This is a genomic window from Staphylococcus sp. EG-SA-10, from assembly GCF_017151945.1.
GTDB lineage: Bacteria > Bacillota > Bacilli > Staphylococcales > Staphylococcaceae > Staphylococcus > Staphylococcus aureus.
On the sequence record NZ_JACVZJ010000016.1, the window covers coordinates 1 to 45,002 of the forward strand.

Annotated in this window: 37 protein-coding genes, 2 tRNA genes, 1 riboswitch and 1 other annotated feature; of the genes, 11 read left to right on the top strand and 28 right to left on the bottom strand. The window is 34.3% G+C overall.

Annotation, left to right across the window (positions count from 1 at the left end):
- Window positions 1–246 (top strand): DDE-type integrase/transposase/recombinase (locus tag IDG45_RS10295; RefSeq protein WP_200734775.1); only part of this gene is annotated, 246 nt, incomplete at its 5' end.
- Between the two features lie 162 nt (window positions 247–408).
- Here the strand turns inward: IDG45_RS10295 and IDG45_RS10300 are convergent.
- The 22 genes from IDG45_RS10300 to hutH form a co-directional block, all read right to left on the bottom strand.
- Complete coding sequence (locus IDG45_RS10300) at window positions 409–1,041, bottom strand: hypothetical protein (RefSeq protein WP_031864345.1); 633 nt, start codon at window positions 1,039–1,041, stop codon at window positions 409–411.
- Between the two features lie 11 nt (window positions 1,042–1,052).
- Window positions 1,053–1,436, bottom strand: a complete 384-nt coding sequence (locus IDG45_RS10305) for a hypothetical protein (RefSeq protein ID WP_031864346.1) — start codon at window positions 1,434–1,436, stop codon at window positions 1,053–1,055.
- Between the two features lie 371 nt (window positions 1,437–1,807).
- Entirely contained in the window at window positions 1,808–2,584 is a 777-nt protein-coding gene (locus IDG45_RS10310; RefSeq protein WP_031864347.1) for a hypothetical protein, read from the bottom strand.
- 65 nt (window positions 2,585–2,649) lie between these two features.
- The gene (gene rlmH / locus IDG45_RS10315) at window positions 2,650–3,129 is read right to left on the bottom strand and encodes a 23S rRNA (pseudouridine(1915)-N(3))-methyltransferase RlmH (protein WP_000704775.1); all 480 of its coding nucleotides are present in this window, start codon (window positions 3,127–3,129) and stop codon (window positions 2,650–2,652) included.
- Window positions 3,130–3,497: 368 nt separating this feature from the next.
- Window positions 3,498–5,816, bottom strand: a complete 2,319-nt coding sequence (adsA, locus tag IDG45_RS10320) for an LPXTG-anchored adenosine synthase AdsA (protein ID WP_206171617.1) — start codon at window positions 5,814–5,816, stop codon at window positions 3,498–3,500.
- A gap of 226 nt (window positions 5,817–6,042) precedes the next feature.
- Complete coding sequence (locus tag IDG45_RS10325) at window positions 6,043–6,843, bottom strand: MBL fold metallo-hydrolase (protein ID WP_000088649.1); 801 nt, start codon at window positions 6,841–6,843, stop codon at window positions 6,043–6,045.
- Between the two features lie 388 nt (window positions 6,844–7,231).
- Complete coding sequence (locus IDG45_RS10330) at window positions 7,232–8,020, bottom strand: two-component system regulatory protein YycI (RefSeq protein WP_001104167.1); 789 nt, start codon at window positions 8,018–8,020, stop codon at window positions 7,232–7,234.
- Window positions 8,021–9,355: a two-component system activity regulator YycH gene (locus IDG45_RS10335; protein ID WP_001060140.1), complete on the bottom strand. Its 1,335-nt coding sequence runs from the start codon at window positions 9,353–9,355 to the stop codon at window positions 8,021–8,023.
- Window positions 9,348–11,174, bottom strand: coding sequence for a cell wall metabolism sensor histidine kinase WalK (gene walK / locus IDG45_RS10340; protein ID WP_000871607.1), 1,827 nt, complete (start codon window positions 11,172–11,174; stop codon window positions 9,348–9,350). The genes IDG45_RS10335 and walK overlap by 8 nt, the downstream gene beginning before the upstream one ends.
- Before the next feature lie 12 nt (window positions 11,175–11,186).
- On the bottom strand, window positions 11,187–11,888 hold the full coding sequence (gene vicR / locus IDG45_RS10345; RefSeq protein ID WP_000101976.1) for a cell wall metabolism response regulator VicR: 702 nt from the start codon (window positions 11,886–11,888) through the stop codon (window positions 11,187–11,189).
- A gap of 610 nt (window positions 11,889–12,498) precedes the next feature.
- A tRNA-Asp gene (locus IDG45_RS10350) sits at window positions 12,499–12,571 on the bottom strand.
- Between the two features lie 7 nt (window positions 12,572–12,578).
- Window positions 12,579–12,653: transfer RNA gene (locus IDG45_RS10355), tRNA-Glu, on the bottom strand.
- Between the two features lie 429 nt (window positions 12,654–13,082).
- Window positions 13,083–14,366, bottom strand: a complete 1,284-nt coding sequence (locus IDG45_RS10360; protein WP_000095327.1) for an adenylosuccinate synthase — start codon at window positions 14,364–14,366, stop codon at window positions 13,083–13,085.
- Window positions 14,367–14,643: 277 nt separating this feature from the next.
- Complete coding sequence (dnaB, locus tag IDG45_RS10365) at window positions 14,644–16,044, bottom strand: replicative DNA helicase (RefSeq protein ID WP_000375647.1); 1,401 nt, start codon at window positions 16,042–16,044, stop codon at window positions 14,644–14,646.
- Window positions 16,045–16,075: 31 nt separating this feature from the next.
- Window positions 16,076–16,522 carry a 50S ribosomal protein L9 gene (rplI, locus tag IDG45_RS10370; protein ID WP_000864305.1) on the bottom strand — a complete coding sequence of 149 codons (447 nt, stop codon included), beginning with the start codon at window positions 16,520–16,522 and terminating at the stop codon, window positions 16,076–16,078.
- Complete coding sequence (gdpP, locus tag IDG45_RS10375) at window positions 16,519–18,486, bottom strand: cyclic-di-AMP phosphodiesterase GdpP (protein ID WP_001081644.1); 1,968 nt, start codon at window positions 18,484–18,486, stop codon at window positions 16,519–16,521. Before gdpP ends, rplI begins: the two co-directional genes overlap by 4 nt.
- 14 nt (window positions 18,487–18,500) lie before the next feature.
- Window positions 18,501–19,439 (bottom strand): YybS family protein, encoded by a 939-nt coding sequence (locus IDG45_RS10380; RefSeq protein WP_014532529.1) that lies wholly within the window; start codon window positions 19,437–19,439, stop codon window positions 18,501–18,503.
- Window positions 19,440–19,729: 290 nt separating this feature from the next.
- Complete coding sequence (gene metX, locus IDG45_RS10385) at window positions 19,730–20,698, bottom strand: homoserine O-acetyltransferase MetX (RefSeq protein WP_000186503.1); 969 nt, start codon at window positions 20,696–20,698, stop codon at window positions 19,730–19,732.
- Between the two features lie 59 nt (window positions 20,699–20,757).
- Window positions 20,758–20,856: riboswitch (SAM riboswitch) on the bottom strand.
- A gap of 204 nt (window positions 20,857–21,060) precedes the next feature.
- Window positions 21,061–21,390, bottom strand: a complete 330-nt coding sequence (locus tag IDG45_RS10390; protein WP_000628055.1) for a branched-chain amino acid transport AzlD family protein — start codon at window positions 21,388–21,390, stop codon at window positions 21,061–21,063.
- On the bottom strand, window positions 21,387–22,082 hold the full coding sequence (locus IDG45_RS10395) for an AzlC family ABC transporter permease (RefSeq protein ID WP_000207098.1): 696 nt from the start codon (window positions 22,080–22,082) through the stop codon (window positions 21,387–21,389). Before IDG45_RS10395 ends, IDG45_RS10390 begins: the two co-directional genes overlap by 4 nt.
- A gap of 652 nt (window positions 22,083–22,734) precedes the next feature.
- On the bottom strand, window positions 22,735–24,021 hold the full coding sequence (gene serS, locus IDG45_RS10400; RefSeq protein WP_000884334.1) for a serine--tRNA ligase: 1,287 nt from the start codon (window positions 24,019–24,021) through the stop codon (window positions 22,735–22,737).
- A gap of 89 nt (window positions 24,022–24,110) precedes the next feature.
- Window positions 24,111–24,326 (bottom strand) — a binding site (T-box leader).
- Window positions 24,327–24,398: 72 nt separating this feature from the next.
- Entirely contained in the window at window positions 24,399–25,913 is a 1,515-nt protein-coding gene (gene hutH / locus IDG45_RS10405) for a histidine ammonia-lyase (RefSeq protein WP_000177469.1), read from the bottom strand.
- A gap of 324 nt (window positions 25,914–26,237) precedes the next feature.
- On the opposite strand from hutH, the gene IDG45_RS10410 reads away from it, so the two are divergent.
- Complete coding sequence (locus IDG45_RS10410) at window positions 26,238–27,050, top strand: NAD(P)H-hydrate dehydratase (RefSeq protein WP_000449218.1); 813 nt, start codon at window positions 26,238–26,240, stop codon at window positions 27,048–27,050.
- Between the two features lie 87 nt (window positions 27,051–27,137).
- Here the strand turns inward: IDG45_RS10410 and gyrA are convergent, their stop codons facing one another.
- From gyrA to dnaA, 6 genes are all read right to left on the bottom strand, one after another.
- On the bottom strand, window positions 27,138–29,798 hold the full coding sequence (gyrA, locus tag IDG45_RS10415; protein ID WP_000819095.1) for a DNA gyrase subunit A: 2,661 nt from the start codon (window positions 29,796–29,798) through the stop codon (window positions 27,138–27,140).
- 36 nt (window positions 29,799–29,834) lie between these two features.
- The gene (gyrB, locus tag IDG45_RS10420) at window positions 29,835–31,769 is read right to left on the bottom strand and encodes a DNA topoisomerase (ATP-hydrolyzing) subunit B (protein WP_000255586.1); all 1,935 of its coding nucleotides are present in this window, start codon (window positions 31,767–31,769) and stop codon (window positions 29,835–29,837) included.
- A gap of 9 nt (window positions 31,770–31,778) precedes the next feature.
- Window positions 31,779–32,891, bottom strand: coding sequence for a DNA replication/repair protein RecF (recF, locus tag IDG45_RS10425; RefSeq protein WP_000775113.1), 1,113 nt, complete (start codon window positions 32,889–32,891; stop codon window positions 31,779–31,781).
- Window positions 32,888–33,133, bottom strand: a complete 246-nt coding sequence (gene yaaA / locus IDG45_RS10430; RefSeq protein WP_001789359.1) for a S4 domain-containing protein YaaA — start codon at window positions 33,131–33,133, stop codon at window positions 32,888–32,890. The genes recF and yaaA overlap by 4 nt, the downstream gene beginning before the upstream one ends.
- A gap of 380 nt (window positions 33,134–33,513) precedes the next feature.
- Window positions 33,514–34,647 (bottom strand): DNA polymerase III subunit beta, encoded by a 1,134-nt coding sequence (gene dnaN, locus IDG45_RS10435; protein WP_000969811.1) that lies wholly within the window; start codon window positions 34,645–34,647, stop codon window positions 33,514–33,516.
- Window positions 34,648–34,924: 277 nt separating this feature from the next.
- Window positions 34,925–36,286 carry a chromosomal replication initiator protein DnaA gene (gene dnaA, locus IDG45_RS10440; RefSeq protein ID WP_001290436.1) on the bottom strand — a complete coding sequence of 454 codons (1,362 nt, stop codon included), beginning with the start codon at window positions 36,284–36,286 and terminating at the stop codon, window positions 34,925–34,927.
- A 730-nt stretch (window positions 36,287–37,016) separates the two neighbouring features.
- Here dnaA and rpmH point away from each other — a divergent pair.
- The 9 genes from rpmH (at window position 37,017) to IDG45_RS10485 (ending at window position 44,836) form a co-directional block, all read left to right on the top strand.
- Window positions 37,017–37,154, top strand: a complete 138-nt coding sequence (gene rpmH / locus IDG45_RS10445) for a 50S ribosomal protein L34 (RefSeq protein WP_000240855.1) — start codon at window positions 37,017–37,019, stop codon at window positions 37,152–37,154.
- 120 nt (window positions 37,155–37,274) lie between these two features.
- Complete coding sequence (gene rnpA / locus IDG45_RS10450) at window positions 37,275–37,628, top strand: ribonuclease P protein component (RefSeq protein WP_001789343.1); 354 nt, start codon at window positions 37,275–37,277, stop codon at window positions 37,626–37,628.
- A gap of 143 nt (window positions 37,629–37,771) precedes the next feature.
- Window positions 37,772–39,151: a tRNA uridine-5-carboxymethylaminomethyl(34) synthesis GTPase MnmE gene (gene mnmE, locus IDG45_RS10455; RefSeq protein ID WP_111063707.1), complete on the top strand. Its 1,380-nt coding sequence runs from the start codon at window positions 37,772–37,774 to the stop codon at window positions 39,149–39,151.
- A gap of 66 nt (window positions 39,152–39,217) precedes the next feature.
- The gene (gene mnmG, locus IDG45_RS10460) at window positions 39,218–41,095 is read left to right on the top strand and encodes a tRNA uridine-5-carboxymethylaminomethyl(34) synthesis enzyme MnmG (protein ID WP_000046622.1); all 1,878 of its coding nucleotides are present in this window, start codon (window positions 39,218–39,220) and stop codon (window positions 41,093–41,095) included.
- Window positions 41,095–41,814 carry a 16S rRNA (guanine(527)-N(7))-methyltransferase RsmG gene (rsmG, locus tag IDG45_RS10465; protein WP_000215579.1) on the top strand — a complete coding sequence of 240 codons (720 nt, stop codon included), beginning with the start codon at window positions 41,095–41,097 and terminating at the stop codon, window positions 41,812–41,814. The genes mnmG and rsmG overlap by 1 nt, the downstream gene beginning before the upstream one ends.
- Before the next feature lie 42 nt (window positions 41,815–41,856).
- A complete protein-coding gene (gene noc / locus IDG45_RS10470) occupies window positions 41,857–42,696 on the top strand; it encodes a nucleoid occlusion protein (protein ID WP_000742837.1) in 840 nt (279 codons plus the stop codon).
- Between the two features lie 494 nt (window positions 42,697–43,190).
- Complete coding sequence (locus tag IDG45_RS10475) at window positions 43,191–43,544, top strand: DUF3147 family protein (RefSeq protein ID WP_000491379.1); 354 nt, start codon at window positions 43,191–43,193, stop codon at window positions 43,542–43,544.
- Between the two features lie 67 nt (window positions 43,545–43,611).
- Entirely contained in the window at window positions 43,612–44,007 is a 396-nt protein-coding gene (locus IDG45_RS10480) for a DUF3147 family protein (RefSeq protein WP_000779134.1), read from the top strand.
- A gap of 259 nt (window positions 44,008–44,266) precedes the next feature.
- On the top strand, window positions 44,267–44,836 hold the full coding sequence (locus tag IDG45_RS10485; RefSeq protein WP_001054121.1) for a helix-turn-helix transcriptional regulator: 570 nt from the start codon (window positions 44,267–44,269) through the stop codon (window positions 44,834–44,836).
- Window positions 44,837–45,002 lie beyond the last annotated feature (166 nt).

Sequence of the window (45,002 nt, forward strand, 5' to 3'; positions counted from 1 at the left end):
AAAGTAATTAAAGCTTTTAAACTTAAACCTGACTGTCATTGTACATCGAAATATCTGAATAACCTCATTGAGCAAGATCACCGTCATATTAAAGTAAGAAAGACAAGGTATCAAAGTATCAATACAGAAAAGAATACTTTAAAAGGTATTGAATGTATTTACGCTCTATATAAAAAGAACCGCAGATCTCTTCAGATCTACGGATTTTCGCCATGCCACGAAATTAGCATCATGCTAGCAAGTTAAGCAAACATTGACATGATAAATTAGTGGTTAGCTATATTTTTTTACTTTGCAACAGAACCCTTTTTTTAATATGTCATTTTAGACTATTACAGAGTTTTAAAATGATGAACAAACTTTACTAAAACTCCCTTCTATTAAGAACGTTGGACTACTCAATGTGAGTTATTGTAATGCACTATTTTTAATTTTCACTTTCTCACCATTTTTAATTTCATCGTATTGCTTTTTCGGGACAACAACTAAACGTTTGCCTTTATTAGTTTGAACGGTAATGGTATATAATTTCTCATGCGCTTTCATTTGTTGTTTCAACATGTTTTTTTGGTATTCAACATGATTGGTTTTATTTTTATACATACCGGATGTAATAAAATAAAAATATAACCAATTATTATAATATGAAGTAGCCATAAATTGTGACGCATATGAGGCCCCTGGTCTATATCGATGTCTTGTAGAAACCATTGATCGTGCTTGTTGAGATTGAATTTTACCAGTGTCTTGTTTAAATTTTGATGCCTTATTATTATATGTAATACTGTTTGTTCGACTAGCTTGTTGAGCTGCACGCTGACTTGATTGTTTTGCAACTCGTGAAGCATTCATCGTACTTGAACGACTCATTGACGAACTTGAAGACGTTGAACTTCTAACCGCAGAAGATGACGAACTACTACTCGAACTTGAGCTACTAGTGCTTGAGGTTACAGCTTCTAAGTTTGTAGACAATATACAAAGCGAGGTCACATTAAAGATTATCATTATACTTATCATTTTTAATACTTTATGCTTCACCAACTCACCTCTTACTCTTTAGACACTTCATCTTTAGCAGTAACTTGTCCTTCAATATCGTCATCGCCATAAATCATATATGGTGGACGATAGACATGAATCTTTTTGCCATCTTTAATTATATAAGGCTTTTTATTTCCATCATTTAAAATATGTTCATAAACGTGTTCTAAATCCGTCTTTTGTAAATGTGATTTACCATTTTTATCTTTATATTTTATTTCCACATTGGGTGTATCTTCTGAACCATTATTTAGCACTTCATAATACTCATATGTATATTTCTCTGACTTTTGACTATCTTTAGAAGGTTCTTTCTGTTCTCCCGATGTTCCACAAGCTACTAACATAAAAGACAAACCCAATAGACTAGCTAATAATATTATCTTTTTCATAAACACTCTCCTCTACTCATTTGCATTATAACATTCTTAGTCAATTCATTTCCAAGTGAGTGATATATAACTTACTTTATCTTTAAACCTTTTATACAAATTTTAATATATCAATTGTGAGTTATTTCATTTTAAATTATTTTTGTTAAACTGTATTTAAAATCATCTAGCACTTTTAATCATATGTTTAGATTTTAAATAAAAAACATGGTGAGTAAGGAGAGAGATGTATGTCAATATGGTTTGTTTTGTTGCCTTCACTATCTTTTTTAGCAGTTATGATAATAGGGTATATTTGTACTAAAATCTTTATTCGTTAATGGTTAAATCAATTATTATTTTGATTCATTTATACTACACCTATACTTCATTTATTGTGTTTGCTTGTTTATCATGCATTGTAAGTAAATGGCTATTAATATTTCTTTCTCTACTCTAGTACTGTGAATGTGTATATTGTGTTTTTCCCCACGTTTTTTAGTCAGTTTACTTTTTGAAATATCTAAAAAACTACGCTTTGCGGTTAATAATACTTCATTCTCAAATGTAATTTTGGTTTCATTACTAAAAAACGGATTGCTTACATCAAATAACTCAGATTTGTAATTAAACGTATAAGGAATTTGTTGCTTTCCCCCACTTTTGAAGAACTGTTTCATCTCAAGTATGCCTACTTCTTCATCATTCAAATACATCGTATATTGATGTTTATTCGCTACCACATGTTTACGAATTACTTTTACATTGTTCTCACTAGAATTCATATATACACTATATTTTGTTTGAACACCAAAGAGACTCAATAATTTATGAAATATATTAACAAAAACAGGTTTATACGTTATTGTCTCGTTACCGTATATAACATTGCTTTGATTCTCAATGATGTATAAAGGGATTTGTACAAAGAACTCACCGTCTTTAAACTTTTTATCGGAATTTATATTAGTTAGAGAATACGTTTTTTGTAGATATTTTCTAAAGAATAAAATACCTAGTATAATGATCGTAATAATTCCCCATAATAGCCAAGTACTCCATAGTGGAACTTTAAATAATTGTGTTTTCCCTATAATCACTAAGAACGTGTTTATTAAATTAAATACTAGGAGTACTAGCCATATTAATGCCTCACGAAACATGGTCATTAACAATTTCTCCTTTATCTAATGAATTATTTCATAATATGTACTACGCAACCTATTTTTTAGTTTTATTTATGGTACGCTTCTCCTCGCATAATCTTAAATGCTCTGTACACTTGCTCAATTAATACAACCCGCATCATCTGATGTGGAAATGTCATTTTGCTGAATGATAGTGCGTAGTTACTGCGTTGTAAGACGTCCTTGTGTAGGCCGTTTGATCCGCCAATGACGAATACAAAGTCGCTTTGCCCTTGGGTCATGCGTTGGTTCAATTCTTGGGCCAATCCTTCGGAAGATAGCATCTTTCCTTGTATTTCTAATGTAATGACTGTTGATTGTGGTTTTATTTTGGCTAGTATTCGTTGCCCTTCTTTTTCTTTTACTTGCTCAATTTCTTTGTCGCTCATATTTTCTGGTGCTTTTTCGTCTGGAACTTCTATGATGTCTATCTTGGTGTATGGGCCTAAACGTTTTTCATATTCTGCTATGGCTTGCTTCCAATATTTCTCTTTTAGTTTCCCTACAGCTAAAATGGTGATTTTCATGTCGTTTGGTCCTCCAAATTGTTATCAACTTTCCAGTTATCCACAAGTTATTAACTTGTTCACACTGTTCCCTCTTATTATACCAATATTTTTTGCAGTTTTTGATATTTTCCTGACATTTATGTCCAATTTTTAGTGTATAACTTGTGTATTTGTGGATAACTCTGTGGGCATTGTGGGTATTTCTCTTTAAATTGTACACACTTCTGGATAACTATCCCCATTTCTGTGGATAAATACCTTGATGTCTTATTACTTATCCTCATTTTTATATCCCATATTTATCAACGGTTATCGCTTTTTTTCATAAAAAAAACACTACCGTACCTCTTGTTTAAGAAATACAGTAGTATTGTTTTCAATATATTTTAGCTAGCTTTTCTACGTCGTACAGTAGCGATTAAACCTATACCTGCTACTAATACAAACATCGCTGCTGGGCTTGAACTTTGATCATTTCCAGTTTTTGGTAACTGTTTCTCATGTGTGCTACCTTTAGGCGCTGACATGCTAGCCAATTGTTTCCCACTCTTACTTGATACAGCAGTTCCTTCCAATGCGCGATCAGAACCTTCTCTACCACTACTAACAGTTCCTCTATGCGTTGGCAACAACACAACTTTACTTGGCGCCGGTTGTTTCTCTGGATTCATCACTTTGTCTTTACCAATTGGTTGTGCATCTTTACCAGACTTACTACCTTTGCTACTTTGTTGTCCTTTAGCTGGTTGTTCACTTACTGCTGGTTTACCTAATAACATACGTTGTGGTTCTGTCGGATCATACTTAGCTAAGTTAGCTGTTTTTAAATAACTTGCTAGTACTTGATCTAATGAAATACCTTCTTCTCTAGGGCCACCGAACATACTATATCCGTCGCCACCTGATGCTGTGAAGTCATTCATCGTTACGTGATATACACGTTTTAAATCAATATTTTCAAACTTACCTGTCTCTTTATTTAAAATTTGAATAGCATTAATTCGTTTGCCAGACGGTTTATTCATATCATAGTAAACACGGATTGAATCAGAGATATGTAGTAAACCGCCATTCGCTGTTAATACTGTCTTACCATCTTTTTGTGTTGTTGGTGCGCCTAAACTATGTTCAAAAGCCGTCCAGACGTCTGAACCTTTTACATCAATTTGCGCAATCGTATTTCCAAATGGTAATACTGAAATTAAATCATAGCGTGTCACCTTACCTTTTGCGATAGAGGCGCGAATACCTCCACCATTTGTCACGGCAAAGTCAGTCTTTTTAGAGAAATTCTTAACGCCATATGCTTCCATAGCATCTGCAATCGCGTTTCCTAAATTTGTTTCACGCGTTCTAACGTCATCTCTTTCTCCTTTGAAATCAATCGTATTATTTGGAATAATAACCTCTGCTGTTTGTGCTCTAAATGTTTGATCAGCTTGATTAATTTGTTCAGCTAATGCTTTGTTCGGTATCACATTTTCAACGTCTTTAACATTAATCAATGACGGCTTAATATTCGATACCTCTCCATTGCGGTAATTAAATGTAATCTTACCGATATTCGCAAGTGCTGTACCTGTTTGTGCTAATGCATCATTGTTATAAATTTGACCATTTTGAAGTACGGTATGTGAATGACCATCAATGACTGTAATACGTTTCTTCAATTGTGGATTTTGACTTAATTGTTTCACTAAGTAATCGCCACGCCATGTTTCTTGTGTTGAAGGATCAATACCTAAATGAGATATAACAACAAATGTATCTACGTCTTTATAAATACGCATCATTTCTGCTGTCACACTTTGTAATGGATCTCTAAATTCAACACCTTTTATGCCTTCAGGTCTTGTTTTCGTCTTTGTTTCTGGTGTCGTTACGCCAATAATTCCATAACGAATACCATTTTTCGTTACAATCGTTGATGGTTTAAATGCGCGTTTCCCGTCTTTATAAACGTTAGTACTTAGCATCGGGAAGTCTAACATACCCTCTAACTTTTTCAACTGATCGTATCCAAAGTCAAATTCGTGGTTACCGACTGCCATAGCATCATAACCTACTGCATTCATTGCTTTAGCCATTTCTTCACCTTTAGACTGGTTTGAAAGTGGTAAACCTTGGAATGCGTCTCCTGCGTCTAACATTAAATCAGGCTTTTCTTGTTCTTTTACTGTTTTTAATTTAGCCATACCGATGACACGCCCTTTTTCTTCGGCTAGTCGGCCATGGATATCATTTGTATGTAATATTTTATGTGTTGTTGTTTGTGGTGCATTGGCAGCAAACATTCGTGGTGAAAGTGATGCTGTTTCAGCATTTGATAATTTGAATGTTGCTGTGCGAGTTGGTTTTTGTGTTGAGGCTTGTTGTGTATCTACATCGCGCGTTTCGTTTACTGTTGCTGAAACTGCTGTAGATGGTTTGTTAGATGGTGCGTTGGAAGTTACTTTGTTGTTTATATCATCAACTGTTCCCTGCGCTGATGCTGATACGTTGGTTGCCGCTTCTTCACCATAATGATGAGCCGCTTCCTTTGTTGGCGGTACTTGTTGCTTATCTGTTGTTGCTTTGTCTATCGTTGTTACTGCATGTGCTTTCATTGGTGTATGCTGCTCTGCCGCGTTCGAGACTTGCCATAATCCCATTGCACTAAAAAGCAAAACGAGCCATACACTTGTTTTAAGTAATAAAGCTTTCATTTCGTTCCCTCCATTAACTGTCATACACCAATATATTATCATAATCCTTATATTAAAATGATTGATTTTATGTAAATTATTTATAAATTACATTTAATATCGAATTATTTTTTACATTTCAACTAGAACCTTAATCTCAACAACAGCCATTTCCCACCAACAACATAAAAAAGCACCCGATAAAGTCGTTTCACAGCAGTGCGGAACTTTATCGGATGACTCTCATTTATATTGTATATATTGGCGTTGGAATAGCTTTATCCGTATCACATAGCAATACTTCTTTTTCCGTATCAATATCGTGTTCGTTCAATACTTGACCAACACTCATACGCGCCAAATCTTTCATGTTATTATCTTGTGATAAATGCGATAAGTAAATACGTTTCGTGTTACCTGTAATCACGTCTGTCATCGCATGACCCGCATCCTCATTAGATACATGACCCATATCGCCTAAAATACGTTGTTTCGTCTTCCATGGATAACGACACATTCTCAACATATCGACGTCATGATTACTCTCAAAAATAAACGCATCGCTGCCACGTATCATACCTTTCATACGATCAGACACGTAACCCGTATCTGTCAAAATCGTAAACTTCTTATAGTTATTATGGAAAATATAAAATTGCGGATCTATTGCATCATGTGACACATTAAACGATTCAACATCGAAACCTGCAATAGATTTTGTTTCATAAGGATTAAAAATGAATTTCTGATCCATAGGGATGCGACTATCTTTCTTTTCAATTGCCTGCCAAGTCTTTTCATTCGCATAAATTGGCAATTGATATTTACGCGCCAAAACACCTAATCCTTTAATATGATCAATATGTTCATGGGTTACTAAAATACCATTTAAATCTTGAATATTACGGTCAATTTGACTAAACAATTCTTCCATTTTCTTGCCAGTCAAACCAACATCAACTAATAGACTACCTTTTTCATTTTCTACAAAAGTGGCGTTACCTGTACTACCACTTGCTAATACACTCATGCGTATCAAGCGGCTCATCCTTTCTATTTAAGCAGTCAATCTCTCTATATGACTGCAATATACATCAATGCAAATATACGATTTTCCCTACAGAAACTATCAGTATATTAGCTGTTTTGTATACCTTTCCTATTATGTAACTTTAGTTCATCGACCGGTCTCTTATAATTAAATTTTGATAATCACGTGCAATGAATGTCCTAATTATTATAACAATGATTAGGCAAATACTAAAGTTTTTAAAATAACAGTTACGTTAATTTTACAATGCGGTTCTACTTAATATATGAATAAATGCGCACGTTGGAGACACAAAAACGTCAGCCATAATAAACCGTACCAGCAAAAAGCTAGCACCGCTTCTCACATATGATGAGCTTGCAATGCTAGCTTATTACGATTCATATTAATGATTAATAATTTTAGGGTTATTATTTGTCGCTTCGACATAGTAAGTATTCGTTTTGTCCTTACCGTCATGCTTCACTTTAATTTCCCAGTTTGGTTGTAACAATTGAACATTCGTTTCATTCACGACTGAGTAGTAACCGAGTCTAGCATTAATGACTTCATCACCTTTTTTCAAGTAACGATTATAATATAATGCCTCGATTGCTTTTCTCACACCAATCACTTGATGCTTCTTATCTGCACCATCTGTGGGCTTAATGTCATCCATCATTGATTGTTTATAACTAGTCGCTTTGTTATCTTCTATATTAAAGTTCAACATCGCTTTACTATTGTTCAAAATCGGGAAATTATCATACGTTTGTTCGTATTTTACAGAACCAGAACTAATTTCACTTAATTGATATTCTGAACCTTTGAACACACGTTTGTTAACATAATCTTTCAAATCTTTTAAGTTATTGTCACTGACCTTTACCGATTGACTAATGTTCGCATTCAATAATTTTCCACCGTCTGATGTGGTCAAATCCGAATCGCCCTTAGCTTTAGAACTAAAGTCTTTTGAACGCCCCGTAATTTGCTCTAATTTTATACCTTTAACTGATTTATTCAATATACTAGCCGGTACTTTAATTTCTTCTTGCTGAAAATTAACTTCATTGTTACTCTCAACCTCATTAATGTGTGAGCGATTGACTTTATTAACATAAATCGATACTAACACGATGTTGACAAGAATAAACACGAAAATGAAAAGTGTCTTTGTCAGTTTCCAGTTCATTTATTCAAGCCTCCCATCGTTATAAACATACCATTCGCCATCATATTCTACATACCAACGCGGTACGAGTTCACTGTTAATCTGCACTTCAATGTGATTATGATCTGAATTATCCTGCATTTCGTAACCGATAGCGATGTTTGTTACTTTTTCAAAATTAATATCACTATTGTTCGCTAAGCTTGAACGTACAGACTCTAATTTCGGCAACGTTTTATTATCCTCACTATTTAACACAACGTCGGTGCGCAATAACGAACGACGATAATCAAAGACGCCTTTTTCACCCCAAGTGACTTGAATTTGATTAGAGCCTTCTTTATTAAACGTTGGATAACCATTAAGGAAACGTTGATATGTTAGCTCGCCTGACTGATTATTCGTACTAAACAATCTGAAATCTTCGTTTAAGAAACCACCATGACCATTAATAAAATCAAAGGTTCCTGGAATCGTTTCTTCCATTTTGCTGGAACTTGCTTCATCTTCGGACAGGTTTTTATAATGATATTTTTCATTTTTATCGTTATAGTTTGCGACACCTGTATTATTGTTGTAGGTTGTAACACCACTCTTTGAACTACGAACGATGGTTGAATCGTCAAATAGTATAGCATTCATTTTCTCAACACTAATCGTGTTAAATACCATGCGATATGTTTTTAACTTTTCAGGTTTACTTGGTGCAAAAACATGCGTCGTACGATCAATTGTATCTTTGTTTGTGATGATATCTGTGTATGGTTGCATATCTTTTTTCACTGCTGCTAATGCATCTAAAAAATGATCATTTTTCGTTGTAGTTGTTAATTTTACGTAATCGTGGCGATCTTTGCTTATAGCATAAAGCACGATATTATCATCAGCATCATGATCTATGACCAAACGATTGAAATTGAAATGATTTGGTACTTTCGCATTCATGTTCAGTACTTGGCCAAGATATGTTGATAACGGTAAATCATACGTAAAATCGAATAATGTAAAATCACTGCTCAAATCAGGAATCATCAAGTTATGATCACGACGAACATGTTCCACGGACTTCACTTCTTTATTTTTCAAAGGTTTCGTCAGTTTATTCACATTAGATACCGTCGCGATCGTACCTTCTGGATGATCATTTTTCGAATGAATAATCTGAAATGGCGTAATAGTTGTATCCATTTTGGCTGTCATAGGTGTCGTTAAAGGTTTCGTTTCACTCTTCTTACTATCTGTATTGTCGACATTTGCAATATCAGGAGAAAAGTTCCATACCATATATGTCAATACGACACTCATCAAGACGAGTAGTGCTAAAATGACAGATTTAATATGTTCCTTATTATTCATCCCAATCACCGTCTTCAATGACTTCACATGGAAGTGTGATAAAGATAGATGTACCTTGACCTTCTACACTGTTTGCCCAAATACGACCATTGTGAGCTTCCACAATCTCTTTCGAAATGGCTAGTCCTAATCCAGTACCACCCATTTTACGCGTACGTGCCTTATCTACACGATAGAATCGGTCGAATATCTTATCGACTTTATTGATAGGAATACCGATGCCATTATCTTTAATACGAATCGTCATTCGATTATAAAGTGGATTTTGTTTCACGTGGAACTCGACACGTTTATCGCCTCTAGAATATTTCATCGCATTTGTAATGACATTATCAAATACTTGCGTCATTTTATCAGGATCAAATTCTGTGAAAATCGTCTTTTTCGGAATATCTCGAATAAATGTTGTATCTTTCGCAGACATTTCATGTCGATTAATAATTTTATTAATGAACATGTTAAAGTCGATAATTTCTTTATTGATTTGATCAGACTCATTATCCATTTTAGATAACTGTAGCAAGTCATTAACCAGTCGAATCATTCGTTCTGTTTCTTCACGGGTAACAGATAAAAATTGTGGCGCAAGTTCCTCATCTTTCCATGCACCTTCTTCAAGTGCTTCAATGTAACTATTCATAGAAGTTAAAGGTGTACGTAACTCATGTGATACATTGGCAACAAATTCACGACGCTCACGTTCAACTTGTTGTTGTTCAGTAACGTCATGTAACACAGCGATATAACCAGTTACAAATCCTGTTTCCTGCACAATCGTACTAAAGTTAACACGTGCGATTAGACCTTCTTCTTCATTTAAATCTAATAAGAAACTATCATTATTCTCTTGAATTTCTTCAAGTTTAAATTCATCTTCAAGACTTAATACACTTAACATGTAATAACCGATGATGTCTTCTTTCGCCATACCAAGCATCTTAAGTGCCATATCATTGACGATACGAATACGTCCACGACGGTCTGTTGCGATAATACCATCACTCATATGGGTGATAACTGAGTCCAGTCTACGTTTCTCACTTTCAGTATTAGCCTGCGCTTCTTGTACACGTTTAGACAAGTTATTAAATGCTAAAGCTAATTCGCCAATTTCATCATTACCATAAATCTTCACACGTTGCGTATAGTTACCTCTGGACATTTCGACCGTCTGGTTACGCATATCGGTGATTGGTTTGGTAATCGTTCGCGCTATAAAGAATCCTAGGATGACTGTGATTAATAATGAAATAGCTGTACCAACAATGAATATTTGATTTATATTATTTAATTGGTTATAAACGTCATTAATTTTTGATTCGATATAAATATTACCAATTACCTTTTTATCGACTTTAACTGGGATATTATATACCCAGACACGGTCCTTACCACCGCCATAATCTTTTAAAATTAAATGATCGTTTGATTGTCCTAGTGATAGTGCTTTTTGGACAGAACTATCATTCGCTTTTTGATTGATTAGACTACGGTTGGACTGCTTCGTCGTCGCAATAATAATTTGGTCTTTATCTATAAAACGAATTTCTCCAATTTCTTGACGGTTGGCATACTCACTTAATAAATTTTGAATATCTTTTTGTGCATTTACGGAGCCCTTTTCGTCATATACTTTTTCAATACTAATTTCTAATTGTTTAGCGTACTGCGTAATATTCTTCTTAAAATTATCAAGCAGCTCTTTTTCAAGGTTATTTGTAAAATACAGCCCGATAATTTGCATACCAATGATAATCAGTAATACATAAACAATTACAAGTTTAGTATGAAGGGATTGTAGTTGTTTTAGCCACTTCATTCGTTTCGACCTCTACTCATGTTGTTGGAGGAAATATCCAACGCCTCTACGCGTCACAATATATTCAGGATGTGACGGATCATCTTCAATCTTTTCACGTAAACGACGAATCGTTACATCGACCGTACGTACATCGCCAAAGTAATCATAGCCCCATACTGTTTGTAATAAATGTTCACGTGTCATTACTTGTCCCATATGTTTTGATAAATAATGGAACAATTCAAATTCACGATGTGTTAATTCAATATCTTCGCCACGTTTTTTAATAGAATATGCGTCTGGATAAATCACAATATCTTTAATTGTGATTTCATTCGTTACATTTCCAGTGTCTTGTGCTGGTTGTGAGTAATGACGGCGTAAGTTCGCTTTCACACGTGCGATTAATTCACGCGTACTAAACGGTTTCGTTACATAGTCATCTGCACCTAGTTCTAAACCAAGCACTTTATCAATTTCTGAATCTTTAGCAGTAAGCATTATAATTGGCATTTCGTATTTTTTGCGCACTTCACGACATACTTCCATACCATCACGACCAGGTAACATGATATCTAATAATACGATGTCTGGTTCTTCTTCATAAATTAAGTCGACTGCATCATTACCATCGTATGCACAGTACACATCGTATCCTTCTTTTTTTAAGTTAAATTCTAAAATATCAGCAATCGGTTTTTCATCATCAACTACAACAACTTTTCTAGCCATTTGCATAAACCTCTTTTCTTAAATCATTAATATTATTTTATCATTTTTTGTTCTTTATCGTTTATGTTTGTGTAAAAAATCACAGGATGTCGCTTACTATTTTTGTTATTGTGCGCATTTTCCGTCTTATAACGTACAGTAACCTATTATATAATTTACCATTTATAAGCTATTAATTCTATTTTCCAATATAAACTTATATATTAATATTTTTTATTAGTTTCTCACGGCGGATTGTGATAATGATATTTAACACAATGATGAGGTCCCTATTCCAATAATAAAATTAGGGTAATGGCAACTTCTAGTTGCACGTCATTGCTCAGAAAATAAATATCATTATTCGTTACTTTAACAATTGATGTTATGGAGGATTGGTGGCATATCACAACGAAGAAATATGTTGACAGTAGCATATGTTTGTATGTCTAATAAAGTTTTTTGTCTACGTTTATCTTTCATATCCAACCACTAAGTTACTTGAGGTTCATACATTATAAAGAAAATGGACGAACAGATAAATCAATATGATTATCATTCGTCCATATGTCTTTTATTAATATAATATTAAACGCAAAAAAATGCCTATCCTCTTGGATAGGCATTTGTACGGTCTCGACGGGAATCGAACCCGCGATCTCCTGCGTGACAGGCAGGCGTGTTAACCGCTACACTACGAGACCTAAAAAATGGTGACTCCTACGGGACTCGAACCCGTGTTACCGCCGTGAAAGGGCGGTGTCTTAACCGCTTGACCAAGGAGCCGTTCTTAAGCACAAGATAGATTATAGCACAGCCAATCTTGCCATGACAAGATATTTTTTACATAATTTTGCTATTATTTTTTGAAGAATGTTATAAGTGAAAAATTGCATTTTATTGGCAGTCTATTTATTATAATAATTACGCTATTTTTGAAATTTTTCCATTTTAGATACTTTCATTTACACTTACGTCTACTCTATTTTAATAGCTATTTTCGACATCAGACTTCTTACATTCAAGTATTTCATCTTAATTTTCGTTAAATATCATCTAATCTTCTAAATTATGACTAACAAATATCACCTTTACATTAGTATTTTTTATCTAATTAATCGAATCGATACAGAAGCAAACATAGCAAAAGCCTCCTACCAATAAAGATAGAAGGCTCATGTATTTATAATCATTGTGCATGACTTATATAAAGTTCTACCACAATTCTTTTAATAGGTTTGTTTGTTCTCTATCTGGACCAACTGAGAAGATAGAAATTTGTACATTACATAATTCTGAAATACGCTCTAAATATTTACGTGCATTTTCAGGTAATTCTTCTAAAGTACGCACATTTGTTACGTCTTCTGTCCAACCTGGTAACTCTTCAAAGATTGGTTTACAACGTTTTAATTGATCTAAGTTTGCTGGGTACTCAGTAATTTCTTTACCGTCTAATTCATAAGCTGTACAGATTTTCACTGTGTCTAGGCCTGTTAAAACATCGATTGAGTTAATAGATAAATCTGTAATACCACTTACACGACGAGAGTGACGTAATACAACTGAATCAAACCAACCTACACGACGTGGACGTCCTGTTGTTGTACCGTATTCACGACCAACCTCTCTAATATGATGTCCATCTTCATCGAATAATTCAGTAGGGAATGGACCATCACCAACACGTGATGTATAAGCTTTACATACACCAATTACCTTTGAAACGAATGTAGGACCTACACCTGTACCAACAGTAACGTTACCTGCAATTGGATTACTTGATGTAACGAATGGATATGTACCATGGTCGATATCTAACATTACACCTTGCGCACCTTCGAAAAGTACCTTTTCATCTGCTACAAATGCATCGTCTAAGATTTTTGATGTGTCTGTTACAAATTCTTTTAGACGTTGACCTGCTGCATAATATTCTTCAAAGATATCATCAAATGATGGACATGTTTCGTTAAACATACCTTTGAAATATGCTTGTTTATATTCAATGTTTGATTTTAATAATCTTTCGAATGTTTCTTTTTCAAGTAAATCTGCCATACGAATACCGATACGTTGAACTTTGTCTACATATGCTGGACCGATACCTTTTTTAGTTGTACCAATCTTATTATCACCGCGTAAACGTTCTTCATATTCATCTTGTGCTAAGTGATATGGTAAAATCACTTGCGCACGATTAGATATACGTAAATTACTTGTAGGAATGCCACGTTCATTTAATCCGTCTAATTCTTTCAATAGTGCAACTGGATCAACAACGACTCCGTTACCGATTACCGCTAATTTGTCTTTGTAAAAGATACCAGATGGTACTAAATGTAATTTATATGTTTCTCCGCCAAATTGAATGGTATGGCCTGCATTATTACCACCTGAAAAACGCGCGATAACATCTGACTGTTCTGCCAAGAAATCCGTTATTTTTCCTTTTCCTTCGTCTCCCCATTGTGTCCCAACTACTACGATTGATGACATGTGAGCACCTCCAAGTTTTTCTCATTTAACCATTTGATATTCTACCAATATCGAGACCATAATGCAAATAAAAATCGAACATTGATTTTCGGCCTTTTTAAAAGAAAAATCATTTTTACAAATAGTCTTCAACGTCCTAAAAACCCTTTAACACAGGTGTTTCCAGCACTAATTCATCACTTCCAATACACAAACTTAACATATATCAACCCGTTCAGAACGAAATAAAAACCGTACAATTTTATCATCATGATGATTATTGTACGGAAAAACTTTTTTACATCATATCAGCATGTGCATAATCGATATCTGTAAATTTATTATATTGTTTCATAAAGTGTAACTTAACTGTGCCTGTTGGACCATTACGTTGCTTAGCAATGATGATTTCAATTTCACCGTTTTCATCATTCGTTTGTGGCTCAAAACCACCATCATCGTCATCATCTTCATCGCCGCCACGGTTATAGTAATCATCACGGTATAAGAATGCAACGATATCGGCATCTTGCTCAATCGAACCAGATTCACGAATATCACTCATCATTGGACGTTTATCTTGTCGTTGTTCAACACCACGAGATAACTGACTCAACGCGATAACTGGACATTCTAATTCACGGGCTAATGCTTTTAATGTACGAGAGATTTCAGAAACTTCCTGTTGTCTGTTATCAGACGCACGTGAACCACTACCTTGAATCAACTGTAAGTAGTCAATTACAATCATATCTAAGCCATGTTCTTGCTTTAATCGACGACATTTAGAACGTAGATCATTAATTCGAATGCCCGGTGTATCATCAATAAAAATCTTCGTACGTGATAATTTACCTACCGCTATAGTAAAACGACTCCAATCTTCCTCAGTCATAGTACCCGTTCTTAAGCGGTTTGAGTCAACATTACCAGAACTACAAATCATACGTGTGGCTAACTGATCAGCACCCATCTCTAGTGAGAAAATACCAACTGTATACATATCTTCATGCGTTGCAACTTTTTGTGCAATATTAAGTGCGAACGCAGTCTTACCTACAGATGGACGCGCTGCAAGGATAATTAAATCATTTCGGTTGAACCCTGCTGTCATTTGGTCTAAATCTCGATATCCTGTAGGAATACCTGGTGTTTGACCACTATTTTGATCAAGCTCTTCAGCTGTTTCATATACTTGTCCTAAGACGTCTCGAATGTCTTTAAAGCCATCGCTTTCACGAGAAGATGATAGCTCTAAAATTCGACGTTCTGCATCACTTAAAATCGCATCTAGTTCAAGTTCATCATTATATCCATCATTGGCAATACTATCTGCAGTTTGAATCAATCTACGTTTTAATGCATGCTTAGAAACGATATCAGTATAATACTGAACATTTCGCGTCGTTGGTACATTTGTAGATAACTCTGCAAGATATTGCGGGCCACCCGCTTCATTCAACGTACCTTCCGTCGATAATTGATCCATCAATGTTACAACATCAATTTCTTTATTATCTTCATTTAAGTGCATCATTGCACGGAAAATATGTTGATGGGCACCCCTATAAAACGACTCAGGAAGCAACACTTCCTGAGTAGTATTAATCAATTCTGGATCTATAATAATTGAACCTAAGACAGACTGTTCAGCTTCATTGTTATGCGGCATTTGATTTTGCTCATACATTCTATCCATGAATGGTTACACCTCTTATTTCAATCCAACTTTATTGTTCAACTGTGTGTACGCGAATTGTACCTTCAACTTCTTTATCTAATTTAACAGGTACATTCGTATATCCTAGGGAATGAATTCCATTTGGTAAATCCATTTTACGTTTATCAATTTTAATATCATGTTGTGCTTTTAGTGCTTCGGCAATTTGTTTTGTACTTACTGATCCAAACAATTTACCACCTTCACCAGTTTTTGCTGATACTTCAACTTCAATGTTTGATAAAGTTTCTTTTAATGCTTTAGCATCTTCAATTTCTTGTTGGCGTTCTTGTTTTGCACGTTTTTTCTGTAACTCTAATTGTTTAAGGTTACCTGGTGTTGCTTCTACAGCATAATTCTTTTTCAATAAGAAGTTATTTGCATAACCTACTGGTACTTCTTTAACTTCACCTTTTTTACCTTTACCTTTAACATCTTGTGTAAAAATTACTTTCATGCATCTTCACTCCTACTTAATTGTTCTGTAATTGCTTGTTGTAATTGTGCTATCGCCTCTTCGACTGTCACACCTTTAAGTTGTGTTGCAGCATTGGTTAAATGTCCACCGCCACCAAGTGCTTCCATTGTTAACTGGACATTTACTGAACCGAGTGAACGCGCAGATATACCAATCAGATTATCTTCACGTCTCGCAACAACATATGATGCTTCAATACCTTCTAAACTTAACAGTTCATCTGCTGCTTGTGCAACTGTTACTGGATGATAAATTTTATCTTCTGAACCATGCGCAATGGCTATGCCATTATCTTCGACTTTTACAGTTCGAATTAATTCAGATCGATTAATGTAAGTATCCACATCATCTTTTAAGAAATGTTGCGTTAAAATCGTATCTGCACCATGTGCACGTAAATAACTCGCTGCATCGAATGTTCTTGATCCTGTTCGTAATGTAAAGTTTCTTGTATCTACAATAATACCTGCATACATCACTGTTGATTCAAGACGTGTTAAACGTTGTTCTGTTGGTTGATATTCCAGTAACTCTGTTACCAATTCAGCTGTCGAACTTGCATATGGTTCCATATATATCAACAATGGATTAGAGATGAAGCTTTCACCACGTCTATGATGATCGATAACAACTTTACGGTTTGCTTTATTTAAGACATTTTCATCTAAAACCAGTTCCGGTTTATGCGTATCAACAATCACTACGGTTGTCTTAGATGTCATCATATCCCAAGCATCATCTGATGTAATAAATCGCTCTCTTAACTCTGGCTTTTTATCAATTTCATTCATCACGCGTCGTAATGTTGGATCAATGTCTGTCTCATTTAATACGATGTATGCTTCTAAATTATTCATCATTGCAAATCTAGACACACCGATTGCTGCACCAATTGCATCTAAGTCAGGACGTTTATGTCCCATGATAATGACTTTGTCACCCTCTGCAAGAATATCTTTTAACGCATGTGAGATCACACGTGCTCTTACACGAGTACGTTTCTCCATCGGGTCAGTCTTACCGCCATAGAAACGCACATTACCATTAATACTTTTAATTGCAACTTGGTCGCCACCGCGTCCTAATGCTAAGTCTAGGCCTGATTGTGATAATTCACCTAAGTCGATTAAATTTTCAGTACCTTCACCAACACCAATACTCAATGTTAATTGGGCACGATAACCAACACTTTTTTCACGTAATTGACTCAAGATATCAAATTTAGATTCTTCTAAGTCAGCTAATATTTTTTGATTTAAATAGGCTACGAATTGATCGGAACTATACCTTTTAAAGAATATATTATACTCAGTCGCCCATCGACTAATGACACGCGTTACCATTGAATTGATTTCCGAACGCTGCGTATCATTCATATTTTGAGTAATCTCATCGTAGTTATCTAAAAATAATGTCGCAATGATTGGTTTAGAATTTTCATATAGTTCATTTGTTTGTACTTGTTCAGTTATATCAAAGAAATAGAGGCAGTGATCATTCTCAGAATAACGTACTTGGAAATGATACTGATTATATTCTATTTCAACGGATTTCACTCTATCTAATTGCTTTAAAATGTTTGGAAATACTTCATTTACAGATTCAGAAATGACGTTTGCTTCCATATGATCTGTCATAAATTGGTTAACCCATTCGATGTGATCATTTTCATCTAAAACAATGATACCAATTGGTAAATGTTTGATTGCTTTATTATTTGTTGTCGAAATTTGAGCACTCAAACCATCTACATAACTATCCATTTTCATTAAAGCTTGTCTGAATAAAACGATGCTAACAATAATCATCACGACAAGAACGATAGATGCAATTAATGCTATAAGACTATTAAAGATAAACCATACACCCATTAAAACAATTGCTGTGATGATCATGATGACAAATGGTATTAGTAAAGCTTTCTTAGTGGACTGCCGATTCATTATTCCACCTCTATTCACTTTTTAGAATTATTTTTCATGATTCGCTTCAAATTCAAACTTAAATCGATAACACCAAGTAGTCCTACAATATGTGTCGTAGGTGTCAGTATTGTACCGATAATCAATAGTAAAATCGTTACTGCATTCGGCAAACCTTTCGCTTTACCAAAGAAATGAATAACACTTAAACCTTGAATATACATCACTAATGATAACACAAGTTGGAAGTTTAAAAGAATGCTCTGGAACACACTCGGTTGACCTGTAAATAATAAACATATGATAACAATAATGTATATCCATAATAAAATACCGCTCATTTGCCACGCGAAAAGTGGCTTAAATACAGGTGTAGCGATTTTAAATTTTCGTAAAATCGGAAATGTAACGATTAAGTTAATTAAGACGATTAAAAATGTAATGATAATGATGAAACCTGGTAATTGAACGGTCGCTTGTCTAAACCCTTCTTCTAATATTTGGGTCATATTCGCATCGGCACCGCTCATCGTAATCGCTTCATGTAATGTTTGCTTGAAAGGTTTTACTATGCTCGCTGATGGTGGAATTCTTCCGAATGTTTGTAGTAACATAAAAGCGATTAATGAAATTAAGCTCATCGCTACTGTTGTTACGTACAATATTCTTTCTTTAGACGTTTTTTCTTTAAGCAATTGACCAATAATTAAACTTGCAATTAAGACTAATATGATAGCACTTAAAACGAAAGTATTACCTAAAACAGTTGTTATAATTACTGTAATAAGTGCACTAATCCCGAAAGATTGTATTGATTTATTCCATAAAACGATACCTGGTATGGTTGCAAATAATGCAAATATTAGTCCTAAACCAGGCACTAGATATAAAGCTAAAGCGACAAATACCAACGTAATCGTTGCAATCATTGTTGCTTTAGGTTGTATTTTTGAAAACACATAAGCCACTCCCATATTTTTAACTATAGCTATTATTTTAACCTCTTTAATGGAAATTAACAATTTATAGATTGTATGCTTCTATTTCATTTAATTGAATAATAACTTTCATGTTTTATAAGTAATTAACATACTCATTTAAATCGCTTTTGTGTGCTTTCATTTTCAACATGATTATTTAATCCCACTACATAGCAATCAAACTTTATTTAGATTTACAATTCATTTCCACTCTCATGTACTCTAGATGTTTTTGAATATGATAACTATGATTTAGTGGCTTCATTCTTTGAAAATATATATTATTACTTGCGCTTAAAATGCTTTAAATTCAAAAAATGATATAAGTTAGGTGCCCAGGTACTAAAGTTTAATAAAAATCCGTCATGACCAACGTTATCAGGTACAAAGAAATGACGATGATATTTAAAACGTTCACCTAAAGCACGAACTTGATCGTCCGGATATAGCAAATCATCTATAAAGCCCATTGTTAAAACTTTCGTTTCTAAATTTTTAAAGACATGCGTTACGTCTGTGCGACCTCGGTCAATGTTGTGACTATCTAATACATCTAGAAGTGTCAGATAACAATTCAAATCAAATCGTTCTTTAAATTTATTACCTTGATGTTGTTGGTATGCGACTACTTCATCCGGCGTGAAACGTTCATCATAACTTTTTGATGATCGATATGTCAAAAAACCTAATTGGCGTGCAATACTTAGACCTTCCTTACCACCAAGATGAATGGCTTTCCTTGCAATTTCATTGAAAGCTCTGCTATAAGATGATGTTCGGCTTGTTGCAGCAAGGATAATGGCTTTATCTACTTCAAACTGTTGATTGTAAAGTAGTTCCATTGCTTGCATTCCCCCAAGACTTCCCCCTATTAAAATATTAATCTTGTCATAACCAAGGGCTTGTATACCTCGTTCATTCGCTCTGACAATATCTCTTAATGTTAATTTTTCAGGAAAATGAGTGTCGTTTAAAGGTGAGCTTGAACCGAAAGGACTACCAATAACATCAAATGTTAAAAATTGATAATCGTGAATGGGAATATATCCCCCATCAATAATTTCTCGCCACCACCCCGGATAATCATCTGTTCCATATGTTAAATGATTGCCAGTTAATGCATGACAAACTACAACTAATGGTTGTCCATGATAACCGACATGCTCATATCTCAAACGCAAGTTACCTATGACTTCCCCAGATTCTGTAATAAATTTCCCTAGATTTAAAGTATCTACTGTGTAATTTGTCATTGTTCTTTCCTCCTTAAACAAAAAAACTTCTCACCCTATTGAAAAGTAAGAAGTCTTTATACTTATCATTCGAGTAACTCGTTGGTTTTAGCACCGTGCTATAAAGTCGGTTGCTGAAGTATCACAGGGCCAAGTCCCTCAACTTCTCATAATAAGAAATATGAAATTGTTATGTGTTAGTTGAGATTCAGTGATGAATTACTTTTATCATTTAAAATGTTGTTATCATTGTCATGCGTTAGCCAAATCGCTTACGTATACACGATTCCCAATCTTAACATAGACGATTTGTATATCAGAATTTTCTGATTACTAACAGTTTACCTAAGTTTAAATATCTGTTCAATGATTTTCAGTTATTTTTAAAAGAAAAATCGTAATGCTGCCATGATAACAATCCCACTAATAATTGTAATAGTTAAACTACGCGTGATTATAGATAAAATAACCGTCGGAATGAGCGCGATAATGTAAGGGACGTTTAATGTATACCCCTCACCATGAGGCGTCTGCTGAATAATGCTGTCAATGACAAGTGCCGTAAATAGTGTGATTGGGATAAATGATAGCCATCGAACCACGACATCAGGCAATTGCACTTTTGAAATCATGATAAAAGGTATAATTCGAATTAATAGCGTTACGATACCACACAATAAAATAAGTATTAACATGTTCATATGAGTTATCATCGTTCCATCATCACTCCTAACGCTGCTGAAATTGTGGCTGCAATTAATATTGCTAGATATGAAGGCATAAACATACTTAGCGATAACATCATTACTATGACGGCAATAATGAGTACTATGTAAATTCTTAATCGCGATTTAGTAATTGATTCAAATTGCGCAATGGCCAAAAAGATAAACATAGCTGTGATAGCAAAGTCTAACCCTAACGTTTGCGGATTTGAGATATATTCGCCAAATAAAGCCCCAGCTACACACGAAATTGCCCAAAATAAATATGCTGTGATATTAAGCCCATGCATCCAGCGATCATTGATAGCTTCTCCTTTTAAATAAGGTGTAATGGCGACGCCAAACGTTTCGTCAGTTACTAATGAACCTAATCCAACACGGTTCCAAAACCCATATGTCTTGAAGTTTGGTGCAAGCGACATACTTAAAAGGAACATTCTTGAATTTACGATAAATACAGTTAGTACAATCGCTGATATCGGTGTACCTGCTATAAACAACGCACACATAATAAATTGCGCAGCACCGGCATATATAACAAGACATAACAAGATAATTTCTAAAATACTAAAGTTTTGAGACGAAGCCACAATACCAAATGAAATACCAACACCGGCATAACCCAATAATGTAGGGATACACTCTTGCACGCCTTGTCTAAAACTTAAATGTGTTGTCATTTCAATTACCTCCTTTGCCACTTTATATTTATATAATTATGAAAAAATAATATACCTAGTCTAATACAGTTCTATACCCTAAGCAATAACATTAGACAGCGGTTTGTCTGAGGTTAGACATACCGTAGTCTTGAAATACTTCCGTCTCAACTTTTTAGTTTTGAGAATTTTCAATATTTTATTTAAGACTACCTCCATATTTTCTACGGATTTGTAGTTGTTTTTAAGTACTAATTTTATAATTTTTTATATCTAATGATGAGTCTGGGATATTGATTCGTGTCTCAAACACTTATAATCATCATCCCCTCACCCCCTACCCTACTGCATCGATATTACTCATACTACATCAACGAAATCAGTTTTTTATCGCTTAATTTCCTATAATAGTTTTGCTCAATTTTGTTACGTTTTAGATTGTTTTAGTTCATCATAATTATCCCGTATTGTTGCTATAATGAAATGCGTTCACCCCATTAAACCACAAACTTAATTTATTGTTGTTATGTGCATTGGCTCACTATTATACTTTTACAGCACAAAAAAAGTGGCGACAGCTTCGTCACCACTTTTTAAAATATTATTTAAAGTATCTTGCCCTTGCTTTAAGTATACGTAGATATATACTTTTTAAAGTTTGTAGCTAAAGCCTTTATTTAACTGGTTTTGAAATTTGAGTTTTACCACCCATAAATGGTACTAATGCTTCTGGAATTGTTACTGTTCCATCTTCATTTTGGTAATTTTCAACAATAGCAGCAAATGTACGTCCAACTGCTAAACCACTACCATTTAATGTATGTGCTAATTCTGGTTTAGCTGCTTTGTCACGCTTGAAGCGGATGTTAGCACGACGCGCTTGGAAATCCGTACAGTTTGAGCATGAACTAATTTCTTTATAATCATTGTAGCTTGGTAACCAAACTTCTAAATCATATGTTTTGCTTGCACTAAATCCAATATCACCTGTACATAAAATAACACGACGGTATGGTAAACCTAACTCTTCTAGAATTGCTTCTGCGTTTGTTGTCATTTCTTCTAAAGCATTCCATGAATCTTCAGGTTGTTCAAAACGTACCATTTCCACTTTATCGAATTGATGTAAACGAATTAATCCTCTTGTATCTCTACCTGCTGATCCTGCTTCACTACGGAAACATGCAGATTGACCAGTGAATTTTTCAGGAAGTACACCTGGTTGAATAATTTCATTACGATAGAAATTCGTTAATGGTACTTCAGCAGTTGGAATTGTATATAATCCTTCTTTTTCTACTTTAAATAAATCTTCTTCAAATTTAGGTAATTGACCTGTACCATACATTGTATCTGCGTTCACAAGCTGTGGTACCATCATTTCTGTATAACCATGTTGTGTTGTATGTTTTGTAATCATATAGTTCATTAAAGCACGCTCTAATTGCGCACCTTCATTTGTTAAATATACAAAACGCGCACCTGAAACTTTTGCTGCACGATCAAAATCAGCCATTTTCAATTCTTCTACAATATCCCAATGTGCTTTTGGTTCAAATGAAAACTCACGTGGTGTACCCCACTTTTTAACTTCAACGTTATCTTCATCAGATTCACCTTGAGGTACATCATCACTTATTAAATTTGGAATACGACAAAGGATACCTGTCATTTTATTATCAATTTCATTTAATTGACTATCTTTTTCTTTAATATCGTCACCTAATGTGCGCATTTCAGCAATCACATCATCAGCATTTTCTTTATTACGTTTTTTTAATGCGATTTCTTCGCTTACTTTATTACGACGTGCTTTCATTTCTTCTGTTGCACTAATTAATTTACGTCGTTGCTCATCCAATTCTAAAATTTCATCTACAACTTTTGGATCATCTCCACGTAATTCAATTTTGCTCTTAACTGTGTCAGGCTCATTTCTGAATAATCTAATGTCTAACATTAACCTTCATCCTTTCCCAAATAATTATCATTTATTATGGAATGACGTACGTCTTTATTTTTTAGAAAATAAAAAAAGACCACATCCCTACAAGGGACGTGGTCTACGCGTTGCCACCCTATTTAACAATTTAAGTTATAAAGATACGCTAAACCTAAATTGCACTTCACTAAAATAACGGTTATCACCGATTGTTCTTTTAAATAAGTAGGTAGATTCATATATATGTTGATTCTTGTTCACACTAACCACAAGCTCTCTGATATCGAACACTATATATTACTTGTCCTACGAACAATGTCTTATTAAGTTATTTTTAATATAGCAAACTATATTTGCTTTTTCAAGTAACGATTTCAAACATCACTCATGTCGATTTAGTGACATGCAGTCGTTTGATAAATAGATTGCTTTAAATACTGTGCAACCGCTTCAATATCTTTATGAAATTGACGGTCATGTGTAATGGATGGCACGATACTTCGAAACTCATCATACTTGCGACGTGTTTTTGGTGATAATCCTTCGACACCTTTCAACTCTGCTGCTTGTAATGCAATAACACATTCGATTGCCAACACACGTCTTGCATTTTCAATAATTTGATAACCATGTCTAGCAGCTGTAGTTCCCATAGATACGTGATCTTCTTGGTTCGCAGATGAAGTGATAGAATCAACACTCGCTGGATGCGCTAAAGTTTTATTTTCAGAAACGAGACTTGCAGCAGCATATTGCATAATCATCGCGCCACTTTGCAATCCTGGCTCTGGACTAAGAAATGCTGGTAAATCACCATTTAATTGAGGATTTACTAGTCGCTCTAGACGACGTTCCGATACGTTTGCTAATTCACTTACACCTAATTTAAGATGATCTAATGCAAAAGCAATAGGTTGTCCATGGAAGTTACCACCTGAAATAACAAACGTTTCATTTGCTTCCTCAAATATAAGTGGATTATCATTAGCCGCATTCATTTCAAATTCTAATTGCTGTTTAACATAATTGAATACTTGAAAACTCGCGCCATGGATTTGTGGTATACAACGCAACGTATATGCATCTTGTACACGTATTTCTGCTTGTCGCGTCGTTAATGTTGATCCTTCTAACCAATCACGCATACGCGCTGCCACATTAATCTGTTCTTGAAAATTACGAACAGCGTGTACATCATGTCGATATGCATCTATAATGCCATTAAGAGACTGATGCGTTAATGCAGCAATCCATTCAGATTGGTAACCTAAATCTTCTGCTTCTATATAACTAATGACACCTTGAGCTGTCATAGCTTGCGTACCATTAATCAATGCTAAACCTTCTTTAGCCTGAAGGTTCAAAGGTTGTCTATTTAATTCTCTTAATACATTGTCACTATCCTTTTCTTCACCTCTGTACAATACTTTCCCTTCACCAATTAATGCTAATGCTAAGTGTGATAATGGTGCTAAATCTCCTGATGCACCGAGAGAGCCTTGTTGTGGGATTATCGGTATAATACGTTCATTTATAAAAAATTGTAATTGTCTCACTAATTCTAAAGTGGCACCTGAATGACCTTTTAATAATGTATTCAATCGTAAAATCATCATGACTAATGCTACTTCTTTTGAAAATGGCTCACCTAGTCCACAAGCATGTGAGCGTATCAGATTCACTTGTAATTCATTATATTGCGTCGGGTCTATACGTACATCACTAAATAGCCCAAAACCTGTAGTGATACCGTAAACCGTTTCCTCATTTTCAATAATGCGTTCAACTACCGCTCTACTTTTTTTGACACGTTCTAACGCATCATCAATAATTTCAATCTTTGATTGTTGTTGTAAAAATGATTTAATATCCTCAATTGTTAGTGTTTCACCATCTAAATATAAAGTCATATATGTACCCCCTTGTTTATATTAAGTAACCCATCCTTCTTGAAGTATACGTTTTCATTTTTATTGAAACAATGGTTTTACGTACATTTATAACCTATTATCAGAGCACTATTGTAGTGCATTAAAGGATATTAAGATTGTTGTAAGCATATTTAATAATTTATCTATTGACGAATTGCATATACAGGTATAGTATTTTCTATTGTATTTAACGACAAATAATAATGAATTCAGAAATTTATAATACATTTTGTTAAAAGTTACTATATATTTTTAAAATTGAATAAATTCGGAAAAGGCTTTTACATGGGAGGTTATATCACTATGGAAACGTTAAATTCTATTAACATTCCTAAGCGTAAAGAAGATTCACATAAAGGTGATTATGGCAAAATTTTATTAATTGGTGGATCTGCTAACTTAGGTGGTGCCATTATGTTAGCGGCTCGTGCATGTGTATTTAGCGGTAGTGGTTTAATCACTGTAGCTACACATCCAACAAATCATTCAGCATTACATTCTCGTTGCCCAGAAGCGATGGTTATTGATATTAATGATACGAAAATGTTGACGAAAATGATTGAAATGACTGACAGTATACTAATTGGTCCAGGTCTTGGCGTTGATTTCAAAGGAAATAATGCCATTACATTCCTACTACAAAATATACAACCGCATCAAAATTTAATCGTAGACGGCGATGCCATCACAATCTTTAGTAAATTGAAACCACAATTACCTACATGTCGCGTGATTTTTACTCCGCATCTCAAAGAATGGGAGCGATTAAGTGGTATTCCTATTGAGGAACAGACATATGAGCGTAATCGTGAAGCAGTTGATCGTTTAGGTGCAACTGTTGTACTTAAAAAACATGGTACTGAAATTTTCTTTAAAGATGAAGACTTTAAATTAACAATCGGTAGCCCAGCAATGGCGACTGGTGGTATGGGCGATACACTTGCTGGTATGATTACAAGTTTTGTTGGTCAATTTGATAACTTAAAAGAAGCGGTTATGAGTGCCACATATACACATAGTTTTATTGGCGAAAATCTTGCAAAAGATATGTATGTGGTGCCACCATCAAGACTTATCAATGAAATACCTTATGCAATGAAACAATTAGAAAGTTAGTCATTACTAATCATTGAATATAGTACAGCATTACTTTCTAGCATAAAAATAAGACTCCCCTACATATAGGGAAGTCTTATTTTTTTATTATTCTTCATCTTCATTTGATGATTGTTGTATATCTTCTTCAACACGATCCATGAAATCTTGTCTAACTTCAATACGTCCATCTTCATCATTTTCTTCTGAATCAATCACTTCAGTATGAATTGCATTTCCTGGTGTTTCATCATTTACAACCGCTTCACGTTGTTGTTCAGTACCATCTTCAGATACAGTAGATTGTTCATCTTCATTTACTTCATCTGCATCCTCTTTTACTTTAGCAACCGTTGAAACAAATTGATCTTCGCCTAAGCGAATTAAGCGAACACCTTGTGCTGCACGACCATTTTGAGAAATATCTGCAACATCTAGTCGAATAATGACACCGGCATTAGTAACAATCATTAAATCTTCTTCACCAGTTACTGTAGTGATACATACAACATTACCATTACGCTCAGTAATCGTAGCTGTTTTAATACCTTTACCACCACGATTTGATAAACGATAGTCATTAACTGGCGTACGTTTACCATAACCATTTTCAGTAACTACTAATACTTCATCAACACTGTTTGCATGAGCTACATCAAGCCCTACAACTTCGTCACCTTCACGAAGTGTAATACCTTTCACACCCGTTGCTGTACGGCCTAAAGGACGTAATGTTGATTCAGGGAATCGAATTAATGATGCATGTGATGTACCAATCAAGATATCTTCTTGACCACTTGTTAAACGAACTGCAATTAACTCATCATCTTCTCTGAACGAAATCGCAATCTTACCATTTCTATTTATTCTTGAGAAGTTACTTAATGCTGAACGTTTAACAACACCACGTTTAGTTGCAAACACTAAGAAGTTGTCTTCACTTTCAAGGTCTTTAACAGCAATCATTGTACTAATGACTTCATCATTTCCAAGTTCAATAGCATTCACTACAGGAATACCTTTAGACTGTCTTGATAACTCAGGCACTTCATAACCTTTTAGTTTGTATACACGACCTTTGTTAGTAAAGAACAATACATGGTCATGTGTACTTAAAGTTACCAATTGACTGACAAAATCTTCTTCCAATGTATTCATACCTTGAACACCACGACCACCACGGTTTTGAGCACGATATGTAGATACCGGCAAACGTTTAATGTAGTTATTATGGCTCAAAGTAATTACAATTTGTTCTTCTGGAATTAAGTCTTCGTCCTCTAAGTCTTCAAATCCACCTAATTGAATTTCTGTACGACGCTCATCACCGAAACGATCTCTAATTTCAGTCAATTCATCTCTAACTAACTGTAATAACACTTCTTCATCAGCTAAGATTGCTTCTAATTCACTAATATAATTTAATAACTCATTATATTCAGCTTCAATTTTGTCTCTCTCTAAACCTGTTAGACGTCTTAAACGCATGTCTAAAATAGCTTGAGCTTGTTTTTCAGAAAGTTTGAAGCGTTGTTGCAAGCTTTCCATTGCAACTTTATCTGTATCTGACTCACGAATCGTTGAAATAATTTCATCGATATGGTCAAGTGCGATACGTAACCCTTCTAAAATATGGGCACGATCTTTAGCTTTACGTAAGTTATATTGCGTACGTCTTCTAACAACTGTCTTTTGATGCTCTAAATAATGTACCAAAGCTTCTTTTAAATTAATAAGCTTCGGTCTACCATTTACAAGTGCAATCATATTCACACCAAATGATGTTTGAAGAGGTGTTTGTTTGTATAAGTTATTTAAAATGACACTAGCATTTGCATCCTTACGCACATCAATAACGACACGCACACCAGTACGTAAACTTGTTTCATCACGTAAATCAGTGATACCGTCAATTTTCTTGTCACGAACGAGCTCTGCAATTTTTTCAATCATACGAGCCTTATTCACTTGGAAAGGAATTTCAGTGACAACAATACGTTGACGTCCGCCTCCACGTTCTTCAATAACTGCACGAGAACGCATTTGAATTGAACCACGACCTGTTTCATATGCACGTCTAATACCACTCTTACCTAAAATAAGTCCAGCAGTTGGGAAATCAGGACCTTCAATATCTTCCATTAACTCAGCAATTGAAATATCAGGGTTCTTACTTAAGCTAAGTACACCATTGATTAATTCTGTTAAGTTATGTGGTGGAATATTCGTTGCCATACCTACCGCGATACCTGATGCACCATTGGCTAATAAGTTAGGGAATCGAGCAGGTAAGACTGACGGCTCTCTTTCATTACCATCATAGTTATCGATAAAATCTATTGTATCTTTATTAATATCACGTAACAGTTCAAGTGTGATTTTAGTCATACGCGCTTCAGTATAACGCATTGCTGCTGCGCCATCTCCATCCATTGAACCAAAGTTACCTTGGCCATCAACAAGCGGATAACGATAACTGAAATCTTGAGCCATACGTACCATTGCTTCATAAATAGATGAGTCACCATGAGGGTGATATTTACCCATTACGTCACCAACGATACGTGCTGATTTTTTATATGATTTATCCGGTGTCATACCTTGTTCATTTAATCCATATAGTATACGACGATGTACTGGTTTTAAACCGTCACGAACATCTGGCAATGCACGAGCAACGATAACACTCATCGCATAATCTAAAAATGATTCACGCATTTCACTGGTAATATTTCGTTCATTTATTCTTGATTGAGGTAATTCAGCCATCAAGAGTTCCTCCTTCAAAAGTTCAGTTCACAGCGCTTAGAAGTCTAAGTTTGCATAAACTGCATTATCTTCTATAAATTGTCTACGGTTTTCTACAACGTCACCCATTAACATTTCAAATGTTTGGTCCGCTTCAATCGCATCTTCAAGTTTTACTTGTAAAAGAGCACGGTGCTCAGGGTTCATTGTTGTTTCCCATAATTGATCTGCATTCATTTCTCCAAGACCTTTGTATCGTGCAATAGACCATTTTGGTGTTGGATTCAATTCAGATTTAAGTTTATCAAGTTCCCTATCATTGTATACATAATACTTTTGTTTACCTTGTGTCAGTTTATACAACGGTGGCTGTGCAATATACACATAGCCTGCTTCAATTAACGGTCTCATAAATCGATAGAAGAATGTTAATAACAATGTTCTAATATGCGCTCCATCCACATCGGCATCAGTCATAATGACGATTTTGTGATATCTTGCTTTCGCTAGATCAAAGTCGCCACCAATTCCTGTACCAAATGCTGTGATCATTTGACGAATTTCATTGTTATTCAAAATTCTATCTAATCGTGCTTTTTCAACATTTAATATCTTACCTCGTAATGGTAAAATCGCCTGTGTTCTAGAGTCACGACCAGATTTTGTAGACCCCCCGGCAGAGTCCCCTTCGACTAAGAATATCTCACATTCTTCAGGACTTTTACTAGAGCAATCGGCTAATTTACCTGGTAGACTTGCTACATCTAACGCTGATTTACGACGTGTTACTTCACGCGCTTTTTTCGCAGCAACACGTGCACGTGCCGCCATAATACCTTTTTCAACCACTGTACGTGCGACTTGTGGATTTTCATATAAAAATCGTTCAAAGTGCTCTGAGAATAATTTATCTACAACTTGACGCACTTCAGAATTACCTAATTTTGTCTTCGTTTGACCTTCGAATTGAGGATCACCATGTTTGATAGATATAATTGCTGTCATACCTTCACGTGTATCTTCACCAGAAAGTCTATCTTTTTCTTCTTTCATAATCTTGCTACTTAAACCATAACTATTTAAGACACGCGTTAATGCACGTTTAAATCCGTCTTCATGCGTACCACCTTCGTACGTATGAATGTTATTTGCGTAAGTTAAAAGATTTGTGGCATATCCTGAGTTATATTGAATCGCAATTTCTACTTCAATATCATCTTTAGATTGATGAATATAAATTGGCTCATCATGAATAGGTTCTTTATTTTCGTTCAATAACTCAACATAAGATTTAATACCGCCCTCATAGTGATAGGAGTCTTCTCTAACGTTTTCTTCATCACGTTCATCTCTTAATGTGATTTGAATTCCTTTGTTTAAGAAAGCAAGCTCTCTAATACGTTGCTGTAATGTTTCATAGTTGTATACAGTTGTCTCTGTGAAGATTTCTCCATCTGCTTTAAAACGAATGACAGTACCTGTCTTATCAGTTGTGCCAACTTCTTTTAAGTCAAATTGAGGTACACCTTTTTTATATGCTTGATGATATATAGTCTCATTTCTGTGTACATATACTTCTAAGTCTTGTGACAATGCGTTTACAACTGATGAACCAACACCATGTAAACCACCAGATACTTTGTATCCGCCACCGCCGAATTTACCACCAGCATGTAAAACAGTTAAAATAACTTCGACAGCTGGACGTCCCATTTTTTCTTGAATATCAACTGGGATACCACGTCCGTTATCCGTTACTTTAATCCAGTTATCTTTTTCAATAACAACTTCAATTTGATTTGCATAACCAGCTAATGCTTCATCGATACTATTATCGACAATTTCCCACACTAAATGGTGCAAACCTCTCTCTGAAGTCGATCCTATATACATACCTGGTCTTTTACGTACTGCTTCTAAACCTTCTAATACTTGTATTTGCCCAGCACCATAATTATCCGTGTTGTTTACATCTGACAATGCAGTCACCATCGCTTTCTGTTACTTTATAATTTCACCTTGATTAATACGATACAATTTAGCGTTATTCATGATTTCATGATCAATACCATCTACAGATGTCGTAGTGACAAATGTTTGTACTTTATGCTGAATCGTACTTAATAAATGCGTTTGACGCGAATCATCTAATTCACTGAGTACATCGTCTAATAATAAGATGGGATATTCCCCAACTTCGATATTCATTAACTCAATTTCAGCTAATTTAATGGACAAAGCCGTTGTACGTTGCTGTCCTTGAGAACCATATGTTTGAGCATCCATGCCATTCACATCAAAACTTATATCATCTCGATGTGGTCCGAATAAGCTAATGCCTCGTTCTTTTTCTCTTTGCATATTATCGCTAAGAATAGACATAATTTCTTCAAGTCGTGCCGCTTCATTTTGAGCATAATCAAATTTAAGACTAGGTAAATAATTCAGCGACAACGCTTCTTTATCATTTGTGATACCAGCATGAATCGGTTTAGCTAACGACTCTAGCTCTTGAATAAAATGTGCACGTTTATCAGTTACTTTCATTGCATATTCAGCAAACTGCTGATTTAATACTTCCAACATTGTTAAGTCCTTTTTTTGGCCTAATTGTAACTGCTTTAAGTAATTATTCTTTTGCTTTAAAATACGTTGGTATTGAGCTAAATCATTTAAGTAAACAGCAGAAATTTGGCCCAACTCCATATCTATAAAGCGTCGTCTTATTTGAGGAGAGCCTTTTACAATATTCAAATCTTCTGGCGCAAATAGAACCACATTGAGGTGTCCAATATATTGAGTTAGACGACTTTGCTCTAAATGATTCACTTTGACTTGTTTACCTTTTTTAGTTATAAACATTGTTAATGGCATCGTGCCGTGTCTATAACTAAGCTCACCTTCTATTTTAGCATAATCAGCATTAAAACGTATGAGTTCCTTATCATTACTCGTTCTATGACTTTTTGCTAAAGCTAAGGTATAAATTGATTCAAGTAAATTTGTCTTTCCTTGTGCATTTTCTCCAATGAGGATATTCACGTCAGGATGACATTTCAACGTAACCTCATCATAGTTACGATAATTTTCTAATTGGAGTGTATTTAACTTCATTGTTCACCTTGATGAATGATTAAGAAAGAACCAGCATCTTCAGGTAATTCTGGGATATCTATACGATCTTGATGTTCTAACTTTTTACCGCGACGTGTTTCACGCACTCCATTAATTAATACTTCAACGTCTTGCAAGAACCATTTTGCTTGACCACCAGATTCAATAATCCCTTCTGTCTTTAGAAATTGACCTAAATTAATGTCTCCTTCTACTACAACTTCTTGAACCAAAATAATCACTCCATTTCTTTGTATGTCATTAATATATTATACCTTTTTTTGTCACAAATTTCATTTAAAATAGAGGTAGAAACCGTTTACATATAAATAATTAATTCTTATTTTTTGGCAATACTGTCATTTTCAATTTTTTAACGCTATTTAACGGCGTTTAACTTTTATATTCAACTTGTTACTAACTATTAAAATTTTAAATTTAAAGGGCATATAAGCACACTTATTAAATTTTGGATACATTTGTCATAAATTTAATTGGCGTCTTTTATTTGCTGTTTAAAATGCTGTCAAATTTATTTTACATACGAATCTAGAACTATTTTTGCCAAAAAATAAAGGATGACGTTTTAATTAATCACGTCATCCTTTATTTATATTTATTTTTAGTAAGTTCTGATTGGTAAAATTAATTGCGTTACCGAGTCGTCACCTTTTGGTTTTAGAATAAATGGTTTCATTGTACCGAAGAATTCAACTTCAACCTCATCATTATCGATTGCTTTTAAAGCATCCATCATATATTTAGAGTTGAATGAAATTTTCAGGCTACCACCTTCAACATCGTTTGCATCAACTTCTTCTTTTACAGTACCAATTTCTGGTGATGTAGAAGATAATTCAACAACGTCATCACCTGTACTTAATTTAATAACGTTATTACCACCTTCACGTGCTAATAAAGATGCACGATCAATCGCATGATAAAACTCCCCATTGTCTATACTTAATTTAATTTCATAGTTTTCAGGGAATAAACGTGTTGTATCAGGATAATGTCCTTCTAATAATCGAGAAATAAAGTTCACATTTCCAACTTTAAATAAAACTTGGTTTGAAGCAAAGAAGATATCAATGTCTTCTTCATTGTCAGACATAATTTTATTTAATTCAGCTAAAGCCTTACCTGGAATGATGACATTTTTGTTTTCAGAAACATCTTCTAACTGCAACTTTCTTACAGCCAAGCGGTGTGAGTCAGTTGCTGTGCATATTAATTCATTTTCTTGTATAAGCCAGTTCACACCAGTTAGTACTGGGCGTGTTTCTGAGGTGGACACTGCAAAATTCGTTTGTGCAATTACGTTTTTAAGCACTTTTACCGACAATTGAATTGCGTCATCTCTAGAAACTTGAGGTAATAAAGGATATTGATCTGGATCTAAGCCACTTAAATTAAATTCAGAATGACCTGATGTAATTAATGTCTGGAATTGTTCATTTGTAGATAATTTAACATCTTTACCAGGTAATTTTTTTATAATATCAACAAAGAATCGTCCAGGAAGTACTACTGAGCCTGTTTCTGAAATATTGACAATATCTTCGCCATCTACAGTTTTAGGAATAGTGATTTCTATTGAAATTTCAGAGTCTGAACCAGTTAATATAACTTCATGTTCTTTTGCATCGATTTTGATACCAGTTAATATAGGTAATGTTGTTCTTGGTGAAATAGCTTTTAATGTGTCATTTAATTGTGTAATAAAATAATCTCTTTTAATAGTGAATTCCATCATTAATTAAAACTCCTTCCAGTCGTTTATATATAATTATATAGGTTTTAAGTTCTTAGTAATAGTAGTAGGTGCTGTGGATTGGTGGATAAGTCTTAAAAACATAGATTTGGCGAAGTTATACACATGTTGATAACTTGTGTATGGTGTGTATGACTTTTAAACATTATCCACAAAATGAGTTTTGCTCATCTTGCCACATTATCATATAGAAATGTAAAAAATGATTGTTATTATTAGTGCTGTTATATAACAGATTACATTTCCCAAAGTTTCCTACTTATACATTTCTTATTTCTTTTTCAAGATTCTCTACTTCTTGTTTAAAAATAGGATCTTCTTTTAAATCTTTAGATATTTTTTCATGAGCATGAATGACGGTCGTATGATCACGCCCACCAAATTCTTCACCAATTTTAGGTAATGAGAAATCTGTAAGCTCTCTAGACAAGTACATAGCTATTTGACGCGGATATGCAATTGACTTTGTACGTTTTTTTGCACTGAAATCTTCAATTCTAACATTATAATACTGGCCTACAATTTTTTGAATATCTTGGATGGTAATCTTTTTAGATTTTGGTGCTTGAATGATATCTTTTAAAGCTTCAGCAGTTAATTCAGTTGTAATTGGTTTTCCTAATAATTGTGAATATGCAAGTAAACGCGTTAATGCACCTTCTAATTCACGAATATTAGATTGAATTTGATTTGCTATATAATTTAAAGCTTCTGGTGGAATATCTAATTTTTCTTCTTCAATTTTCTTCTGCAAAATTGCCATTCGAGTTTCATAATCTGGTGGCGTAATATCAACAATTAGCCCCCATTCAAAGCGTGAACGTAATCGATCTTCTAATTGTGCAATTTCCTTTGGCGGTCGATCACTCGAAATAACTATTTGCTTGTTATTCTGATGCAATTCATTAAAAGTATAGAAAAATTCTTCTTGTGTTTGTACTTTATTTTGTATGAACTGAATATCATCGATTAATAAGACGTCGATATTACGATATCTTTCTCTGAAAGCTTCACCTTCGTTATCACGAATTGATTTAATAAATTCATTTGTGAATTTTTCACTTGATGTGTAAATCACTTTGGCATTTGGATTATTATCTAAAACATGATGACCAATGGCATGCATTAAATGGGTTTTTCCTAAACCAACACCTCCATAGATAAATAATGGATTGTACGCTTTGGCTGGTGCTTCGGCCACAGCTAAACTCGCTGCATGTGGAAAGCGGTTACCAGGTCCGATTACAAAAGTGTCAAATGTGTTATGGGCATTGAATTGCTCTCTACCAAGCACATGATTATCCTCAGTTGTTTCAGTAGAAGGTTTTGTTGTTTCTTTTGGAGTAGCAGTTTCATAATTACTATAATTTGCTAATTCTTCAGTAGTAATAAAGTGAGGTTTTACTTCATAGCCTACAACATCAAATAAGATTGCTTGGATAATTTCAGCATATTGTTGATTTAACCAATTTGCATTAAAAGGAATACTCGATAATACGATAGCTTCACCATCTTTGATCGTGTAAAGCTCAGTATCTTTTAGGAAAGTTGAGTAACTTACAGCTGATAATTTTTCTTGAGCAATTTCAAGCACTTTTTCCCAAATTTCTTTTTCCGACATAAATTTACTCCATCTTTCTTAAATTTTTAAGTTATACACAAAAATAACAGCCGTGGATAACTTCTAAACACACCATGTTAATAATTATCCACAAGTTAATAACAATCGGTGGATAACTTTATCCTGCTTATTAGTTATGCACAGTATTTTTATGTAAATATCAATAAATAAATCCTTATAAAATCATGAGTTGGACGACTTATCCACACAATTATACTTTTTCAGTTCTCTATATGTCAAATACCTGTGAATATGTTGCTAAAAATAGTATAACTTTGTGTGTAATTTCTAATTATCCACAATTCTGAAAACTATAAATGTGCATAAGTGGATAACTTTTCCTTCTATAGAGTATCTGTTAGTGTGTGTATCAAAACAGCTTGGGAAATAATTTATAAAGTATGTATAAGAACTGTATAAGGTATTCAAACATTGTAAACACTCATGCTTCGGACCAAACTCATGGTGATGTTATGAAATTTGATTGCTCGCATCGTGTATTTCTATCTTTAATCGATAAAAGTAAAAAAATTGAGCAGTAGTATAAAATGAACTTGCGTTATAAAAAGGATTTTGTTATATTGTAGTAGTTGCTTGAATTATGACTAGATAATCAATGAGCTAATACGAGAATTTTAATCTAAGAAACGCAAAATCTTATCTATTAAAGTGATCAGAGTCTGCATAATCTGGTATATTAGATAACTGTATAAAGATGGAGGTGTTTTGCATGGTAAAACGTACTTATCAACCAAATAAACGTAAACATAGTAAAGTTCATGGTTTCAGAAAACGCATGAGCACAAAAAATGGCCGTAAAGTTTTAGCGCGCCGTCGTCGTAAAGGCCGTAAAGTTTTATCTGCATAAGATCACTGACTCATCAGTGATCTTTTTTTTCGTTTAAATTAAGAATAAATAGAAATTTATGTTATAAGCTCAATAGAAGTTTAAATATAGCTTCAAATAAAAACGATAAATAAGCGAGTGATGTTATTGGAAAAAGCTTACCGAATTAAAAAGAATGCAGATTTTCAGAGAATATATAAAAAAGGTCATTCTGTAGCCAACAGACAATTTGTTGTATACACTTGTAATAATAAAGAAATAGACCATTTTCGCTTAGGTATTAGTGTTTCTAAAAAACTAGGTAATGCAGTGTTAAGAAACAAGATTAAAAGAGCAATACGTGAAAATTTCAAAGTACATAAGTCGCATATATTGGCCAAAGATATTATTGTAATAGCAAGACAGCCAGCTAAAGATATGACGACTTTACAAATACAGAATAGTCTTGAGCACGTACTTAAAATTGCCAAAGTTTTTAATAAAAAGATTAAGTAAGGATAGGGTAGGGGAAAGGGAGTAAAACATTAACCACTCAACACATCCCGAAGTCTTACCTCAGACAAACGTAAGACTAACCTCAGGGATATAACAACTTACTTTAAAATGTATTCACATCGTTGAAGGAGGCGAGTAGCAATATGGATTTAGATACAATTACGAGTATTTCAACACCAATGGGTGAAGGGGCAATTGGAATTGTTCGATTGTCTGGACCGCAAGCCGTTGAAATTGCTGACAAATTATATAAAGGAAAACATCTTTTAAATGATGTTCCATCACATACGATTAATTACGGTCATATTATTGATCCAGAGTCTAAAGAAGTGGTTGAAGAAGTTATGGTGTCTGTGTTAAGAGCGCCAAAAACATTTACACGCGAAGATATTATAGAAATTAATTGTCATGGTGGTATTTTAACTATTAATAGAGTGCTGGAACTTACTATGACATATGGCGCTAGAATGGCTGAGCCAGGTGAATTTACAAAACGTGCCTTTTTAAATGGTCGTATTGATTTATCTCAAGCTGAAGCAGTTATGGACTTTATTCGCTCGAAAACAGATAGAGCTTCTAAAGTTGCGATGAATCAAATTGAAGGTCGTCTAAGTGACTTAATCAAAAAACAACGTCAATCTATATTAGAGATACTCGCTCAAGTGGAAGTGAATATTGATTATCCTGAATACGATGATGTTGAAGATGCGACTACTGAATTTCTTTTAGAGCAGTCTAAAGAAATCAAACAGGAAATTAATCGTTTATTAGATACCGGTGCGCAGGGTAAAATTATGCGTGAAGGTTTATCTACAGTTATTGTTGGTAAACCAAACGTAGGTAAATCATCGATGTTAAATAGTTTAATACAAGATAATAAAGCGATTGTAACTGAGGTAGCAGGTACGACTAGAGATGTCTTAGAAGAGTACGTCAATGTTCGTGGCGTGCCATTAAGATTAGTTGATACTGCTGGTATACGTGAGACAGAAGATATAGTAGAGAAGATTGGTGTTGAACGCTCTAGAAAGGCTCTTAGCCAAGCAGACTTAATTTTATTTGTATTAAACAATAACGAAGCATTGACTCAAGAAGATTACACATTATATGAAGTGGTTAAAAATGAAGATGTAATCGTAATTGTTAATAAAATGGATTTAGAGCAAAATATAGATATTAATGAAGTTAAAGATATGATAGGCAATACGCCATTAATTCAAACTTCAATGTTAAAACAAGAAGGTATTGATGAATTAGAAATACAAATTCGAGATTTGTTCTTTGGTGGAGAAGTACAAAATCAAGATATGACTTATGTTTCTAATTCAAGACATATTTCTTTATTAAAACAAGCAAGACAAACGATACAAGATGCGATTGATGCAGCAGAATCTGGTGTGCCTATGGATATGGTACAAATTGATTTAACTAGAACTTGGGAAATATTAGGAGAAATTATTGGTGAGACTGCAAGTGATGAACTCATCGATCAGTTATTCAGTCAATTCTGCTTAGGTAAATAGTAATTGAATTAGACGGAATACCGTCTAAAGAAGGCTAGTAAGATATCAAATAAGGAGGTTTATATTGTGGCTCAAGAATATGATGTAATCGTTATAGGTGCGGGACATGCAGGTGTAGAAGCAGGTTTAGCATCTGCAAGACGTGGTGCTAAAACATTAATGCTAACAATAAATTTAGATAATATTGCATTTATGCCATGTAACCCATCTGTAGGAGGACCAGCTAAAGGTATCGTTGTTCGTGAAATTGATGCTTTAGGTGGACAAATGGCAAAAACAATCGATAAAACACACATTCAAATGAGAATGTTAAATACTGGTAAAGGACCTGCTGTAAGAGCACTAAGAGCGCAAGCAGATAAAGTACTTTATCAACAAGAAATGAAACGCGTGATTGAAGATGAAGAAAATTTGCATATAATGCAAGGTATGGTAGACGAACTTATTATAGAAGATAATGAAGTTAAAGGTGTACGTACAAATATTGGTACAGAGTATTTATCTAAAGCAGTAATTATTACAACGGGAACATTTTTACGTGGTGAAATCATTTTAGGTAATATGAAGTATTCAAGTGGACCAAATCACCAATTACCATCAATCACATTATCAGACAATTTAAGAGAACTTGGTTTTGATATTGTTCGTTTTAAAACAGGTACACCACCGCGTGTAAATTCAAAAACAATTGACTATTCGAAGACTGAAATACAACCAGGTGACGATGTAGGTCGTGCATTCAGCTTTGAAACAACAGAATATATATTAGATCAATTGCCATGTTGGCTAACGTATACTAATGCTGAAACACACAAAGTTATCGATGATAATTTACATCTATCTGCAATGTATTCAGGGATGATTAAAGGAACCGGGCCACGTTATTGCCCTTCAATTGAAGATAAATTTGTTCGATTTAATGATAAGCCGCGACATCAACTTTTCTTAGAGCCTGAAGGTCGTAATACAAATGAAGTATATGTGCAAGGATTGTCTACAAGTCTTCCTGAGCATGTGCAACGTCAAATGTTAGAGACGATACCAGGTCTTGAAAAAGCAGATATGATGCGTGCTGGCTACGCAATTGAATATGATGCCATTGTGCCAACGCAGTTATGGCCTACACTTGAAACGAAAATGATTAAAAACCTATACACTGCAGGTCAAATTAATGGTACATCTGGTTATGAAGAAGCAGCAGGACAAGGATTGATGGCAGGTATTAACGCTGCAGGTAAAGTGTTAAACACAGGCGAAAAGATATTAAGTCGTTCAGATGCATATATTGGTGTATTAATCGATGATCTTGTAACTAAAGGTACTAATGAACCTTATCGTTTACTAACATCACGTGCAGAATATCGTTTGTTACTACGTCATGATAATGCTGATTTGAGATTGACGGATATGGGATATGAACTTGGTATGATTTCTGAAGAACGATATGCACGTTTTAATGAAAAACGTCAGCAAATTGATGCGGAAATTAAGCGTTTATCAGATATTCGTATTAAACCAAACGAACATACGCAAGCGATTATTGAACAACATGGTGGTTCTCGCTTAAAAGATGGTATTTTAGCTATCGATTTATTACGCAGACCTGAAATGACTTACGATATAATTTTAGAAATTTTAGAAGAAAAACATCAATTGAATGCAGATGTTGAAGAACAAGTAGAAATACAAACAAAATATGAAGGTTATATCAATAAATCACTACAACAAGTTGAGAAAGTTAAGCGTATGGAAGAAAAGAAAATTCCAGAAGACTTAGATTATAGTAAGATTGATAGTTTGGCGACTGAAGCGCGAGAAAAATTATCAGAAGTAAAACCTTTAAATATTGCACAAGCTTCTAGAATATCAGGGGTAAATCCAGCAGACATATCTATATTATTGATTTACTTAGAACAAGGTAAACTCCAAAGGGTGAGTGACTAATGACTGTAGAATGGTTAGCAGAACAATTAAAAGAACATAATATTGAATTAAATGAGACTCAAAAACATCAGTTTCAAACATATTATCGTTTACTTGTTGAATGGAATGAAAAGATGAATTTGACAAGTATTACAGATGAACACGATGTATATTTGAAACATTTTTATGATTCCATTGCACCTAGTTTTTATTTTGATTTTAATCAGCCTATAAGTATATGTGATGTAGGCGCTGGAGCTGGTTTTCCAAGTATTCCGTTAAAAATAATGTTTCCGCAGTTAAAAGTGACGATTGTTGATTCATTAAATAAGCGTATTCAATTTTTAAACCATTTAGCGTCAGAATTACAATTACAGGATGTCAGCTTTATACACGATAGAGCAGAAACATTTGGTAAGGGTGTCTACAGGGAGTCTTATGATGTTGTTACTGCAAGAGCAGTAGCTAGATTATCCGTGTTGAGTGAATTGTGTTTACCGCTAGTTAAAAAAGGTGGACAGTTTGTTGCATTAAAATCTTCAAAAGGTGAAGAAGAATTAGAAGAAGCAAAATTTGCAATTAGTGTGTTAGGTGGTAACGTTACAGAAACACATACCTTTGAATTGCCAGAAGATGCTGGAGAGCGCCAGATGTTCATTATTGATAAAAAAAGACAGACGCCGAAAAAGTATCCAAGAAAACCAGGGACGCCTAATAAGACTCCTTTACTTGAAAAATAATGCATAATCCTTTACAACTAACATAAAAGGAGCGAATGGATAATGAAAAAACCTTTTTCAAAATTATTTGGTTTGAAAAACAAAGATGACATCATTGGACATATTGAAGAAGATCGCAATAGTAATGTTGAATCCATTCAAATTGAACGTATCGTTCCCAACCGTTATCAACCAAGACAGGTGTTTGAACCAAATAAAATTAAAGAACTTGCTGAATCAATACATGAACATGGTTTATTACAGCCTATTGTTGTAAGACCGATTGAAGAAGATATGTTTGAAATTATTGCTGGAGAGCGCCGATTTAGAGCAATACAATCACTAAATTTACCTCAAGCAGACGTTATTATTCGTGATATGGATGATGAAGAGACGGCTGTTGTGGCATTAATTGAGAATATTCAAAGAGAAAATTTGTCTGTTGTTGAAGAAGCGGAAGCCTATAAGAAATTATTGGAAATTGGTGATACAACGCAAAGTGAATTGGCAAAAAGTTTAGGTAAAAGTCAAAGCTTTATTGCAAATAAGTTGCGTTTATTGAAGTTGGCGCCGAAAGTACTACTTCGCTTAAGAGAAGGTAAAATTACTGAACGCCATGCGAGAGCGGTATTATCATTGTCTGATAGCGAACAAGAAGCGTTGATTGAGCAAGTCATTGCACAAAAACTAAATGTGAAACAGACTGAAGATAGAGTACGCCAAAAAACGGGGCCCGAAAAAGTCAAAGCACAAAACCTTCGCTTTGCACAAGATGTCACTCAAGCACGAGATGAGGTAGGCAAAAGTATCCAAGCGATTCAACAAACAGGATTACATGTTGAGCATAAAGACAAAGATCATGAAGATTATTATGAAATAAAAATTCGAATATATAAACGTTAGTAGTAGGATGTCGTATACATGATGACTAACACATAAAAGACAAAGCTAAGATCATAACAGCTTTGTCTTTTTTTGTTTTACGTGAAACATAAAAATTTATATTTATATGTTGATCAGGCTGGTACATAAATCAATGTTCTATGCTCTACGAAGTTATATTGGCAGTAGTTGACTGAACGAAAATGCGCTTGTAACAAGCTTTTTTCAATTCTAGTCAGGGGCCCCAACACAGAGAATTTCGAAAAGAAATTCTACAGGCAATGCGAGTTGGGGTGGGACGACGAAATAAATTTTGCGAAAATATCATTTCTGTCCCACTCCCTAATTTGAGCTGGATATACCTTTATTTGAAACCTTTATTGCTAGTTTATGAAAGTATCATGAAAGCTTTATGAACATCGCTTGAGTTGCCTTTACAGTAGAAAATTTAAGTTTTACACTTTGTGTGAATGATACGTTTTGTATTGAATTAATTATAGAAAGGTACGTTGAAGATGTTTTCAATTGGAAGTGCAATTCTTCATTTTGTCATTGGTGGTATCGCTGTTGCATTAGCTTCAATTATTGCTGATAAGGTAGGCGGTAAGTTAGGAGGCATTATAGCTACTATGCCGGCAGTCTTTCTTGCGGCTATTATCGCATTAGCTTTGGATCATCGTGGTACGCAATTAGTGGAGATGTCGATGAATCTTAGTACTGGAGCAATTGTCGGTATTCTGTCTTGTATATTAACTGTATTTTTGGCATCTCTCTACATTAAGCATAAAGGTTATCGGAAAGGCGCAATATTCACAGTTGTTTGTTGGTTTGTTATTTCCCTCGCAATATTCAGTATTAGACATTTATAGTTTGGAAAATGCGTGATAATTAGTTGTATTCAGTTATTAAGTAATAAATTATTGGAGGCAGAACATCATGAAATTAACATTAATGAAATTTTTTGTGGGGGGATTTGCAGTATTATTAAGTTATATTGTATCTGTAACACTACCTTGGAAAGAATTTGGCGGTATATTTGCAACGTTTCCGGCAGTATTTTTAGTGTCTATGTTTATTACAGGTATGCAATATGGTGATAAAGTCGCTGTGCATGTAAGTCGTGGCGCAGTGTTTGGTATGACAGGGGTATTAGTTTGTATTTTAGTTACATGGATGATGTTACATATGACGCACATGTGGTTGATTAGCATTATTGTTGGTTTCCTAAGCTGGTTCATCAGTGCAGTATGTATTTTTGAAGCGGTAGAATTTATAGCACAAAAAAGATTAGAAAAGCATAGTTGGAAAGCTGGAAAATCGAATAGTAAATAGTGTGAACGTAATCTCTTAAATAGGACTAACTTCGCAAGCATTGAATAGCATGGAAAAGTTGTATCATTAATAAATGAAATTCAAGTTGGCATTGAGAAAATTACAAGCGCGTAATCATACAGGTCTGTCTTAAGGGAGTCTTCGAACCCTTGTGTTGTCGTATGTCAAAACATTTAGTCAATCATACAGGTGACTTGATTTAACTTTATCTGATAGTCTGATTGTAATGATTGTACTAATTGAATGGAGGCGTATGTAATTGAATCTGAGTAAACAAATTAAAAAATATAGGGAACGAGATGGTTATTCACAAGAATATCTTGCTGAAAAGTTATATGTATCTAGGCAGAGTATTTCTAATTGGGAAAATGACAAAAGCTTACCAGACATACATAACTTATTAATGATGTGCGAATTGTTCAATGTAACTTTAGATGATTTAGTAAAAGGGACCATTCCATTTGTACCTGATATTAAAGCGCAACGAAGTCTTAACTTATGGACATATGTGATGCTTATTTTCATGACATTAGCTGCAATTTTAACAGGACCTTTAATTGTTTATTGGAATTGGGCTTGGGGTATAACGGTGATGGTCATTTATGGAATAGGTTATTATGCATCTATGAAAATAGAAGACTTTAAAAAAGTGCATAAAATGGATAACTACAATCGAATTGTTGCTTTTATGAATGGAAAAGATCCTAGTGAAGTACAAACGACTAAAGCTAGAAATATAAAAACAGGTGTACTTTCTTTCATAGCATTTGTTGGTGCAATCATTCTTATAGCTTTGATTAGTATGTATCTGGCAAATAAATTTTTATAAATCATCATCGTATCGTCTCATGATATCCAAAATAGCATAAAAAAATGGTTCTTCATCTTTTATGGTGGGAAGGTAAAACTTCCTGCTTTTTTTAATACACAAAAAGCGCAATTGCCTCTATAATTTAAAGTGACCAAACCCAAACTAAAGGAGACAAGTGCGCCTA

Coding starts and splice junctions, on each gene's coding strand:
- gdpP (WP_001081644.1), bottom strand. CDS start 18,486: ATGAATCGGCAGTCCACTAAGAAAGCTTTACTAATACCATTTGTCATC.
- walK (WP_000871607.1), bottom strand. CDS start 11,174: ATGAAGTGGCTAAAACAACTACAATCCCTTCATACTAAACTTGTAATT.
- rplI (WP_000864305.1), bottom strand. CDS start 16,522: ATGAAAGTAATTTTTACACAAGATGTTAAAGGTAAAGGTAAAAAAGGT.
- IDG45_RS10395 (WP_000207098.1), bottom strand. CDS start 22,082: ATGACAACACATTTAAGTTTTAGACAAGGCGTGCAAGAGTGTATCCCT.
- rlmH (WP_000704775.1), bottom strand. CDS start 3,129: ATGAAAATCACCATTTTAGCTGTAGGGAAACTAAAAGAGAAATATTGG.
- recF (WP_000775113.1), bottom strand. CDS start 32,891: ATGAAGTTAAATACACTCCAATTAGAAAATTATCGTAACTATGATGAG.
- IDG45_RS10330 (WP_001104167.1), bottom strand. CDS start 8,020: ATGAACTGGAAACTGACAAAGACACTTTTCATTTTCGTGTTTATTCTT.
- dnaA (WP_001290436.1), bottom strand. CDS start 36,286: ATGTCGGAAAAAGAAATTTGGGAAAAAGTGCTTGAAATTGCTCAAGAA.
- IDG45_RS10360 (WP_000095327.1), bottom strand. CDS start 14,366: ATGTCATCAATCGTAGTAGTTGGGACACAATGGGGAGACGAAGGAAAA.
- IDG45_RS10325 (WP_000088649.1), bottom strand. CDS start 6,843: ATGAGCCGCTTGATACGCATGAGTGTATTAGCAAGTGGTAGTACAGGT.
- gyrB (WP_000255586.1), bottom strand. CDS start 31,769: ATGGTGACTGCATTGTCAGATGTAAACAACACGGATAATTATGGTGCT.
- dnaB (WP_000375647.1), bottom strand. CDS start 16,044: ATGGATAGAATGTATGAGCAAAATCAAATGCCGCATAACAATGAAGCT.
- dnaN (WP_000969811.1), bottom strand. CDS start 34,647: ATGATGGAATTCACTATTAAAAGAGATTATTTTATTACACAATTAAAT.
- gyrA (WP_000819095.1), bottom strand. CDS start 29,798: ATGGCTGAATTACCTCAATCAAGAATAAATGAACGAAATATTACCAGT.
- noc (WP_000742837.1), top strand. CDS start 41,857: ATGAAAAAACCTTTTTCAAAATTATTTGGTTTGAAAAACAAAGATGAC.
- IDG45_RS10480 (WP_000779134.1), top strand. CDS start 43,612: ATGAAATTAACATTAATGAAATTTTTTGTGGGGGGATTTGCAGTATTA.
- rsmG (WP_000215579.1), top strand. CDS start 41,095: ATGACTGTAGAATGGTTAGCAGAACAATTAAAAGAACATAATATTGAA.
- rpmH (WP_000240855.1), top strand. CDS start 37,017: ATGGTAAAACGTACTTATCAACCAAATAAACGTAAACATAGTAAAGTT.
- serS (WP_000884334.1), bottom strand. CDS start 24,021: ATGTTAGACATTAGATTATTCAGAAATGAGCCTGACACAGTTAAGAGC.
- metX (WP_000186503.1), bottom strand. CDS start 20,698: ATGACAAATTACACAGTAGATACTTTAAATCTAGGGAAATTTATTACA.
- IDG45_RS10335 (WP_001060140.1), bottom strand. CDS start 9,355: ATGAATAATAAGGAACATATTAAATCTGTCATTTTAGCACTACTCGTC.
- adsA (WP_206171617.1), bottom strand. CDS start 5,816: ATGAAAGCTTTATTACTTAAAACAAGTGTATGGCTCGTTTTGCTTTTT.
- IDG45_RS10380 (WP_014532529.1), bottom strand. CDS start 19,439: ATGGGAGTGGCTTATGTGTTTTCAAAAATACAACCTAAAGCAACAATG.
- vicR (WP_000101976.1), bottom strand. CDS start 11,888: ATGGCTAGAAAAGTTGTTGTAGTTGATGATGAAAAACCGATTGCTGAT.
- hutH (WP_000177469.1), bottom strand. CDS start 25,913: ATGACTTTATATTTAGATGGTGAAACACTAACAATTGAGGATATTAAA.
- IDG45_RS10305 (WP_031864346.1), bottom strand. CDS start 1,436: ATGAAAAAGATAATATTATTAGCTAGTCTATTGGGTTTGTCTTTTATG.
- IDG45_RS10310 (WP_031864347.1), bottom strand. CDS start 2,584: ATGACCATGTTTCGTGAGGCATTAATATGGCTAGTACTCCTAGTATTT.
- IDG45_RS10410 (WP_000449218.1), top strand. CDS start 26,238: ATGGAAACGTTAAATTCTATTAACATTCCTAAGCGTAAAGAAGATTCA.
- IDG45_RS10475 (WP_000491379.1), top strand. CDS start 43,191: ATGTTTTCAATTGGAAGTGCAATTCTTCATTTTGTCATTGGTGGTATC.
- mnmE (WP_111063707.1), top strand. CDS start 37,772: ATGGATTTAGATACAATTACGAGTATTTCAACACCAATGGGTGAAGGG.
- IDG45_RS10390 (WP_000628055.1), bottom strand. CDS start 21,390: ATGATAACTCATATGAACATGTTAATACTTATTTTATTGTGTGGTATC.
- rnpA (WP_001789343.1), top strand. CDS start 37,275: ATGTTATTGGAAAAAGCTTACCGAATTAAAAAGAATGCAGATTTTCAG.